This is a genomic window from Janthinobacterium rivuli, from assembly GCF_029690045.1.
GTDB classification, from domain to species: domain Bacteria; phylum Pseudomonadota; class Gammaproteobacteria; order Burkholderiales; family Burkholderiaceae_D; genus Janthinobacterium; species Janthinobacterium rivuli.
On record NZ_CP121464.1, the window covers coordinates 3,432,376 to 3,489,162 of the forward strand.

The following is a 56,787-nucleotide window of genomic DNA, read 5'->3' on the forward strand; positions in this document are numbered from 1 at the left end:
TTGACGTAGGGTGGACAATCGGCGGCGTCGGCGCTGGCGCAGCAGGCGGCGAGGGCGCAGGCAAACAAGCAATGCTTCATGGTGGGCTCCTGTGACTGACCTGGTCCAGCAAATCGGCCAGGGCGTTGCTGCGGGCTTGCCGCGATTGCAGGGCGATGGCGGCGGGGCTGGCCAGCGGCGCGCGCCCCTGGCGCGCCAGTTCCACGAAGCGCAGCAGAGCGCGCGCGCAGTCGCTGCTGGACGCCAGCTGGCCGATGGTGTCGATGCCGCAGTGGCGCAGCTTGGCCGCGCTGTCGCCCGCCAGATCCGTCAGCGCGAGGATGGGCCGGCGGCAGCGCAGGTATTCATACAGCTTGGCCGGTATCTGCCCGTTGCAGTTGGCCGCTTGCAGCAGCAGCAGGCCGTCAGCGGCGAGCATTTCGCGCAGCGCCGCGCCGTGCGGCTGCAAGGGTGCCAGGCTGACCAGATCTTCGATGGCGTATTTTTCCAGCAGGCCCGCCAGCCACGCATCGTGGCCCGTGGCGCGTAGCACCAGCTGGAAATTGCGGGCGTGGAGCACGCCATCGCGGCGCAACCGGGCCAGCGCTTCGAACAGCGCTTGCGGATCGCGCTCGGACGGATAGATCACGCCGCTGTGCAGCAGCAGAAAACGGCCGCGCTGACCCGTGCGTTCAGGGCAGGCTGCATAGCCGTCTTCATCGTAACCGTTCTCTATCAGCTGGAAACGTTCGCGCGGCAGTTGAGCCAGGCGCCGTTGGTGCGCCGCGACGGCGCCCGGCGTGGTGCAGACGATGGCCGCGCTGCGCGCCGCGATGCGCTGTTCTATCCACGCATGCATGCGGTGCAGGCGCGGCTCGGGCGGATACGGCGCCAGCGGGTCGCTGTCGTCGAGCATGGGGTCGCGCTGGTCGGCGATCCACGGCAGGCCGCTGAGTTTTTGCAAGGTCATCGCGATCAGGTGCGCCGTGGCGATCGGATACGTCGACCAGATGGCGTCGGGGCGGTACTGCCGGATCATGCGCAGGCCGGCCGGCACGGCGCTCAGCCACCAGGAACTCCAGCGGTCGGGCAGCGCCAGGCAGCGCGGATAGCGCCCGCCGATGGACAAATGGCGCGCCGCATCCAGCGCCAGGGTGCGCCGCACGGTGGCTTGCGCGACTGTCTGCGCCAGCTGGGAATCGCCCTGATGCTGATACGCGGTGGCGCTGGGACTGAGCACCAGCGGCTGCCAGCCGCAGTCGGGCAAATGGCGCGCAAAGCCCAGGGTGCGCAGGATGCCGCTGCCGCCAGCGAACGGCGGGAAATGGTAGGCGACCATCAGCACGCGTTTTGGCGAGGTTTTTACCATGACTGCAGCCACCGCGCGCACCGCTGTTCCACTTCGCCGCGCCAGGCGGCGCTGGCGAACGTGTGGTTGGCCCCGTCGATCTGCGCCTGCGTCCACTGCGCGCGGGCGGCGACGCCGCGCCAGGCCGCATCGCCATCGAGCAGGGCTTGCCACTCGCGCGCGCCCAGGTCGTCGCCGCTGAGGATCAGCAGCACCTTGCCCTGGAATTGCGTCAGCGCCCGCAGCAGGGCCGGCGCGGGCGCGTCGTCTTCCCGCGTTGCCTGTGCTCGCGCTTGCGTGGCGGCCGCCACCTGCCGCAGCGAGGCCAGGCTGGTGCCCAGTTGCAGTCCGCCGCTGGCCAGCTTGCGCCAGAAACCGCCTTGCAGCAAGCGTGGCAGATAATAGTGGCGCAAAGTGGCGCGCGCCAGGCCGGCGCTGCTGCGCACCCACGGGTTGAGCAGGATCAGGGCTGTGACGCGCGCGTCGCGCGGCGCATGGCAGGCGGCGGCCGTGGCGCCATCGCACAAGCCCCACAGCGCCACTTCGCGCAAGGACGGCACGGCGTCGAAGAATTGCGCCAGCGCGCCGGCGATGTCGGGACCGGCGGCGCGGTAGTCGCGCGCGCTGCCCTCGCTGTCGCCCATGCCGCGCAAGTCGAAACGCAGCACGGGCCAGCCTTGCGCGGCCAGGGCGCGGGCCAGCAAGACGAACTGGCGGTGGCTGCCGATTCGGTACTGCGGCCCGCCCGTGATGATCAATACGCCGCGCGTGCCCGGCACGTCGGGCAGGCTGAGGATGCCGGCCAGGCGCGCCTGCGCCTCGTCGTCGTCACATGTGCTGCGAAAGCGCAGGGCCAGCTCGCGCACGGCGTGCCCTGCCAGGTGCTGCTGACCGCTGTCGCGCTTCATGGCGGCGTCCCCTCGTCGTCGAGCCAGTCGCGGCACAGCGCGCGCGTGGCATCCAGCAGTTGCGGACATGCGAGCAGTTCGCCGCTTTGCCAGAACGGGCCGTCGCCGAAGCTGGCCACATGCACGGCGGCGCCGTGTTCTCGCCATTGCTGCGCCAGTGGCGGCACGGGCGCGCAAGCCTGTTCCGTCGCCTGGTAATCGAGCCAGTAGACGGGCAGCTCGGGAACGGCCGGCTGCAGCGCGGAGGCGCTGACGCCGTCGATGGCGTGCGCCAGTTCGGGTGCCAGCAGGTAGCCGGCCACTTCCACAGGCTCGCCTTTTGCCAACGTGGCGCGCGCCTGGCCGGGCGCTTCCTGCGTGCCGCCGGCCAGCATGCCGGTCGCCAGGCGCAGACGCAGGAAACGGTCGATGCTGCGCCGTCCATCGAGTTCCGGCTGCCACAGCAGCAAACGCGCCAGCGGCAGCGGCGCGCGGCTGGCGAAATCGAGGGCCAGCAGGGCGCCCAGGCGCAAGCCCCACACGCTCAGGGGGCCGTCGACCCGCTGCGCCAGCCAGGCGCAAGCCAGGTGCAGGTCGTTGTGCCAGATGTCCCAGCGCGCCTCGTTAAAATCGCCGCTGCTGTCGCCGCAGCCAAACAGGTCGATCTGCAGCACGCTGTAACCGGAGGCGGCAAAGGCGCGCGCCTGCGCGGCGGCCACGTGGCGGCTCTTATTGAGTTCTTCCGCAAATGGATGGACGTAGAGAATGCCGCCGCGCGCGGCCTGACCCGGCGGCGGCAGATGCAGCAGGCAGTAGCGCTGGCCGCCGCTGGCGGGCAGGAAGAAAGGCAGCAGCGGCAGCGCGTCGAGGGCGGCGCGGTTCATGGTCGCAGCTTTGCAAACACGAAATCGTGCAGGGTGCCCACGGTGGCGAAGTGGCGCGCGTGGATGTCGTCGTCGGCGACGATGATGCCGAAATGGTCCTCCAGCGCGGCGATCACGCCGATCACGGCCATCGAGTCGAGTTCCGGCACGCTGCCCAGCAGCGGCGTGTGGCTTTCCAGCAGGCGCCCGTTCAAGCCCAGCGTGGTGTCGAGGATGTGCTTTACTGCTTCAAGATGCGGCATGTCAGCTCCAGGGAAGGGTAGTGCGGCAGGGACGACGTATCGAAGGCCAGGCAGGGGATATCGTCGGGGCGGCGCGACAGGTGCAGATACGGCGGCAGGCTGGCGGCCATCCATTGCCAGCGCCCGCAGCGCATGAAGGTGGCGGTGCCCAGCGCATGCGTGCCCAGGCGCGCATGGGCGCCCAGCGAGGCGCGGTTGAAGCGCGAGATGCGGCTGCACGACCAGCGCACGCCCTGCGCGTACAGCACGGCGTTGGCTTCTTCCCACAGGCGGGCGAAGACGAGGCCGCCGCGCCGCTCGGGATGCACCCACACGTCCAGGTCCCACGACGATTGGTTTGAGGCCAGCGCATAGCGGGCGCGCACCTCGTCTTCCTGGCATCCGTGGCGCAGCAGCCAGATCCAGCCAGCCATGCCCGCATTGTCACGCGCCACCAGGCATTGCGCGCCTTGCCGGTAGCGTTCGCGCAGCGCGCCGGGCCGGCGCTCGGGGCCGGGCGGCAAGTCCGCCTCCGCCAGGCACGGCGTCACCTTGATCGACTGGCCGCGCCCGCGGCACAGCGAACCGGGCGCCACGGCTTGCGCCACGAATTGATAACGATATAGCGCGCAGCGTCCGCCCGGCACCATTGCCAGCAGCCGCGCCATGGCCAGCCAGGCGCTGTCGCGCCAGCCCAGTTGATGGAGGCTGGCAGCCAGCCTTTGCAGCAGGGGAAATCGCGGGGACAGGGCCATGGCGGTAACGGATGGGGCGGCTATGCAGCCAACGCTGTCCATTAGAGCGCAGCTGCCAGCGACGGTCTTGCGCCGGCTCAAGCTGTGTTGCTGAAACTGTTAATTGATCAAAATCAAGACCGCTGTGGCCGTTTGTCTGAATCATAGGGGGATGCATGGCAATCATGGCAACCCGGGGATGACACGATGGCGACACTGATACACGATCTGATCTTCGAAACGGCGCAGCGCACCCCCCACGCGCCGGCCCTGTCGTGGCAGGGTGCGGAGTTGAGCTATGCCGCGCTGGCGCAGTCCGTGCGCGAGGCGGCCGCTACCCTGCTGACCCTGGGCTTGCAGCGCGGCGCGCGCGTGGCCGTGTACCTGGAAAAACGCCCGGAAAACGTCAGCGCCATGTTTGGCGCGGCGGCCGCCGGCGGCGTGTTCGTGCCCGTCAATCCGCTGCTCAAGCCGGACCAGGTGGCGTATATCCTGGCCGACTGCAACGTGGACATCCTCGTCACCTCGCGCGAACGCCTGGCGCAGCTGGGCCCGGCGCTGGCCGCCTGCCCGGACTTGCGCACGGTGCTGCTGACGGGCGAAGGCGAGGCGCAATTGAGCCTGGGCAAGATACGGCTGCTGCCGTGGAACGCCGTGCCTGTCGCTGGCGCACCCACGGCCCAGCCGCACGGGGCGATCGACATCGACATGGCCGCCATTTTATATACCTCGGGCAGCACGGGGCGGCCGAAAGGCGTGGTGCTGTCGCACCGCAACATGCTGGCGGGCGCGCTCAGCGTGTCGGGCTATTTGCGCAACACGCCGGAAGACCGCATTCTGTGCGTCCTGCCGCTCAGTTTTGATTATGGCTTGAGCCAGCTGACGACGGCGTTTGCCAGCGGCGCCTGCGCCGTGCTGATGAATTATCTGCTGCTGCGCGATATCGTCGAAGCCGTCGAGCAGGAAGCCATCACGGGCCTGGCCGCCGTGCCGCCCCTGTGGGTACAGCTGTCGCAGCTGAGCTGGCCCCTGTCCACGCCCTTGCGCTACATCACCAATTCGGGCGGCGTGATGCAGCGATCCACGCTCGACCGGCTGCGCCAGTCGCTGCCGCGCACGCAGGTCTACCTGATGTATGGCCTGACGGAGGCGTTCCGCTCGACGTATCTGGCGCCGGAACAGCTGGAGCGGCGCCCCGACTCCATCGGACAAGCGATTCCCAACGCGGAAGTGCTGGTGCTGCGTCCCGACGGCAGCGTGTGCGACGCCGACGAGCCGGGCGAACTGGTGCACCGCGGCGCGCTGGTGGCGCTTGGCTACTGGAACGACGCGGCGCGCACGGCCGAGCGCTTCAAGCCGCTGCCGCCGCAGGCCAGCGGCCTGGTGCTGCCGGAGCTGGCCGTCTGGTCGGGCGACACCGTGCGCCGCGATGCGGACGGCTATCTGTATTTCGTGGGCCGCAGCGATGACATGATCAAGACGTCGGGCTACCGGGTTAGCCCGGCCGAGATCGAGGAAGTCGCGTATGCGAGCGGGCTGGTGGGCGAGGCCGCCGCGCTGGGCTTGCCCCACGCCGTGCTTGGCCAGGCCATCGCCTTGCTAGTCACGCCCGCCCCCGGCGTGGCATTGCAGCGCGACAGCGTGCTGGCCGCCTGCCGCGCGCGTCTGCCCAGCTATATGGTGCCGCTGTGGGTGGAGATCCGCGACGGCCTGCTGCCGCGCAATCCGAACGGCAAGATAGACCGTCCCTTGCTGGCCAGGGAACTGGCGCGCGCGTATGCGGTCCAAACAGGAGATGCGGCATGAAGGATCTGATCCGCTCGAACAATACGGAATTGCCCTCGCACTCGGCCTTGGGCCAGCAGTTTGCCGTGGACGGTGACATGCTGCAGATTGGCGGCGTGCCTTTGCGCCAGCTGGCCCAGAGAGTGGGCAGCACGCCGTTCTACGCCTATGAACGTGCGCACATCACGCGCCGCGTGGCCGAACTGCGCGCCGCCTTGCCGGCCGGCGTGCACCTGCATTACGCCATGAAGGCCAACCCCATGCCGGCCGTGGTGCAGTGGCTGGCGGGGCTGGTCGATGGCATCGACGTGGCCTCGGGCGGCGAACTGGCGACCGCGCTCGATACGCCGATGGCGCCGCAGCGTATCAGTTTTGCGGGGCCGGGCAAGCGCGATGGGGAGCTGGCGCGGGCCGTGGCCGCTGGCGTCTTGATCAACGTGGAGTCCGGCGCCCAGCTGGAAAAGGTGGCGCTGACCAGTGAACGGCTGGGCCTGGCGGCCAGGGTGGCCGTGCGCGTGAATCCTGATTTCGCCTTGCGCCGCACGGGCATGCGCATGGGGGGCGGCGCGCAGCCATTCGGCGTCGATGCGGCCCTCGTGCCGGCGCTGCTGGGCCGCATCGGCCAGCTGGGCCTGGATTTTCACGGCTTTCATCTGTATGCGGGTTCGCAAAGCCTGTCGGCGGCAGCCCTGGCCGAAGCGCAGGCGCTGAGCGTGCAACTGGCCCTGCAACTGGCCGACAGCGCGCCATCGCCCTTGCGCACCCTGAATATCGGCGGCGGCTTCGGCGTGCCGTATTTTCCCGGCGATCAGGCGCTCGACCTGGCGCCCGTGGCGGACGGCTTGCAGCGGCAACTCGCCATCCTGGCCCAGGCGGCACCGGGCGTGCGCCTGAACCTGGAGCTGGGCCGCTATCTGGTGGCCGAGGCGGGTGTGTATGTGTGCAAGGTGATCGAGCGCAAGGTGTCGCATGGGCAGGTATTTCTCGTCACGGATGGCGGCTTGCACCACCATTTGGCGGCCTCGGGCAATTTTGGCCAGCTGATCCGCAAGAATTACCCGGTCGCCATCGGCAACCGGCTGCAGGGAGCGCCGCGCGAAGTGGCGTCCGTCGTAGGGCCGCTGTGCACGCCGCTGGACTTGCTGGCCGACCAGATGGAGATGGCGCGCGCCGAGGAGGGCGATCTGGTGGTCGTGTTTCAGTCGGGCGCGTATGGCTTGACGGCCAGCCCGACGGCCTTTCTCGGCCATCCGCTGCCGGCCGAGGTGCTCGTATGAGCGGCCTGTGCGGTTGGCTGGCGGCGCTTGGCGGCGTGGGTACCGTCGGCACGGCTTCCGATGGCGTAGCGTCGAGCGCGCTGGCAAGCATGGCCGCGCCCTTGTCGCGTTTCGATAGCGCACCGCTGGCCGCCAGCGTGAGCGAAGTGGGCGGCGTGGCCGTGGCCGCCATCGGCGGCAGCCGCCATGTATATCAGCAAGATGGCTTGCAAGTGGCCATTTGGGGCCGGCCCGAGCTTGACGGCTCGGCCGACGACGTGGCGTCCCGCCTCGCGTCCCTGTGGCTGAGCCGGGGCGTGGCCGCCTGCGCCAGCCTGTCCGGGCCTTTCTGTCTGGCCATCCTCGACGCCTTTTCCGGCTCGGCCCTGCTGGCCGTGGACCGCGCCGGCATCCATCCGCTCAGCTATGCGAGCAATGCGCAGGGCTTGTTCTTTGCCTCCTCGCATGACGCCTTGCTGGCCCATCCGTCCGTGCGGGGCGCGCTCGATCCGCAAGCGCTGTATCACTATTTATTCTTCCACATGGTGCCTGGCCCGGCCACGGCTTATCTTGGCCAGCAGCGCCTGCTGCCCGGCGAATACCTGCATGTGCGCGGCGGCAAGCAATGCAAGGGCAGCTACTGGCAACTGGCTTTCCACGAGCCGGCAGCAGGGCGCGCGCGGCCCAGCTTTGCCAGCAACAAGCAGGAATTCCTGCGCCTGCTGCGCCAGGCCGTGGAAAGCAGCCTGGGCGCGGATGGGGCGGACACGGGCGCATTTCTCAGCGGCGGCACGGACAGTTCCACCCTGGCCGCCATCATCGGCCAGGTGACTGGCCGGCCCGCGCGCACGTATTCCATCGGTTTTGATGCTCCCGGCTATGACGAAATGGCGTATGCGCGCCTGGCCGCCAGCCACGCGGGCAGCATCCACCACGAACGCTACGTGACGCCGTCCGACGTGCTGGCCGCCATCCCCGCCATGGCGGCCATCTTCGACCAGCCTTTCGGCAATGCCTCGGCCATTCCCGCTTACTATTGCGCGCAGATGGCGCGCGAGGATGGCGTGACGCGGCTCTTGGGTGGCGATGGCGGCGACGAATTGTTTGGCGGCAATGAGCGCTATGCGCACCAGGCTTTGCTGTCGCAGTACGAGCGCTTGCCCGTCATGTTGCGCCAGGCCATCATCGAGCCGCTGCTGTTCCGCCAGCAAAGGGGCAAACCGTGGCGGCTGGCCGACAAGGCGCGCCGCTACATCGAGCAAGCGAGCCTGCCGCTGCCGGCCCGGCTCGACAGCTACAACCTGCTGCTGCGCCACGGCCACCGCACGGTGCTGGAAGCGGGCTTCATCGACACCATCGACCTGGGCATGGCGCCCGGCTGCGTGAATGGCGCGTATTGGGAGCGCCAAGGCCAGGGCTTGAGCCAGATCAATGAACTGCTGGCCCTGGACATGCGTTTTACCCTGGCCGACAACGACCTGTTCAAGGTGCGCAAGGCGTGCGAGCTGGCCGGCGTGGAAGCGGCGTTTCCCTTCCTGCACGATGCGATGGTGGCGTTTGCCGCCCGCCTGGCGCCGCGCGACAAGCTCGACGGCATGCGCCTGCGGCCTTTCTTCAAGCGGGCGCTGGCCGAGATCTTGCCGCCGGCCATCGTGCGCAAGAAAAAGCACGGCTTCGGCCTGCCTTTTGGCCAGTGGCTGCACAGCCATCCTCCGCTGCGCGAATTCGCGTTTGACAACCTGACCCAGCTGCGCGGGCGCGGCATCGTGCGGCCCGCCTTCATCGACGATCTGCAAGGGCGCTTGCTGGCGGAACACCCGGCTTATCACGGCACCATGGTGTGGCTGCTGCTGATGCTGGAACAATGGCTCAGCCAGCATCCGGGCGCGCTGGGTGCGCTTGCCGGCGGTTTTGCCGCATGCGCCACAGAAACGCCAGCCGTCCTCGATCCCACGGCGTAAAGCGGGGCAGCTGCAGCAAATCGAGCTCCGCGCCGGGACGCGCCACGCCCCAGTCCGTCGCCACGGCCGCCTTGAAACCGAGGCTCTTGACCATCGCCACGTGCGGCGCGCCATAATCGCGCCCGGCCTTGCCGTTCGGATAAGCAAACAGGGTCGCGGGCGCCTGGATCAACGCTTCCAGCTGGCGCTTGCCGTCGGCAATGTTTTGCCGCGCGGCGTGGTCCGGCAAGGTGGATAAAATTGGATGGCTGTCCGTGTGCGCGCCCAGCTCCATGCCGGCCGCCTGCAACTGGCGCAGCTGCGCCGTGCTCAGCATGGCTGGCGGGCCTGCCGCCACGCTTGCCTGGCGGCGGATGTACATGGCCAGCTGCTGGCGTCGCGCGAACGGCAGGTATTTGAGCTGGCCCAGCAGGGTGGCGATGGCCGCTTGCCGCTGCGCCAGGCTGGCGACGGGGAACGCTCCCAACTCATGCTCGCGCAAGTCCAGCATAGGTCCTGCCGCCTGGCGCACGGCCTCGATCACCGTGTCGTTCCACATCTGTCCCCCGTCCAGGTAGCCCGTGGCGATGAAAAACGTGGCGTGCAAGCCATGGCGCCGCAGCAGCGGCAGGGCGATTTGCGCATTGTCCGCATAGCCGTCGTCAAACGTGATGCAGGCGGCGCGCTGCGGCAGGCTGCCATCTTGCAGGCGCTGCACGGCCTCTCCGAGCGGCAGCGGCGTATAGAAACGTTTGATAAGGCGCAACTGGCGCTCGAACAGCACGGCATCGACTTCGCCGGGAAACAGCGGGTCGGGCCGCGCCAGCACGCGGTGGTAAATCAGGATGGACAAGGTGGCCGTCATGGCTGCTCCGCGATGGCTGTTCCGGGTTTGGCCCGGCGGATCGTGGGCGTGGGGGCCGTGGCTTGCTGCTCGACGACGATGCGCGTGGCGATCAGCGCGGCCATCAGGTAATACGGCATGTCGAAGTACAGCAGGCTGAGGAAGGCGCCGCCCACGGCAAAGCCGATCAGGCTGGCCTGGCTCATGGTGGCCAGGCCCAGCGCCCAGCGCAATTCAGGCTTGCCCCGCGTGCGGCGGATGATGGCGGCGGCAGTGCGCCAGGTGGCGATGCCCAGCGCCAGGTAAATCAGCAAGCCGACAAAGCCGTGTTCGCCCAGCGCCTGGAAATAAATGCTGTGGGCCGCGTGCACATCCATGGGATTGGGCGCGTAGCGGGCAAAGATGGAGGCGTCGGACACGTCGAAGCCGCCGCCGGGAAAACGGTCGCGCGCCAGGTTCCAGGCCATGCGCCAGGCATTCAGGCGGCCCATGGCGGAAACATCGTCCCGGTAGGTATTGATGGTGTCCATGCGTTCGGCCCAGCGTTCGGGCATGAAGGCCAGCAGCAGCGGCGCGACCGCGCCGAGCAGCGCGCCCAGCACCAGCTTGCGGTCGCTTTTCAGCCACATGAACAGGCCCATGGCGGCAATGGCCAGCAGCCCGCCGCGCGAATATGAGCCCAGCGCAGCCAGGGCCGACAGCAACATGGCCGCGGACAAGCCATGGCGTACCCAGCGCTTGTCCGTGTTTTGCTGCAAATAATACATGAGGGGGATGGTGATGATCAGGGCCAGGGCCAGGGAATTGTTATCGCCAATAAAGGTTTCTTCCGGCCCCCAGACCCGCTCCGTGCCGCCGCTGCGGATAGTAAAAATGCCGCCTTTCACGCCGTAATAGCCGATCGACCCGACCAGCACCCAGACGAGGCGCACAATGTCGCGCCGCGTGCGTATCACCATCATGATGACAAAGCTCATCAGCATGATCTTCATGACCTTGTTCCACTGCACCCACGACGCCGCCGGCAGCAGGGCGAACGGGGCCGTGACATTCATCCACACGACAAACAACAGCAGCAGCACGCTGACGGGCGTGAGCGGCAAGCTTTTCGGCTCGCGCGTCATGAGCAGGCTGAGCAGGGTGGCGACGGCGATGATGAAGGCGAACGGCATGTGGGTGGCAAAGCCCCAGCCCTGCGTGTGCGGATTCATCACGCTGACCCAGACCCACATCAGGCCGCCGATGGCCGGCGACTTCAGGATGAAGGGCAGCGAACCGAGGATGATGATGGTAATCAGTATGTCGCGCATGAAGGGGGACGCTCCTGGTTGTGTCCGGGCTGGCAAGGTATTGATGCCTGTCAACGGGCTGGCGGGCAGGCTCAGTACACTGGATCAATACTGCTTGATGCATAGTTTTGTCATGGTAAGACCAAGGAGGCATGTCCTTGTTGACCGTTCTCATGGCGACCTACAATGGCGCCGGCACCTTGCCCCAGGTATTGCGCGCCTACATGGGGCTGCGTTCGCCCGTGGGCGGCTGGCGCCTGATCATCGCCGACAATGGCAGCACGGATGCCACGGCCCAGGTGATCGCCGCCTTCCGCGGCCGTTTGCCCTTGCGTTCCGTCTATGTGGCGCGACGGGGCCGCAGTCCCGCCTTGAACGGGGCCGTCGAACACGCCTTGCGCCTGGGCGGCGATGGCGCCGAGCTGTTCGTGTTTGGCGACGACGACGCCATGCCCGCACCGGACTGGCTGTGCCGCTTGCAGGACAGCGCACGTGATCACCCCGGCTACGCCCTGTTCGGCGGCGCCATCGTGCCCGCCTGGCGCCAGCGACCGGAAGACTGGCTGCTGCGCCTGACGCCCGTTGGCTTGACGTGGGGCATCACCAGCCCAGACCTGCGCGACGCGCCAATCTATCCGGGTCTGGTCTGGGGCGCCAACATGGCGATACGCCGCCGCATCTTCGAGGCGGGCGCCCGCTATGACGAAAGCATCGGCCCGCAGGGGGCCAATTACGCCATGGGCAGCGAAACCCGGCTTAACCTGGAAATGCATGCGGCCGGCAATCCATCCTGGTTCTGTCCGCAGGCGAAAGTGGCGCACATCATCCGCGCGCCGCAAGTGCAGCGCGCCTGGATACTGCGCCGCGCCATGCTGTTTGGCCGGGGCCAATGCCGGCTGGCCACCTTTGCACCGAGCGTGGAGTTGCTGGGCGTGCCACGCTGGATGCTGGGCAGATACGTGCGCGATACCCTCGGCGCCGTGCGGGCCTGGCTGCGGCGCGACCACGCCGACCTGTTCCTGCGCCAGTGGGAACGGGCGTGGCTGCGCGGTTTCTTCCATGAAACGTGGCGGGGCCGGCGCAAACGCTTGCCGCGCATCGTCATCAGCAGTTATTCAGGCGAGCTGGGCGGCATGGAGCTGCGTATGGCGCAAGAGGCGAAAATGCTGGGCGCGAGCGGCTATGACAGCGTGCTTGCCCTGCGGCGCTTTCCCGGTTTTACGCAGTGGGTACAGGGCCTGCGGGCGCAGCGCTTGCAGGTGCAAGTGTATGAACCGCCATTGTTTCTCGAGCACTGGGCCTGGCGCCGCTGGAATTGGTTGCGCGCCAGGGTCATGGGCGCCTGGCGGTTGCGGCGGCTGCGGCCCGATCTGGTTCACGTGGCCTTTTGCTGGACCAGTTATGGCGCTTCCATCCTGTGGCTGGCCCGGCAATGCCGGCTGCCGGCCGTGATCAGCGTGCACAATGCGTTTCCCCTGGAAGCCTTCAGCGACTGGCAGCGGCCCCGGCTGCAGGAAGCGTTTCGCAGCGTCAAGGGAGTGTATGCCGTGTCGCCATCGGCCATGCGGCATTTTCTTGACCTGTATCGCGGCATGCTGAACCCGGAAACGCGGCTAGCCGTGATCCCGAACGGCGTCGATACGGACACGTTTATCGTCTCGCCCGAACGGAGAGTATTGGCGCGGCGACAACTCGGGCTGCCGCCGGACGCGCTGGTGCTCGGTTGCGTGGCCCGGCTGTCGGCGCAAAAGCGCCCGCAAGCGCTGCTCGCCCTGTTCGCCAGGCTGGCTGCGCAGTTTCCAAACTTATATCTGGTGCTCGTGGGCACGGGGCCGCTGGAAGCCATGCTGCGGCTGCAGGCACAGCAATCGGGCTTGCAGGAGCGCATCGTGTTTGCCGGTTTCCAGCAGCGCGTCGAGTTGCTGATGCCGGCCTTCGATCTGCATGTGTTGCTGAGTAAAAATGAAGGTTTCGGCATCGCCACCATCGAAGCCATGGCTTGCGGCGTACCGGCCGTGGGGACGGACGTGCCGGGCACCCATGATATCCTGCACGACAGCGAAGGCGGCTTGCTGCTGCCGCTGGGAGATGAGCAGGCCGCCTGCGCGGCCGTGGCGCAACTCTTGATGGATGCGCCCCGGCGCGCCCGCATGGGACGGCTGGCCCGCGAAGAGACCGTGCAGCGCTATTCTATGCCGCGCCTGGAACGCCAGCTGCGCGCATTTTACGCCGGCCTCGTGTAGGCGCGGGCGGCCCGCATGAGTGCCACCCGCCATTCGTTTTTCTTTTCCTTCGCCGAAAAATACACGGTGCTGCTGCTGGGCATTGTCGCCACCATGGTGCTGTCGCGCCTGCTGACGCCGGCCGAGGTGGGCGTGTATTCGCTGGGTGCCGTGCTGGTGGCCCTGGCGCAAGTGGTGCGCGATTTTGGCGTGGGGCAATATCTGATTCAGGAAAAGCAGCTCGATACAGTGAAATTGCGGGCCGCGCTGGCCACCAGCCTGCTTGTCGCCTGGCTGCTGGCGGGCCTGGTGCTGCTGGCCAGCGGGCCGCTCGCGCAATTCTATGGCGAACCCCGGCTGACCCTCGTGCTGCGCTTGTTGTCCATCAATTTCCTGCTGATCCCGTTCAGCGCCTTGACGTTGCCGATGCTGCGCCGGCAATTGCGCTTTCGCGCCATCTATGCCATCAACGCGGCCAATAGCGTGGTCAACCTGCTGGTGGCCGTGCTGCTGGCGCTGCAGGGCTACAGTTACATGAGCATGGTGTGGGCGGCGCTGGCCGGTTCCTGCGCCTCGCTGCTGGTGAGCCTGCTGGTCCGGCCCAAGGAGCTGCCGTGGCTGCCGGGACGGCGCGGCATGGGCGATATCGCCCGCTTTGGCGCGTATGCGACGGGGGGCGGCCTCGTCGACGAGGCGGGCGTGGCGGCGCCGGACCTCATCATCGGCAAGCTGATCGGCATTGAAAGCCTGGCCCTGTTCGGCAAGGCGCAAAGCGTGCTCAATATCTTCAACCAGGCCATCACCAGCGCGATTTCTCCCGTCGTGTTTCCCCTGTTCGCGGCGCGTGCGCGCGAAGGTGGAGGACAGGGGGGACAGGGCGGACAGGGCGGGGCGGAACTCGTGTATTTGCGCACCATCAGCTACATGACGGCGCTGGCCTGGCCGTTTTTTCTCTTTCTCGCCTGCATGGCTTTGCCCCTGGTCAAGGTGTTGTATGGCACGCAATGGCTAGCCTGTGTGCCCTTGATACGCATCATGTGCCTGTCTTCGGCCGTGTATAGCATGTTCAGCATGGCCCGCTACCTGTTCGTGGCGACGGGCCAGCTGCACGCGCAAGTGCGGCTCGATGCCTGCGCCGGCGTCATCAAGGTGGCGCTGCTGCTGGCCGCGGCGCCGTTCGGCCTGGTGGTGGTAGCTTGGGCCGTGGTGCTCAGCAACGTGCTGCGCAGCTGGCTGAACTACGGCTGCCTGCGGCGCTTGAGCGCGCTGGACTGGCGCATCCTGGCGCGGGCCTTGCGCAAGAGCCTGCTGCTTTGCGGTGTCAGCGCCGTCGCGCCCATCGCTTCGCTGCTGTGGCTGCCAACGGAAACCCCGGCGCTGCTGGCGCTGACGGGCACGGCGCTGGCCACCTTGCTGTGCTGGCTGGCCGGTCTGTTCCTCTTGGAACATGAGCTGGCCGGTGAGTTTTTGTTGTTGCAACGCAAGCTGGCGGGACGCTGGCTGGCAGTCAAATCCACGAAAGGGTGACCATGCGTGTCGGTATCTTGTCCTACCCGATGCTGTTCCAGCGCGACGGCGGCTTGCAGATCCAGGTACGCGAAACCATTGCCGCGTTGAACCGGCTACCCGTGCAGCCGGCGCGGCCCCTGGAAGTGCAGCTGGTCGACGCCAACCATGAGCGGCTGGCCGATTTCGACGTGCTGCACGTATTTTCGGCGAGCAACGGGACTTACCGCATCATGGAAATGGCCAGCGAGCAAGGCGTGCCCGTGGTGCTGTCGCCGCTGCTGTCGCCGGGCTGGGGCCGGGCCAGCGCCTGGCGCGCACGGCTGGCCGACCGGCTGGCGGGGCGCCTGACGGAGTGGATGGTGCAAACGAGCTATGCGCAAACCCGGCGCGCCTTGCAGCTGGCCGACGTGGTGATCGCCCTGGGCGAGGCCGAGCGCGACGCCATTGCGCAAGGTTTCGGCATGCCGGCCGACGCCATTCGCGTCTTGCCAAATGGAATCAACCCGCATTTCTTCACGGCCAATGGCGATCTGTTCCTGCGCGAAACGGGCATCGCCGGACCGTTCGTGCTGATGGTGGGCAGCATTTCGCCCTACAAGAACCAGCTGGGGCTGGCGCAGGCGCTGGCGGGTGCCGGCTTGCCCCTGGTGCTGATCGGCGCCGCGCCGCGCGAGCAGCAAGCGTATCTGCAACTGTTGCTGGACTTGCCGCACGTCAGCTGGCTGGGCGCGCTCGACCACGCCGATCCGCTGCTGGCCAGCGCCTACCATGCGGCGGCCGTGGCGGCTTTGCCCAGCCAGGGCGAGGTGTTTCCCTTGAGCGTGCTCGAAGCGCTGGCGGCCGGCACGCCCGTCGTCATGACGGCGCAAAGCGCGCTGGACTTGCCCGATTCCGCCTTCGCGCTGCGCAAGGTGCGCTGGGACGACGGCCCCGCGCAGCGCCAGGCCATCCTCGAACTGCTGGCGCTGCCCCCCGAACGCGCTCGCGTGCAAGCGCTGGTGGAGCGCTTTACGTGGGAGCGGGTGGCGGCCCAGATCGCCGATTGTTACTACCAGGCCCAGTCCTTGCCTGCCAGGAGGCAGCATGCTGTTTAATTCCTTCGCCTTCCTGTTCGGCTATCTGCCCATCGTGCTGGCCGGCTATTTTCTGCTGGACCGCTGGGCGTCTGCCGGGGGCGCCAAGGCCAGCTGGCGCCTGGCACCGGCCGCCTGGCTGGCGCTCGCCTCGTTATTCTTCTATGCCTGGTGGGACGTGCGCTACCTGCCGCTGTTGCTGGCCTCGATCTGCGTCAACTACGGCGCCGGGCGCCTGATCGGCTCCTGCGCGGGCGCGGCCCGCAAGCGTGCGCTGGTCGCGGCCCTGGCCTTGAACCTGGGGCTGCTCGCCTACTACAAATATGCGAATTTCTTTATCGACAGCGTCAATGCCGTGGCCGCCAGCAGCGGAGGTCTGCCGTGGGCTGGCCTCGACATCATCCTGCCGATCGGCATCTCTTTCTTTACCTTCACGCAGATCGCCTTCCTCGTCGATTGCTACCGGGGCGAGGTGCGCGAGTACCGTTTCATCCACTATGTGCTGTTCGTCAGTTATTTCCCCCACCTGATCGCCGGACCCGTGCTGCACCACCGCGACATGATGCCGCAGTTCGCCGACCCGGCCAACGCCCATCCGCGCGCTGCCAATTTCGCCATCGGCTTGTCGATCTTTACCATAGGCCTGGCAAAAAAGGTGCTGATCGCCGACAACCTGTCGCCGCTGGCCATCCCTGTTTTTGCGGCCGGCGCGCAGCCGACCCTGATTGAAGCGTGGATCGGCGTGCTGGCCTATACTTTCCAGCTGTATTTCGACTTTTCCGGCTATTCCGACATGGCCATCGGCCTGTCGCGCCTGTTCGGCGTGAAATTGCCGCTGAACTTCAATTCGCCGTACAAGGCGGCCAATATCGCGGACTTCTGGCGCCGCTGGCACATGACCTTGTCGCGTTTCCTGCGCGACTATTTATATATTCCGCTAGGCGGCAGCCGGCGCGGCGAGGCCATGCGCTACCGCAACCTGATGCTGACCATGCTGCTGGGCGGCCTGTGGCATGGCGCCGGCTGGACTTTTGTCATCTGGGGCGGCTTGCACGGCCTGTACCTGGTGCTGCAGCAGGCGTGGCAGCGCATGTTTGGCGCGGCAACGGCGCGCTGGTGGCCGAGCTTGCTGACTTTTCTTGCCGTCATGCTGGCCTGGATCTTTTTCCGCGCGCCTGACGTGGCCACGGCTTGGGACATCACGGGCGCGCTGGTGGGCGCGAACGGCGTGAGCTTGCCGCGCGGCCTGGCCAGTCACGCGGCCAGTCTGGCGCAGTGGGGCATGCATCCGGCGTTCGACGGCATCCGCTGGATCGAACTGGTGGGTCCGGGCTTGCCCGTGCTGCTGGGCGCCATGCTGCTGGCTTTCCGGGCGCCGAACACGCAAGAAATTTTCTTTCTCTACGAGCCTGCCATTGAAAGAATATTTCAACCGGCTGGGCGCTGGGCCTTCAGCTGGCGGCCCACGCCGCGCTGGAGCCTGGGCTTTGCCGCGCTGTTCATCGCCTGCATTTTCGGCATGAACCGGGTTACCGAATTTCTCTACTTTCAATTCTGACCATGGATACCATTGCCCGCCGCTACCTCGCCATCTTCCTTGCCTGCGCGCTGGCCGCGCTGGCCCTGGTCTCCGCCGTCAATTACCACGTCGATCCATACTTGCTGCACCAGTGGGACAGCCCGCTGCTGCAGCGATTGCGGCCGACGACCGAAAAGCTCAGCGTGTGGGGCAAGACGTACGCCGTGGCGCGCTACCGGCCCGCTGTCGTGTATATCGGCAATTCGCGTACGGAAATGGGTTTGCCGGCCAGTAGCATGCGTACCTTGTTCAATGGCAAGAGCGTCTTCAACAGCGCCGTCTCGGGCGCTTCGATCGGCGACGCCATCCGCCTGGCCGAACACGCGGCCCGGGTCAGCCATGTCGACACCCTCGTGTGGGGCATCGACGCGCCCTCGTTTTCCCTGGAACTGGGCTCGGCCGGCGTGGAGCCGGGCTTGACGGATGACGGCCCCGCGTTTTTCGCGCGGCGTGCCTTGCTCAACATCAAGCGCGGCCTGACGGTAGACATGACCCACGACAGCTGGCGCATCCTCAGCGGCACTTATGACGGCGTGTGCCTGTCCAGCCTGGCCCTGCACGGCCAGCGCGACGAGTCCTGCATCACCAGCCGCAACCACGGCTGGGCCGGCACGGCGCGCGCCTTCAAGCCGCGGCTGCAGGAGTTCGGCGATGGCCTGGGGCCGACGGCGCCCGCGCTGCAGGCCTTCGATGCGAGCGTCGGGAAGCTGTGCCGGGGCGGCACGCGTTTGCGCCTGTACATCAATCCCACGCACGCGCTCACGCTCGACGCCCTGTACTGGCGCGGCAAATGGGATGCCATGGAAGCATGGCAGCGCGACCTGGCGCAGATGGCCGGGCGCTACCGCAGCCAGGGGTGCGACGTGCGCGTGTATGATTTTTCCGGCTTCAACAGCATCACCAGCGAATCGATTCCGCAAGTGACAGGGGCGCGCGAGATGCGTTATTACTGGGAAGCGTCGCACTACCGCGACAATGTGGGCCGCTTCATCCTGGCGCGCCTGTTCGGCGGCCCGGTACCGCCGCCGGCGGACTTCGGCGCCGAGCTGACGGAAACCGGCATCGCGGCCCACCAGGCGGCCATGCGTGCCGCGCGCGAGCGCTACCACGCGCAGCACGCCGTGGAAACGGCATATCTGCGCCACGTGCTCACCTTGCCACGCGAACCCAAATAGGCGGCCAGGGAAGCCAGGCGTACACCGTGGGGCAGGGCGCTTGCGCTATGATGGTGTTTTGCCATCCAGCAAGTTCCAGGACGCCCCATGAAAATCGCCTTCTTTGCCAGCCAGCCCTACGACCGCCGTTTCTTCGATGAAGCCTTGCCGTTCCAGCCGGACTCCGCCGGCATCGAACTGGTCTACCACAGCGCCTTGCTGAGCCAGGAAACCGTGGTCCTGGCGCAAGGGGCCGACGCGGTCTGCGTCTTCGTCAACGACGTGCTCGACGCGACTGTGCTCGAATCGCTGCACGGTTACGGCGTGCGCGCCATCCTGCTGCGCTGCGCCGGCTACAACAACCTCGACCTGGAAGCGGCCCGGCGCCTGGGCCTGTTTGTCGCCCGCGTGCCCGCGTATTCGCCGGAAGCCGTGGCCGAATACACCTTGGCCCTCGTGCAGACCCTGAACCGCCACACGCACCGCGCCTACGCCCGCGTGCGCGAAGGCAATTTCTCGCTGGACGGCTTGCTGGGCGCCACCTTGCACGGAAAAACGGTTGGCATCGTCGGCACGGGCAAGATCGGCCTGGCAACGGCGCGCATCTTCAAAGGCTTTGGCTGCACGGTGCTGGGCCACGACCCGTATCCGGCGCCCGCGTTCGGGGAACTGGGCAGCATGGTGGAACTGCCGCGACTGCTGGCCGAGTCCGACATCGTCTCGCTGCATTGCCCCTTGATGGACAGCACGCGCCACATGATCAGCGAAGCAACCTTGCCGCTGATGAAGAAGGGCGCCATGCTGGTGAACACCTCGCGTGGCGGCCTGATCGACACGGGAGCTGTCATCGAGGCGCTCAAATCGCGCCAGCTCGGTTCCCTGGCCATCGACGTCTACGAGCAGGAAAGCAATTTGTTCTTCCAGGACCGTTCGTCCGACATTATCGACGACGACATCTTCCAGCGCTTGATGACCTTCCCGAACGTGCTGGTGACGGGCCACCAGGGCTTTTTCACCAGCGAAGCGCTGCGCGAGATCGCCGCCATCACGTATCACAACCTGGCGTGCTTCCGTGAAGGCAAGGCGTGTGAAAACAGCGTCTTAAGCAGCTGACGCCGGTTTTTTAGGCTTGGGCGGCGGCTTGGGTTTCGGCAGCGGCAAGGCGTCGGCCGTGCGCCGCGCCAGCTGGCTGAGCCAGTCGCGCTCGTCCCACAGCCCGCCATCGATGAGGAAATACGGCTTGGCTTGCGGATAGGGCGGCGCTTCCTGCAGAGTGCCTTGCGCACTGATCCAGGCGCGTCCCGCGTCCGTTGGCTTGATGAACAGCTGGTCGTCGGCGACGATGGCGAACATCTTGCCGTCGCAATACAAACCATATTCCCCAAACATTTTCTTTGCGCTGATGCTGCCCGCGCCCGCCATCTGGTCGAGCAAAAAATCCACCGTGCCTTGCTGTGATGCCATGTCGTCCTCCGTGTGAAGGAATAGTGTAGCGCACTGGCAAGGAGAGGCCGGTGCGGCTACACTACGGCCATTGATTTTTTCGCATGACTTCCCCCCATGACAACCGAGCATATTATTCACCGCGGCATCCGCATTACCACCCTGGCCGCCAGCGACGCCATCGAAACCCATTGCGCACCGGGCCACACAGCCATCCGCCAGCAGGCCGACGGCTGGTGGCTGTATTTTGTCGATGAAGATGGCAAGGTCGACGGCTACGACAGCCCGTTCGCCAGCCATGCCGAAGCGCTGTGGGCGGCCAAGGCCGCAGCCGAGTTCAGCGCACAATGAAGACCAGTCCCTGGGCTTTCCTGGGCTTGCCGCAAGCGCCCGTGCCGGAAGCGGAAAGCGCGGAATACGGCGCCTGCCGTGCCGAACTGCACGGCAAGCGCCTGGTCTTGCGCGTGGCGAAAACCACGCCGACAAAAACCGGCCAGTTCGTCACCATCTGGAAGCGCCCCCATCCCGACGCCGACATCGCCCCGCTGGACGAAGCGGACCCTTTTGACGTCGTCATCATCGCCGTCGGCGATGAGGTACAGCACGGCTTTTTCATTTTCCCGCGCAGCGTGCTGCTGGAACGGGGCGTGATGTCGCGCGCCGGCCAAGGCGGCAAACGGGCGCTGCGCGTGTATCCGCCCTGGTGCGTGCCGGAATCGGTCCAGGCTTTGCGCACGCAGCGCTGGCAGAGTGCCTGTTTTGTGGCGGCGGGAGATCAACGAAGGCTGGAACAACTGTTCGGGCAGTGATTGTCGGTGGTAGCACAAGTTCCGTAGTGCAGGTTCAAGCCGGTGGTGTAGTTGCAGGCGATAACTGGCTGCTGCACTTGAACCCCTCGGTTCTTTACGCTCCGGGCCCGCTGGCTCAGCTACAAGTTAGGTTGCGATATGGAGTATTCATTTTCACGCTTGATAATTGCGGCCAGTTTGGCTTGTTTAATCATGGGTGCGGCCGCTCTTCAACAGATGCGCCTTGGTCGCCCCATCGCTAAAGTAAAATACTTTCTGCTTAAATTGGCGGTGTTGGTCTGGCTGGTGAGTGGACGATTTGTCGGAACATTCTACAGTCATGGATTCGATGTGGCGTGGTACATTTTTGGTGCCGCCGTCAGTCTGGCCGGATGTATCGTTGCAGGCATTGCGGTGCTTGCCTGGGCGGTTTTCACAAGGCGCAAGCAGGACAGATAATAGACTGTATGAAGTGACGAATTTCGTTGCCGACCGATATTTGCTTCCCGCTGCGGATGCAATCGGTCACGCCAGCAAAGGCGGAACGCAACGCATCCGGGAATATGACCGCCCATGGCCGATATCTGACGGCCTGTCGCAATCCTGCATTGCGCCCGTACAAGGTAAGGTATCGTCAACTTTTCCTTCCTGGCATCCATCAACCACCATTGAAAGAAGCGTTCATGCGAGTTCATCCCCTGGCATTCATCGTGACCCTGTTGTTCGCAAGTAGTGCCCAGGCGGACGCATTGGACGACATCATCAACGCCGAAATGACGATGCGGCAAATCCCCGGCCTGTCGCTTGCCATCATCGAGAACGGCAAGATTGTCAGGGCGCAAGGGTACGGTGTCACGGAAAAGGGCGGCAAGACGCCGGTCAGCCCGCACACACTGTTCCAGGCCGGTTCGGTCAGCAAACCGGTGGCCGCGCTGGGGGCGTTGCACCTGGTCGAGCTAGGCAAGCTTGCGCTTGACGATGACGTCAACACCAGGCTGCGCACGTGGAAGCTGCCGGACAACGCCTTGTCGGCCGAAGAGAAGGTGACCCTGCGCAGGCTGCTCAGCCACAACGCGGGACTGAACGTGCACGGCTTTCCCGGCTATGCCAGCAATGCGCCAGTACCCAGCGTGGTCCAGGTGCTCGACGGCGAGAAGCCCGCGAATACCGCAGCCATTCGCGTTGACATCGTTCCAGGCAGCAAGGTGCGTTACTCGGGTGGCGGCTATACCGTCATGCAACAAATGGTGGCCGACGTGAGCGGCCAGGCGTTTCCCGACTACATGCGCGACGCCGTCCTCAATCCCTTGGGCATGAACGAGAGCTCCTATTTGCAACCGCCGCCAGCCGAGCGCGCGCGCCTGAATGCCAGCGGCCACCTTGCCGACCGCAGCCTGGTCGCGGGACGCTGGCATGTGTACCCTGAAATGGCGGCGGCCGGCTTATGGACCAACGCGTCGGACCTGGCGCGCTTCGCCATCGGGGTACAGCAGTCCCTGGCTGGCACGTCCAACCCCGTCATCTCGGCAGCCTTGGCCCGGCAGATGCTGAGTCCGCAAAAAGAGAACGCGGGCCTGGGCGTCTTCCTTCACGGCAGCGGCAGCGCGCAACGCTTCTCGCACGGTGGACGTGACGAAGGCTTCGATACCTTGCTGACGGCATTTTCCCGGACCGGCCAGGGGGCCGTGATCATGATTAACGCAAATGACAATTCCCGCATGATGGACCGCCTGACGGCCGCCATCGGCCGCGCTTATCACTGGCCAGAAGCCGACTATGACGTGTTGCTCAGGCAACCCGCCATCAACATCGATGCCAAGGAACTCATCCGCTACACGGGCCGCTACGAGTTGGCGAACAACACGATGGGAACCTTCGATATGCAGGGTGGCCAGCTACGTAGTATTTTCGATGGCTTGCCTGACGAAGTGTTCGTGCCTGTCGGCCCACACCGCTTCCATTCGACGTCGCGCAATTGCGAACTGGCGTTCGTCGTCGATGCGCAGGCAGAGGTGACAGGCGTCGTCGTGACGACCAAAGACAAAGCCAACACGGCGCCGCGCATCGGCCCGCTGCTGCACACATTGGCAGCACGCACCGACCCCAAGCCTGCGCGCACCCGGAATGTGCAGGCCTTGCTGTCCGACATTGGGCGTGGCGGCAGCGCCCTGGCCAATTCGGATTTTGCCACGCCCGGCATCAAGAACAATTTTGGCACACAGGCGATTGGCGAACTGGTCAATGTCAAGTCGCTGACTTTTTTGCACGAGCAAGCTGTTGCTGGCCGCGAGATCGAACGGCATGGCAGCAAGGTGGACAGCGTCCTTGCCTTCCACGTGAGCGGCATCAAGCCGGAGCGAAAATTGTTGGTTTACCTGACCGCGGACGGTTTGCTGACCGACTTCGATCTGGTGGACGACTGAACGCCCGGCGTGGCTAGCCTTCATTCTTTTGCGCGCCTGGATCCGCATTCACTGACAGGCCAGTACTTGTCAGGTGATCAATCTTGTAGAATTTTTTGTTCATTGGAAATAATAAATCAAACCAGAATCTCCATATTGAAAGAAAAACGATGCTGCCACTGACAATATCTGCACTTTCTTTTTTGTTGATGACATCCACATTCGTGACTGCCCAAGTTGGCGATCATTCACATGCGGAAAAGGAAGATGATTATTCCGCCAAGATCGACAACTTGGTCAAATCAACAAGTCCTAGAAGCTTTAATGGCGTCATTCTCATCACGAAGAATGGCAAGGAGAAATACGCAAAAGCCTTTGGTTATTCTGATGTTAAAAATAAAACACGGTTAAGGCTGGAAGATAATTTCCGAATCATGTCGAATAGCAAGCAAATTACGGCTGTGTTGATTTTGAGGGAAGTTGAAAAAGGCACGATAGACTTGCAAAGTCCCGTTAGAAGATATTTGCCCGATTTGCCGCAGGCCTGGGCCGACGAGGTGACGGTGCATCAACTGCTCAACTTTTCAGCAGGAATCACGGAAATCGACAAGCCACTCAGCTTCAAGCCCGGAACGGACTTTCTGTATGGCGTTACGACTTATTCAATGCTGAGCAATATTTTTGAAAAAGTCAGCGGAAAAGTCTATGTCGATGCAGCGCATGAGCTGTTCAGAGAGCTGGGGATGGTGAATAGTTTTTGCTATGAGGAAAACAAGAATAATAACGTCATCAATGGATATGTCAACACGAAAAATGTATTCGCACTGAAGGAACATCCTGTTCAGGGAAAAGACTGGACAGGCTTCATCCCGGCAGGAGGAATTGTTTCAAATGTGAAGGACTTAAATATCTGGGATGAGAAACTTCATAAGGGGAAGATTTTAAAAGCCGAAACCTATAAGCTGATGACGAATTATTCCATATCCAGTCAGCACGTGGCTTTCGGTGACGGAGAAATCGGTTATGGTTACGGTGTTTATGTGAGTGACAAGGATACGGTCAAGTATATAGGCCATTCCGGGAAGGGCTTGGGCTTTGCCTCGATCAAAGTCTATTTCCCTGAAAAAGATGTTGATGTCATTGTTTTGGAAAATCAGTTTAGCGAAGATAGTGGCGTTCATTACCATTTCGAAATAAAAGTAAGGGAAATAGTAATGAACAGCAGCCTTTTGAAATAGCTGAACCTCCGCGCATCATCCGTTTCGCAAGGTGCTGGCTGTGTTCCTGCAATCACGCTCGGCCGAAGAGTGTTGGTGAAGGCCATACGCTAACGCGAAGCTGTCTTGGCCGTTTTGACTTCCACCATGCTGCCAGCACTGTCACACGTTACAGCGGCGCATATGCCGGCGACAGTGGCAGGCTCGATTGCAGTGCCAATGCCAGTTCCGCGCCGTCATGCGCCAATGAGAGAATAAAAGTGGCATCGGCTTTATATTGCATGTTTTTCCTTGTTTTGCCTTGTAAGTTGGGTGCAATTAAAAATACAATACAAGAAAATTACCAAGGGGAAATATGGGTATTAAATATCGCGTCGATGAAGACCTCGTATTCCTGCAGTATTGCAAGGAAGAGGATTTGCGTATTTTGGCTGGCTATCTCACGCACGACAAAGATCAGTCGGCTCGCATGGCCAGCGAACTTCTTGCAGATGATAACTTCAAGAAGTTTGCTGGAAAGACGGACCAGTACCGGCAATGCTGGCAGTTGATTGCCGGCGAGCTTCAGCATTTCGGCGGCGACACTATCGTCAACCTGTTTCGTGGCGATGGCGTGTTGTACAAGGAGATTTTGTCGGACGTGTGCGATAACCAGAAAGTCAAAACGGAAAAAAACAGTTCCGCCTATGCGATGGAAAACAAGCTGCTGGAGAAATTCATCGGCGATGCCTGGGAAAAGCTCGGTGCGGAACAACGCGCTTCGCTGCTGAAGGAATTTGATATCGGCTACAACTCACGCGATGGGGAAGGATTGGCCTTGCTGAAAGCGGCCTTGTTGAGTGGCATCGGTTCCCTGCAAATATCTTCGCTGATTGCCAGATCCGCTGCAAGCATGTTCGCGGGACGGGCGCTTGGCGTCATTGCGACAGGTGGTCTGGGCAGAAGCCTGGCCATGTTTGCCGGTCCTGTCGGATTGGCCGTATCGGCCGCGCTCACCGTGCCCGCAATCAGCGGCGCCGCTTATCGGGTAACGATTCCTGCCGTCATTCAAATCGCTTATATGCGCCGAGAATGTGAAGCACGTGAATTTTTCTAAGGAAGTATAAATGCTGCAAGAAACAATATGGATCATCGACCAGGCAAAATTGAAGCCAGTGTTGATACAAGCGATGGCGGAAGGCAAGGCAGCCATACATGACGGCGTGGCATACTGGGCCGAGGGCAGCGGCGGGTCTGGCATCATCCAGCATCTTCCATTCAAGGAAAGTGCGGCCAAGAGCGTGGAAGAAGCGCTGAAAATGGCGCAGGCGACGACGGTGATCGCCGCAGCCGTGTCGACCGGCATTATTCTTGCCGCGATCGTGGTGCAGACAAAATATTTGGCAAAGAAACTGGATAAAATCCAGGCCGCTGTCGATGTCATTGCGCAAGATGTGCGGTCGCAACACATTGTATTTTACATGGGTAAGATCAGTGAATATGTAGGACTGGTAGAGGCAGCGCGAACCTTGTTGCAGGATCGTAGCCTGGCATCGGAAATACGTGAGCTTGCCATTCCGCTGTTGACCAGCATGGCGGCGAAACGCAATGAAATCCTGTCCTTTATCGATAATATTCTTGCCATGGCGAAGTCGTCCAAAGACGTGTCCCCAACGCATTTAACGTCGATCACCAATTTCGCCCAATTAATGCTCGACATGATGCCCGCGGGAATTCATATCGAATATCTGCTTTGCGCGCGTATTGGCAAACTGCGGCTTGCAGAACATATCCTGCTCGATGGTGCGGGGCGATTCAACGATGGTTTGCAAGTTTTCCGTCGGTTCATGAATGGTTTACATCAAGAAATGATACGCGGTGGTGCCGGAGCGCGCAGCGAGGTTTATCGCTCGCTTGAAGCAAATGCGAGGCAGCTTTTCCAATCCGAGCACGGGAAAATTCTGCTGTCGCTGCCTGCGGGCCGCGCTGCCAGCTAACTACGGGCTGCCTGCCTGCGTCACTGCGCTCACCACATAGCGGTATTTCCCCGACGCCTCCGCCGCGATCTCGTCGACCTCATCGATGGCGATGTCCACCTGCGCGCCCAGCCTGGCCTGGAAGCCGGTGACGATGGCTGTGCGCGTGGCGGCGTCCAGGCGCGGCAGGCAGACCAGCAGGACTCGCGTGCGCAGCAGGCTTTCCTGGATGATTTTAAAACTGCGCACCTGCGGCAGTTCGCGCACGATGTAGACGAGGGCCAGGCCGTGCATGGCGGTGCCATCGACGGCCGTGAGGAAATCCGTGCTGCGCCCTTCGATTTTCTGCAGCAGGGGTAGTCCGCGGCCGCAGGCGCACGGCTCGGTGCCCAGCGCGCCCACGTCGCCCGTGGCGTAGCGGATGAAGGGGTAGTCTTGCGTGGCCAGGTGGGTGACGACGATGTCGCCCGTGGCCCCTGGCGGCAGCGGCTGGCCCTGGCCGTCGACGATTTCCACGATGATGTCTTCGGCCGTGATGTGCATGCCGCCTTCCGGGCATTCGTGGGCGATGAAGCCCGCGTCGCGCCCGCCGTAGCCGTTGGCCACGGCGCAGCCGAAGGCAGCGGCGATTTGCGCGCGCTGCTCGTCGTACAGGCGTTCGGCCGTGACGAACGCCACTTTCACGCCCAGGCCGTCGAGCGGCAGGTCGCGCGCGCTGGCGTGGCTGGCGATGCGGCACAGGGCGGACGGGTAGCCGAACAGCATGCGCGGACGCCAGCTGCGCAATTGCCTGACATAACCATCGAGGCGGTCGGGCGACATGGCAAACGCGGGCAGCAAGGTCGTGCGCAGCAGCGCGTCGCGCACGCGGCGCACGCGGTCTTGCGCGTGCAGTTCGATGGGCGAGCCCCACAGCACGGCTTCGCGGTCGCCGATGTCGACGCCCCACCAGCGCGTGGCACGCCATTTGGCGGCGATGTCGTGGCTGACCCTGCGCCTACCAAGAAAAAATTGCAGCGGTTCGCCGCTGGATCCGCCCGTGGCGAACGGGCGCAAACCCACGGCGCGCGCCGACTTGAAACTGTCGCGCGCGCTGGCGATATCAACCTTCCTCAGCAGCGGCAGGCGCGACAAGTCGGCCAGTTGCCGCACCTGTTCCGGATCGAAACCGCTGCGGGCGAACAGGGCGCGGTAATACGGCACGTGTTCGCCCGCATGGCGCAGCAACGCGCGCAGGCGCGCTAGCTGCCATTCCTGCAGCTGCTCCGTGCTCCACCACTGCGAGCGTTCCAGCCGGCGCAGCAGGCGCGCGCTGTGGTGGCCTTTGATCCATTCATGCAGGGGAAACAGCCAGCGGGCGACGCAGCGCGTGTAGGCGCCAGGACGGGGCGCGGCGCGGATGCGGCGGTAGTGGGCGGCCAGCCTGGGCGCGATATCGGGCCAGCCAAAGGTGGCGGCGTGCGCCAGGCCCGCGTCGACCAGCGCCTGCGTGCGCGGCGGGTCGCGCAGCAGCGACAGGATGGCCTGCGCCATGGCGGCCGGATCGCCGGGCGGCACCAGCAGCGCCGTCACGCCGTCTTGCAGCAGGGCGGGGATGCCGCCCACGTTGGTGCTGACGACGGGCACGCCGCAGGCGAGCGCCTCGAGCACGGAATTGGGCATGTTGTCGGCCAGGCTGGGATTGAGGACGACGTCGCTGGCCTGGTACAGGGCGGGCATGGCGGCGTTGTCGACGGGGCCGGCGAAACGCACGGCGTCCAGAACGCCGAGCGACCTGGCCAGGCGCGCCAGCGCCGCGCGCTGCGGCCCGCCGCCGGCCAGCACCAGGCGCGCCGCAGGAAAAGCCTCGCGCACGATGGCGAAGGCGCGCACGGCGCTGGCATTGTCGTACAGCGCTTCCAGGTGGCGCGCCACGAGGATGCACGGGCCATCGGCCACTGGCGCGCGCGGCGCGGCGGATGTGGCGCGCGTAAAGCGCTGCAAGTCCAGCACGTTCGGCACGATATGCGCCGTATGGCCATATTGTTCGAAAACGCCGGCCAGGTAGGCCGACGGCACGACGATGGCGCTGGCGCGGCGCAGGCTGAACGCCACCAGGCGCGGCGCGCGGGCGAAAAAAACGGCCGCTTCGCCACCCCGGTAATTGAGCAGTGCCGGCTTGCCTTTCAGGCTGGCGATCCACAGCGCGGGCGCGGCCTGCAGATGCCAGGACCAGCCGGAATTGGCCATGATGTGGAACAGGTCGACGGTATTGGCCGTGCGCCACAGGCGCCACAGGTGCACGGGCAGGCGCAGCGCCGCGCGCAGGTAGCGGATGCGCGCCAGCCATGGCGGCAGATGCGGCCCGTTGACGGCCAGCAGCTGCACATGCGCGCCATCTTCGCGCAGCTTGCGCGCCAGTTGCGCCGTCTGATTCGCCATGCCGCCGGCCGGCGGCGGCAGCGGGCCGACCAGCGCGATGCGCAGGCCCGCGAAGATCATGGCGCGACTCCTGCCAGTTCCTCCGCCATGCGCGCCGTCGTCACGCGCGCATACACGGGCGCATAGCGGCCCACGCTGGCGCCCCAGCTGCGCTCCGTCTCGACGAAGGCGCGCGCCTGGCGCCGCAGCGCCGGCCAGCTGGCGGGTGCCAGCAGCAGCGACAAGATGGTCTGCGCCAGCGCCTCGGCGTCGCCGGCGCGAAACAGCATGCCCGTCTTGCCATGCTCGACCAGTTCGCGGTGGCCGCCCACGTCGGACGCCACCACGAGGCGGCCCTGCGCCATCGCCTCCAACGGTTTCAAGGGCGTTACCAGTTCCGTCAGGCGCATCGGCAGGCGCGGATACACGCAGATGTCGACCAGCTGATAATAGGCGGCCACCTGCGCATGCGGCACTCTGCCTGCGAAGACCACGGCGTGGTCTACACCCAGTTGCGCCGCCAGCGCCCACAGCGCCGCCTCTTGCGGACCGCCGCCGGCCAGCAGCAGCCGTAATGCCGGCTGCGCCGCCAGCAGGCGCGGCATGGCGCGCAGCAGCAGGGCCAGTCCCTCGTACGCATAAAACGAGCCGATGAAGCCGATGACCAGGTGTCCGTGCAAGCCCAGTTTGCGCGCCAGCCACAAGTCGTCGGGCGCCGTGACGCTGAAGGCCCCCGCATCGACGGCGTTTGGAATCACGGTGATTTTATGCGCGGGCACGCCGCGCGCGCACAGCTCGCGCCGCAAGCCGTCGCAGATGGTGGTGACGGCATCGGCGCGGCGCAGCGCGTAGGTTTCCAGCGCGCGCGTGAGCCGGTAGCGCAGGCCGCCGGGCCGGCTGCTGCCATGGTCGGCGGCCGCGTCTTCCCAGAAGGCGCGCACTTCATACACGACGGGAATGCCCAGCGCGCGGCCCGCGTTGAGGGCGGCGATGGCGTTCAGCGCCGGCGAATGCGCATGCAGGATGTCGGGTTTGATCCGTTGCGCCAGCCGGCGCAGGCGCACGGCCAGGCCGACGATGACGGCCACCTGCCGCAGCACGGGCAGGCGCGTCCACCAGCGCGCACTGGGCGCCGTGCGGTAGAAATGCCAGCCGTCGACCAGCTGCTGCGCGCCGTCGGCCGGCCCCTGCTTGGCACTGGTGAGCTGCGTCGTGTGCCAGCCCATCGCGCGCTGCTGCCGCAGGATGGCCAGGGTGCGAAACGTGTAGCCGCTGTGCAGGGGCAGCGAGTGGTCGAGGATGTGCAGGATGCGCATGGATTTACTCCACCGCCATGGCGGGCGCGGGCGCCGGCGTTTTTTGTGCGCCCGCCGGCAGCACCTGGCGCAAAAAGGCCTCGAACATCAGCAGCGACCATAACGGCGCGCTGTAGTCGCGCCGCCCGCTCGCATGCTGATCGAGCAGCAGGCGCACGTAGTCCATGTCGAACAGGCCGCACTGCGCCAGCGTGGGACCGAGCAGCCGCTGTTGCAGGCGCTGGCGCAGCGGGCCGCGCAGCCAGTCGGCCAGCGGCACGGAAAAGCCCATCTTCTGGCGGTACAGCAGGGTATCGGGCAGCAGCGGGCGCAGGGCTTTCTTCAGCAAATACTTGCCTACACCGCGCCGCAGCTTGAACTGCGGCGGCAGGCCCGACATCCACGCCACCAGTTCATGGTCGAGCAGGGGCGAGCGCACTTCCAGCGCATGCGCCATGCTGGCCCGGTCGACTTTCGTCAGGATATCGCCGGGCAGATAGGTTTTCAGGTCCAGGTACTGCACTTGCGACAGGGGATCTTGCGCGGGGCTGGCCAGCGCATGGCGGCGCAGCACCTCGACGGCGCGGTAGCCTTGCAGGCTGCGCCGCAGCTCGGGGCTGAACAGGCGCGCGCGCATGGCGTCGCCCAGCAGGCTGACGCCGTGAAAATACGCGTCCGTCGTGTCGCGCGCCAGGCCTTCGAAGGTGGTTTTGGCGCGCAGGAAGCGCGGCGCCCAGTCGGCCTTCGGGTACAGCCGCCCCAGGGTGCCGAACAGCGACTGGCGCAAGCCGGCCGGCAACAGCGGATCCATCGCCTTGCGGACCTTTTCTTCGCGCGTGTGCAGGCGGTAGCGCCGGTAGCCGGCCAGGCTTTCATCGCCGCCATCGCCCGACAGGGCCACCGTGACCCGCTGGCGCGCCAGCTGGCAGACTCTGTACGTGGGCATGGCGGAACTGTCGGCGAACGGTTCGTCGTACAGATTGGCCAGCAGGTCGATCAGTTCGAAGTCGTCCTGCTCCACCTGGCGCGCGTGGTGCGCCGTGCCGTAGCGGCGCGCCACCAGGTCGGCGTAGCGCGCTTCGTTCCAGGCCGGGTCGCCGAACGAGATGGAGCACGTGTTGACGGGCGTGGCGCTGGCCCCGGCCATCAGCGCCACGACGGCGCTTGAATCGACGCCGCCGGACAGGAATGCCCCGAGCGGCACTTCGGCCACCATGCGGATGCGCACGGCTTCGCGCAGGCGCGCCAGCAATTCGTCGGCCGCCTGCGCCTCGCTGGCGGGCGGATTCGGCGTGAACGGGATGTCCCAGTACGCTTGCGGCGCGGGCAGCGGCTGGCCGGCGCGTATCGACAGGGTATGCCCGGGCGGCAGCTTGCGCGCGTGCTGGAAAATGCTGCGCGGCTCGGGCACGTAGCCGTAGGCGAAATACTCTTCCACGGCCAGCGGGTCGAGCGCGCGCGGCATGGCCGGATGGGCGAGCAGGGCTTTGAGTTCGGAGCCGAACAGCAGGGTGCCGTCCTGCGCCTCGCCGTAATACAGGGGTTTGACGCCCAGGCGGTCGCGCGCCAGGAACAGCAGGTGGCGGCGGCGGTCCCACAGGGCGAAGGCGAACATGCCGCGCAGGCGCTGCACGCATTGCTCGCCCCACTGTTCCCAGGCGTGGACGATGACTTCCGTGTCGCTGCTGGTGCGGAATTGATGGCCGAACTGGCGCAGCTCCGCCATCAGGCTGCGATAGTTATAGATTTCGCCATTGAAGACGATGGCGATGCTGCGGTCGGCATTGAACAGCGGCTGCTGGCCGCTGGCCAGGTCGATCACGGACAGGCGCCGGTGCGCCAGGCCGAGGCCCGGCTCGCGGTGCAAGCCGCCTTCGTCCGGCCCACGGTGGCGCAGGCTGTGGTTCATGCGCGCCAGCAGCAGCACGTCGATGTCGCGCTGGCCCTGCAAATCAAAGATGCCGCTGATGCCGCACATGGGTGGCCTTTCAGGGAGTGGTGGACAGGGGAGACGGCTGGCGCGCGCCCGTCAGGCGGTCGTATACGGCCAGGTAGGCGCCGGCCATGGCGGGCAGGCTGTGCTCGGCCAGCACCTGGCGCCGCCCGCGCGCGCCGTGGCGTGGGCCCAGTTCGGGCATGCTGTAGTAGTCGAGCATGGCGTCGGCCAGCATCTCGGGAGAGCCGGGCGGCACCAGCGTGCCGCTCCAGCCCGACTGCACCAGTTCCGCGTTGCCGCCCACCTGCGTGGCAACGATGGGCAGACCCGTCGCCATCGCTTCGAGGATGGTGTTCGAGCTGCCTTCGGCCAGCGAGGGCAGCACGAACAGGTCCATCGCGCGCAGCAGTTGCGCCACGTCGTCGCGTGCGCCGGGCAGCCAGGCAAGGTGCGCCACGCCGGCTTGCTGCAGCAGGTCCAGGCAAGCCTGGCGGCACGGCCCGTCGCCGACGATGAGCAGGCGCAGGCGCGCGCGGGCGCCCGGCTGCGCCAGCAACAGCAAAAAGGCCTGCACCAGCGAGGCGTGATCCTTGACGGTCGCCATGCGGCCCACGCTGCCGATGACGAAGGCGCCGTTGCACAGGAAACCGGGCGGGCCCACGGCGGCCGGCGGCCCCAGGCGCGGGTGAAACTGCACGCTGTCGACGCCGTTGCCGATGTGCGACACCTGCGTGGGCGCCGCGCCGATGGCGTCCACCAGCCATAGCCCCAGGTCGGCGCTGACGGCGATGAAATGCTGCACCAGCGGCAGCATGCATTTGCGCAGCAGCCGGTATTTGCGGCGGGTGCCGTGCAAGTCGCTCATGTCGCGCCCGTGTTCGCCATGCACGCGCAGGCGCACGCCGGCCAGGCAGGCCAGCAGCTGCGCTTCAAGGCAGCCCAGGTTGCGCGTGTGCACGAGTGCCGGCTGCAAGCGTTTCAGCACGCGGTACAGGTGCAGATAGTGGCGCCAGTCCTTGCCTTCGCGCTTGTCCAGGCTGATGATGTCGACACCCGGGGTGGTCAGGCGCAGGCGAAACGCGGTGGCGTTCTTCATGCAGACGATGGCGTGGCGGTAGCGTTCCGGCGGCAAATGGTTGATCAGGTTGACCAGGCCGTTTTCCAGCCCGCCCACATCGAGCTGGTGGATCACGTGCACGATCAGCGGGGCCGTGCTGGCGCCCCCCGTGCCGCCGGTATCGAAGTCAAGGGCCATGCGGCAACTCCTGCAAGCGTTGTTCGATGACGGGCAGCGCCGCCCGCATAAAGGCTTGCAGCTGCGCGCGCGGCGGCGGCGCCAGCTCGTCGTAGGCGGCAAAGACGATGATGTCGGCGCCATCCTGGCGCCTGCCCAGCAGCTTGGCTTGCGCCAGCAGCAGTTTTACCAGCACGGGCCTGGCCGTGACGACGCCGCCCTGGCGATACACGCGCCACACCAGCAGGCGTTCGCCGCCGTGGGCCAGCACGCTTTCGCGCACCCCTATCTGGCCGCCGGACAGGTTGACGTGCCGCACGCCCTGCGCCAATGGCATCCAGCGCGCGCCGTAGGGCGAGGCCTGGTGCGTCAGCAGCTCGGCATCGCGCGCCTGGCGCGCATACCAGTGCAGTTGCAGTTGCACCGGCGCGCCGTCGCCATCCTGGCGCGCATACGTGGCGGCAAACCGCGCGGGCGTGCCCGCATACGGCGCTTGCCAGGCAGGTGGAGCGTCGTGCAGGCGATGCCAGGCGGGCGGATCGGGCAGTGCCAGCACGACGGCGGGTAGCTTGGGAGCATCATCGCGGTGGCTGGCCAGCGCCAATACCGGCCACACGGCCGCCAGCAGCAGGCAGGCGACGCTGGCGCGCACGACGGCGCGCGGGCTGGCCGCGGCGGCGCCCAGGCGTGCCGGCCGAGCCGGCGGCACGGCGCGCGCCGGCGGCAGTTCGCGCCAGCGCGCGGCCAGCCAGAACAGCAGCAACGCCACCAGGCCGAAGAACAGCCAGCCATAGATCAGGTGGTCGATGCCCACGGCCAGGCGCATGTCGCTCAGGTGGCCCAGCATCACGATCAGGTAGGCGCGCACGCCATTGGCGAGGATGGGCACGAGCAGGGCGGCGGCCATGACGGCCAGGCGCCGCCGCGCGCTGTGGAAGTTGACATGGGCGTACAGGGCGCCCAGGGCCAGCGCGGCGATCAGGTAGCGCAAGCCGCTGCACGCCTCCACCACCGACCAGTTGCCGGTGGGCAGAGAAAAATTGCTGCCATCGCGAAACACGGGCACGCCCGTCCATTGCAGCGCGGTAACGGTGAAGGCGGCCGTGAAGTCGATCAGCGGTTCCAGGAAGACTTCGCCAAACGGCACGGCGAGAAACAGATACGCGAGCGGAAAGGCCAGCAGGCGCACGGCCGGTGGGCCGAGGATGGCCAGCACGCAGGCGGGCAGCATGGCTGTGGCCGCATATTGTTCCACCACGGGCACGTTGGCGGCGTCGGCCAGCAGCCAGGCCAGGCCCAGTACGCCCAGCAGCAGCAAGCCCGGCCGGGACGGCTGGGGCGCCAGCGCGGCCAGGCGGGCGCGCTGGCGCCAGGCCAGCCAGCAACTGATGGGCACGATCAAGAAACCGTGCGCGAAGGTTTGCGAGCGGGACCATAGTTCCACCATCGACCAGAAGGTGGCGTGGTACAGCAGCACGATGGCGGCCAGGGCCAGCAGCAGGAGCAGCAGGGCTTGCTGCTGGCCCTGGGCGTGCCCGTGCCGCCAGACGGCCGCGTCCGGCAAGCGGGCCACCGGGTCGAGTTGCACGCTCATGTGGATGGCTCCCGCACGGGCAGCAAAGGCGCGCTGGCGCCGCTGGCAGCCGCATCGGTATCGGCATCCGTCTCGGCAGGCAGGCCCAGCATGGCGCCCAGGCCCCGCAGATTGCGTTCCCAGTTGTAATCCTGCAAGACCAGCTGGCGCGCCGCCGCGCCCATGGCCGCGCCGCTCCCTTCGGCTGCGCCGCCCTGGGCATGGCGCAGCACGCGCGCGGCATGGTGGATGAATTCGACGTCGTCGCGCGCCAGCAGCAGTTCCAGGCCTGGCTGAGCGGCGATGCCTTCGAGTGCCTGCGGCGTGGCCAGCACGACCTTGCCCATCGCCATCGCTTCAAGTACCTTGTTTTGCACGCCGCGGGCGATGCGCAGGGGCGCCACGACCAGCGCCGCACCGGCCAGGTAGGGCCGGATGTCGGGCACCTTGCCCGTCACCACCACGCCAGCTATCCTGGCCAGCGCCGTCACGGCGGGCACGGGCGCGCTGCCGACGATATAAAACTGTAACTGGGGAAACTGGCGCCGCAAGGCGGGCCAGACGTGGCGCACGAACCATTGCACGGCGTCGATGTTCGGCCAGTAATCCATGGCGCCCGTAAACACTAGTGCCTGCACGCCGGGCGGATAGACGGGGGGCTGGTCCGGCAGGGGCGTGAAATATGCCGTGTCGACGCCGTTATTGAAAAATCCCGTCTTGCGCCGCGCCATCGGGGCGCACTGGCGGAACAGGGCCGCTTCGGCCGGCGAGACGAAGCTGGCAGCCGTGAACTGCTGGGCGATATGGCGTTCGTACTGCAGCAGCATGTGCGCTTCGTGCCGGTACAGCTGCGACATAGGCCAGGGCTTGCTGTCGCCGTACTGGCGCCATTTGTCGGAATCGACGTCGACGAAATCGATCACGCGGTGCAGGGCGCGGCCCGCGCTGCCGTCGATGTATTGCGCCATGGGGCCGGAAAAGGCCAGCGCGTGGCGCACCTTGCCGCAGGACAGCAAGCCGTCGACCCATTGCAGCAGGCCATCATCGCGGTAGTACTGCACGCTCATGGCCTGGCGCGACAGCAGCGCCTGCATGGCGCGCCAGCGGGCCGCGCCGCGTCGCAAGCCGATGAAGCGCGTGCTGGCGCACAGGGCGGCCACGGTTTTTGCGTGCTGCCAGTCGTCGTCATCGTCGATGAAGCAGCCCAGGTGCACGCGGAAATGCCGGCTCAGGTATTGCAGCATGTGCCACGAGCGTATCTTGTCGCCCTTGTTGGGCGGATACGGCAGGCGGTGGGCAAGGAATAGCAGTTCACGCATGGTGGGTCCCGTCGCTTAGCCCAGCTGCCGCACGATGTGCGGCCCCAGCAGGTTGACCAGCGGCAGCGGCAGGCGGCGCCAGGCACGGATGAACAGCGCATATTTCGGATTCAGTGGGTTGACTTCCGGCAAGGCCTTGGCACGCACGAGCTGGTAGGCGTAGGGCAGCGGCTGCGGCGCAAAGCCCCAGTTCTTCTTGAAGTCGTATGCCCCCGTGCCCAGCTTGCTGCGGCCGAAATCGAACAGGCGGTAGCCGCGCGCGCAGGCGCGGCGCATCGCTTCCCAGTACATGAAGTCGTTGGCGCCCGTGCTGCGCGCCAGCACGCTGCCGCCGCCGTAATATGGCAATACTTCATCGCGGAAATAGAACAGCAGCACGCTCGCTTGCGCCTGCTGGCCGTGATAGACGGTGAGGATTTGGCAGGCGTCGCCAAACACCGAACGCAGCAGGGCAAAATGGCGGCGCGCGAAGACGGGCGTGCCCAGCCGGTGCACGCTGGCCGCGTAGATCGGGTAGAAACGGTTGAGGTCATAGTCGATGGCGCTGTGCAGGCCGCCCGTGATGGCCTTGCGCACGACGGCGCGCTGCTTGCGGGGAATGGCCAGCAGGTTCTGCTCGGCATCGGGCAGCAAGGACCGGCGGAAGGTGGCGTACAGGGGTTTGTGCAGCCAGGAAGGGTCTGCACTTTCTGGCACTTCGCGCCAGCGGTATTCCAGGTGCCCCACGCCGAGGCGCCGCGCCAGCGCCAGTGCCGCGCCATCGAGGGCCAGTCGCACGGCCGCGCTGCCGCCGGCGATGCCGCCGTACACGCAAAAGGGCAGCGAGACGAGGGCGGAGCCGAACAGGCGGCTGCGCAGATGGGCCAGCGGCAGCACACCGGCGATGCGCCCGTCCTGTTCCGCGTACAAAAAATAGCTGTCGTGCTTGAAACCTTGCTCCATGATGGTTTGCCAGCCGGCGCGGTGAAAGAAGGTCGCTTCCGGGCAGGTGTCGACAAAGGCATCCCAGCGCGCATGCTCGTGCCCCTGCAGCGACCGCACGGCGATGGCGGCGCGGGACTGTAGCGGGTCGGGAGCAAGGCTGGCCTCGTGCATCATGTGCTTTCCAGAAAGATACGGTCCATGCGGTCCCAGGAGAAATCGCGGGTCAGGCGCCCCAGCCGCGCTTCCATGCGCCCCAGGTTCACATAGTGGCGAAAGCGCGTTTTCGCGCTCAGGCCCGTCGGGCGCGGCTGGCCGGGATCGAGTTCCCAAGGATGAAAATAGAATATGCCAGCTTGCCCGTCGCGCGAATTGATGCGTCGCAAAAGCCAGCGCGACAGTGCATACGGCATCAATCTGAAATAACCGCCGCCGCCGGCCGGCAGGTTGCGCCCGCGCAAGCGTACTGTGCTGACGGGCAATTCCAGCATGCCGTGCGCCCCCCGTGGCCGCCAGGCGAAGCGGGGGGAATCCGGCATGCCGTAGTGGTCGTGGCGGATCGGATAGATGCTGGAACTGTAGCGGTAGCCCGCCTCCTGCAGCACGTCGAAAGCCCACAGGTTGGCCGCGCCGATGGAAAAGCTGGGCGCCCGGTAGCCGTGCACGGCCAGCCCCGTCAATTGTTCCAGGATGGTCTTGCTGCGGCGCACATCGTCGGCGAACTGCGCGGCCGACTGGTCGCAGGCGCGCAGGTGCGCATAGCCGTGGCTGGCCACTTCGTGCCCGGCGGCCGCCACGCGGCGCAGCATGGCCGGATAGCGCTCGGCGATCCAGCCCAGGGTAAAAAAGGTGGCGTGGATGCGCCGGCTGTCGAGCAGCAGCAGGATGCGCTCAATGTTCGCCTCGACCCGGCACTCCAGGCGGGGCCAGTCGGCGCGCGCGATGTGCGGCGCGAAAGCGGACACCTGGAAGTAATCTTCCACGTCGATGGTGAGCGCGTTGCGCAGTATCAGCGGCGGCGTCATGGCGGCCCCCGGCGCGCCGCCAGCCAGGGTGCGATGACGGCGGCGATGCGCGTGGCCGCGTGGCCATCCCACAGGGGCGGAAGGCGGCCCCGCTTGCCGCCCGTATCCAGGATGCCTCGCGCCAGCGCGAGAATGGTTGCCGGCTGCGTGCCGGCCAGGGTATTCGTACCGTCGCTGACGGTGACGGGACGCTCCGTATTGGCGCGCAAGGTCAAACAAGGCACGCCGAGGGCCGTGCTTTCTTCCTGGATGCCGCCCGAATCCGTCAGCACCAGGCGCGCCTTTTGCATCAGGCCCAGCATTTCCAGGTAGCCCAGCGGCGGCAGGCGGACGATGGCATGCCGCGCCAGCAGCGGTTCCAGGCCCGACAGACGCAGGCCGGCCAGGGTGCGCGGGTGGATGGGAAACAGCAGCGGCAGTTGCTGCGACAATTCTCCCAGCGTCCCCAGCAGCGCTTCCAGCTGCGCCGGGTCGTCCACGTTCGACGGCCGGTGCAAGGTCAACAGTCCATACGCGGGCGGACAGGCGTGGCCGTGGGCGCGCAGGGTGGCGGCGGGCGTTATCGCGCGCGGCAGTTGCTGCCGCAGGCTGTCGATCATGACGTTGCCCGTAAAATGGATGCGTTCGGGCGCGATGCCTTCGCGCAGCAGCTTGGCGCGCGCGCCTTCCTCGCTGGTCAGCAGCAGGCTGGACAACTGGTCGGTGAGCACGCGGTTGATTTCCTCGGGCATGTGCCGGTCGCCGCTGCGCAAGCCCGCCTCGACGTGGATCACGGGAATGTCACGCTTGGCCGCCACCAGCGCGCAAGCCAGCGTGGAATTGACGTCGCCCACCACCAGCACGGCATCGGGCGCCAGCGGCGGCTGCGCGTCGAGCACGGCGTCGAAGCGGCGCATGATCTCGGCCGTCTGCTGCGCATGGTTGCCGGAGCCGACATCGAGGCAGATGTCGGGCGGGCGCAGGTCCAGGTCCATAAACAGCTGGCCATTCATGGCGGTGTCGTAGTGCTGGCCCGTATGCAGCAAGGTCACGCGCACGGTGGGCGCCTGGCGGGCCAGGGCGGCCAGGATGGGCGCCATCTTCATCAGGTTGGGGCGCGCGGCCACCACGCACAGCAGGTGCGCCGGCGCGGCGGACGCAAGAGTAGGGTCGGACATTGCGGCCTCCTTAGAATTGCATGGTGAGCGTGGCGCTGACGCCGTTTTCGCGGTAGTCGCCGCCGCGGTTGCTGGCGTGCCGCGTGTGCCGCACGTCGATGCTGGCTGTCATGTTCTGCTGCAGGATGCGGGTGTAGCCGGCCGTCACGGTGATGTTGTTGTCGTGCCGGGGCACGCTCAGCGAGCGCACGCTGGCGTAGCCGGCATTGGCGTTCAGGCTGGTGCGCGAACTGGCTTTCCAGCTCCAGCCCAGGTTGCCGCTCATCTGGCGCGTACGGTCTTCGCTGCCGAATTCCACGCCGGGCAGCAAGCCGCTGTCGATGCCGCTGGCCGTTTGCGCCGTGCGGTCGACGGCCGTGATGCCGGCGATCATCGTGCTTTTCGCCGTGGCGCGCGCCATCGTCAGCTTCAGTTGCTTTTGCAGGAAATAGCGGTGGCTGAAGTAATTGATGGCGCCCCGTTCCGGCCCCAGGCTGTTGGCGTAGCGCAGGAAGGCATCGATGCGCAGGCGCCGGTCGCGCGCATTGGGAAAGATGCCGCGCCACAATTGATCGAGCAACTGGCCCGCGTCGCGGTCGCCCAGGCGCGAAAATTGCGTCGGCAGGGTGGTGATGTTTTCGCTGTAATTGAGTTGCCAGTTGGTATGGCGCTGCAGGAACGTGGCGTCCAGGCTGTAGGTGTTGCCAAAAAAGCGCTTGCCCGTGCTGAAGGCCACGCTGGTGCGCGGCGACGGCGTCCACACGCCGCCCAGCGACCAGAAGCGGCCGGCCGGCGCCTTGCCGCTGGCCGACACATAGCCTTCCTTTTCCGTGCCGCCGCTGGCCGTGGCCGCCCATTTGCTGCTGAACGGATAGCGCAGGCCCACGCTGCTGCGCTGCATGCGCATGGGCGCCAGCTTGCTGTCCTGCGTGCGGCGCAGGTCGTGGCTGGCGTTCCAGGTCCAGCCCTTGCCGCGCGGCTCGCCGCTGAGCAGCAATTCCATTTCATCGCTGTGCACGGACAGCAAGTCGCCGCCGCTGTCGACCGTGTTGCGCGTGTAACGCAGCTCGGTCGTGGCCAGGCCGCGGAAACGGTGGCGCAGGTAGGGGCTGATGCCGGTGGTGCGCACGGTGCTGGCGTTGTCCGTATCGGGCAGGTCGTCGATCAATTGCGGGCCGAACGGCGAGATGTTGCGCCGGCTCACGCTGGCGTCCGCATCGATGAAGAACCAGTCCTTCACCAGTTCAGCATCGGCCGAGGCGCCCAGTTCGTGGTGCTCGGTATCGGCGCGCTGGCCGGACAGGTATTTGTGCCAGCTGTAATCGAGGTGCACGCGCAGGCGCGGGCCCGTGCCGATGAGGGCGATGGCAGGTGCGATTTCCGTGATGAAGTCCGATTGGGCCTGGCCGGACGGTGCGCGCAAGCCGTTGTCCGTATAGCTTTCGCGCAGGCGCAGCGACGGTTTCACGAGCCAGTCGATGGCACCGGCCGGCAGGGGCAGCAGCAGAGATAGCAACGGCAGCAACGGCAGCAGCGGCGACGGCGGCGGCGTTAGCGAAACCCGGCGGCTAATCGTAATGGCCATAGCCGTAGTAGTCGTTGCCGGGGAACGATTTGGTCTTGTTGTAGATCAAATGTATGTGTTCGCACGACTCGATCTGCCGCAGCGCTTCCTTGACGGCGTGCTGCGTCGTCGTTTCCGCCTCGACCACCATGACGACTTGTCCCATCTGCCCGACCAGCGCATGCGCCTCGCTGGTGATCAGGAGGGGCGGCGAATCGAAGACGACGATGCGGTCGCCATAGCGGCTGGCAATTTCCGCCAGCAAGCGGCTCATGGCCCGGCTGGCCAGCAATTCCGTCGCGTGCTTGTTGCTGCGCCCGGCCGGCAGGATGCTCAGGTTGGCCACATTGGTTTTCAGGATCACGTCGGCCATGGCCAGTTGCGGGTCGAGCAGGATATCCATCAGCCCCGGCTCGGGCGGCAGGCCCAGCACTTTCAGCACGGACGGGCGCGCCACGTCCGCATCGACCAGCAGCACCGTGATATCCATTTCCATGGCGATGCTCATGGCCAGGTTGATGGCGCAATACGTCTTGCCTTCGCCCGGCATGGCGCTGGTGACGACGATCAGGTTGCCGTGGCGGATGGCCTCGCTGCCGCTGGCGCGCGCCTGACGCAGCAGCGGGCGCTTGATGATGCGAAAATCCTCGGCCACCGCGCTGCGCCCGCCGTCGTGCGTGAGCATGCCTTGCTCGGCCAGCCGGTCCAGGTTCAGGGGGCGGTAGCGGGGCGACCGCGCCGCGTCCGCGCCCTGCGTACCGTTCACCGTATAGGGCACGCCGGCCTCGGCCACGCCGAGGGTGGTGGGTTCCTGCTTGCCGCTGTCCTTGCTGCTCATCATCGCTCCTTGGGATCTAGAATTTCAGCAGCGCGGCCGTCATGACCCCGCCGTACAGCACGAACAGGCTGCCCAGGCAGGCGCCAAAGCCATAGCGGGCGCGGCGGCGGCGCACTTGCTGCAGCGGCGTCCAGTTCATCGATACCGTGCCCAGCACGTTCAAGCCCGTGGCGTCGCGCAGTTCGGACGGACTGAGGAAGGTGGGGCGCACCTGGCTGATCAGGAGGGCCGTGGCGACGCCGGCAATCAGGGCCGCGCCCAGCGCCGCGGAAAACAGCAGCGGGCGGTTCGGGCCGACGGGCGCATATTGCACCGTGGGCGGGTCGATGATCTTGAAGGCCATCATGTCCGTGGTGGAACTGAGTTCGCCCGACAGCTTGGCCGCTTCGCGCCGGCCGATCAGCTTTTCATAGTTTTCCTTGTTGATGATGTAGTCGCGGTTGAGCTGCGCCAGCTGCGATTCCACCTCGGGCACGGCATTGCTCTGCGCCAGCAGGCGCTCGTTGCGCGCGTTGTATTCCTGCACGCGGGCGCGGATGGCGGCCACCTTGGCGTCCGCGTCCGTCAACGCTACCTTCAGTTGCTGCAGCATGGGGCTGTAGTTCTTGCCCGGATCGCCGGCCGCCGTTTTCAGCTTGCTTTCCTCGATCTTGCGTTCTTCCAGCTGGGCCACCAGGCGTTTCGAGGCGATGATGTCGGGATGCAATTCCGTAAATTGCATGCGCAGGCTGTCGAGGTTCTTGTTGATCGACGCGATGCGCTCGTCGAGTTCGGGATTCGTGATGGCCGCCGCGTTCGGTTCCAGGTCGAGCACGGGCTCGTCGCCTTCGATCTGGCTCAGGATGGCCTTGCGTGCCTGTTCCGCCTCGACCAGTTCCAGCTTGGCATTGTTCAGGCTATCGGACGACATCAGCAGCTGGCTGCCATAGTCGATGCCCTGGCGCGGCAGCAGCAGGTTGTTGCGGATCTTGAATTCCTTCACCAGGTTTTCCGCCGCGCTCAGCTTGTCCTCGTAATTCTTGATCTGCTCGTCGATGAATTGCACCGCCTTTTGCGAATCGCCCTTTTTACCCTGGAAGCTGCCTTCGACAAAGATGGTCAGCAGGCTTTGCACGACGTCGCGCACGAGCTTGGGGTCGCGCCCGCTGTAGCTGATGGTGTAGATGTCGTAGGCGTTGGTGCCGGTGATCTTGATGCGGCTCATCAGCTCGTCCAGCTGGGCCTCGTGCTCGCGCACGGTCTTCGAGCCCAGGTCGAGGTCGACCATGCGCATGACGCGCTCGACGTTCGGGCGGCTGAGCAGGGTGCGGCTCATGATGGCCACCTGCTGTTCCGTGTTCGGCACGCTGGTCATGCCGGCCATCAGCGGCTTGAGGATGGTTTGCGTATCGACAAACACGCGCGCCGATGTCTGGAAGTCGTCGGGCAGGGAGATCACCCGGATGAAGCCGGCGATGGCCACCAGCCACGCCACCACGACCGCGTGCCAGCGGTACTTCCAGATGCCTTTCAGGCTGGACAGCAGTTGCTGTATCAAGTCTTCCATGTCGCTTCCTTCAGGTGGCGGTGCGGTGCTGCACGGGAGATGGGCTGGCGGCGCGGACAACACCGGCATCTTGCAAGAAATACTTGCCTGTTGGGTAAGCAAAGTATAGGGCGGCTGTGGAGCAAGATTTCCCAAGATGATTGCTTCTTGATACGCCTCAAGGTTCTCTTGCCGAGTTTTAATAATCATAGGAAGTTCGCGGCCCAGGCTGGTTCTGCGGGGCCGGCCATGGATGCGCCATCGACTCGAAGAGGCTCCGCATGAATCCGTTTCGCCGTGCATTTGTCCGTAACGCGCTGGGCCTGACCAGCGCGGCCAGTCTGCTGGGCGCCTGCCGCACGTCCCATCCGCTGGCACCGTCCGACGACAGCGCGCCCATGCACGATTACCTGATCGGGCCGGGCGACTCCGTCAACATCATCGTCTGGCGCAACCCGGAAGTGTCGCTGACGGTGGCCGTGCGGCCGGACGGCAAGATCACCACGCCGCTGGTCGAGGATTTACCCGCCAGCGGCAAGACGTCGACCCAGCTGGCGCGCGACATCGAGCAAGCCTTAAGCAAGTTCATCCAGCAGCCCGTGGTGACCGTCATCGTCACGAATTTCTCGGGCCCGTATGGCGAGCAGATCCGGGTGATTGGCGAGGCGGCCAAGCCGCAGGCGCTGCCGTACCGGCTGGGCATGTCGCTGATGGACGTGCTCATCGCCGTGGGCGGCATCACCGATTTCGCGGCCGGCAACAAGGCCAGCATCATCCGCATGCGCGAAGGCAACCAGCAGCAACTGCGGGTCCGCCTCGATGATTTGCTGAAGGAAGGCGATATTTCCGCGAATGTCATGATGCGGCCGGGCGATGTGCTGCTGATACCGGAAAGCTTTTTTTAACAGCGGCCTCGGCAATATCAAAACAGCACTTATATTTGTCATTTTGTACTTTTCGGCAAATTTCAGCGTGTAATTTTGCTATCTAAAGGTGAAATTCTTCTGTTTTTTTAACTAAAGCTGGGAACTTCTCCAGTTTTTGTCTTGTCACAAGGCATTGGCTTCAGTCCGTCTCAACGGCAGCCGATGAACGTGAGGACAAGATGAGCTTTCAAGATGAACCCATTATTTCCTTCGACACCCCAGGCACCCTGAGTGACCTGGTGGTGGGCGAGGGGCAGATCGACCCGGCCATGGAGCACGAGCTCGACCTGCAGCGCTTTCATATCCGCATGGCCAATTCGCGTGGCCGGCGCGAGGCGGCCAGTTTGCTGATCCGCAAGATGTACGGCTGGCGCGGCTATGCCGTCGATCCCGGCACCGCGCATGCGCTGAATAAAATCACGCTGTTTGCGGAAACGGCCGGCAGCACCGTCGGCACCATGACCCTGTGCCTCGACAATGACGAGACGGGCTTGCCTGCGGATGAAAACTTCCGCGACAAGCTCGACGTCCTGCGCGAGCAGGGCCGCCGCCTGTGCGAACCGTCGCGCCTGGCCATCGACAAGGGTGTGAGCAAGCGCGTGTTTGCGGCGCTGATTCATATCTCTTATATCTATGCCCACAATATTCACGGCTTTACGGATTACGTGATCGAAGTCAACCCGCGCCACGTGGTGTTTTACAAGCGCATGCTGGGTTTCCAGGACTTCGGCGGCGAGCGCGAGTGCACGCGCGTGGGGGCGCCGGCCGTGCTGCTACGGCTGGACCTCGATTACATGGGGGCCCAGATCCGCAAGTACGGTGGCCTGATGGAACAGCATGGGGGTGAACGGTCGTTTTACCCCTTTTTTTTCCCGACATGGGATGAGCCTGGCATTACCGACCGGCTGAGGCAGGGGCGCAACTGAGAAGTCATTTATTTTTCAGCAAGATCGCCTGCATGTGGCTGCCTGGAATCGCGTAAGTGATGCCGCTGGGCGCGCTGATGGCCGTCTCCTTGAGGCCCTTGACGTACACCATGTTGACGATACCGTAGACGAGACCGGTCTCGGGATCGAACAGGGGGCTGCCGCTGCTGCCCGGGTACGCCGTCGCGTCCAGCTGGAACACCGTGTACGGCGCCTTTTGCAACTGCGCCAGGCGGCGCACGTCGAGGCGCTGCGCATTTTCGCTGGGCATGACCACGGGCGTGAGCGATGACACGGTGGCGCGGTGCGTGACGTGGTGCAGTCCCAGCAAGGTACCCAGGGGAAATCCTGTAAACGCCATGGCCTGGCCTTCGCGCACCGTGGTCGCGTCGCCCAGCGCCAGGGCGGGCAGAGGCGCGCCCGCCAGGCGCAGCAAGGCCAGGTCGTGTTCCGTGTCCAGCGCCTGGACCTTGGCGGGGCGAAACTGCGCCGCCTCGCCCTGGCCCGTGAGTATGCCGATGACTTCGTTCGGATTGGCGTCGAGCAGTTTCTGGATCACATGGGCGCAGGTCAGCACGCTCAAGCCGTCGCCCGTCACGAAGCCTGTGCCGATGAAGTTCATCGGCGGCGTGCGCGTCTTTTGCAGGCTGCCCACGCCGACGATGGACGGCTTGACGCGCGCGATGGTGTGCGCCAGCGGCGCATCGGCGCGGCAGGGCGCCGCAACCAGGAGCAGAAAAAGGCAGGACAGCAAGGCGGAGAGCAAGGCTTTCATGGCGGTGTACTTTCAACGGGAGGAGATGACACGGGCTGCAGCAGCGCGCACAGCAGCATCAGGTAACACAGCAGGGCGATGCGCGGCACGTCGAGCAGGCTGTCGAACAGGCCGACGACGAGAAAACCCAGCAAGGCGGCGGCGCAGGCCAGCGCGCCCGGATCGCCGCGCGCGGCGCGGCGCAGCAGGCGCTGGCCGGCCGCAGCCAGCAAGGCCAGCATGGACAGGGCGCCGCACCAGCCCGTTTCCACCAGCAAGTGCAAGGCCATGCTTTTGATATGCCACGGCAAGTGGTGGTGGTCGCTGCTGAAAAACCAGTAATTGTTGGCCTGGGTAAAGCGCCCATTGGCGATCAGCTCCTCGCCACCCGGTGCGCGCAAGCTCAGATTATCGACTTCGAGCACGGACGAGGTGGCCGTGCCGCTGGCCGCCAGTTCCAGTTGCACGGGTGGACGCAGCAGCCAGGCCCCCGCGCCCAGCCAGGCGCTGTCGAACGGCACGTCATAATGCTGCCAGGTGCTGGCCTGCGTGCCGGCCGGCGCAGGGCGCAGGCGCAACGGAACGTTCACGCAGCCTTGCGCATACAGCAATTGCCGCTGGCACAGGCGCACCAGCAGCACGGGCATGGGGCCGGTCCGGCGCACGTCGAGCGCCAGGGTGTAGCGCGTGGCAGGCTGCACGGGCAGGCGTTGCAGCAGCCGCAGCAGTTCGCCATAGCCGGCGCTGTAGCCGGGACTGGCCAGGCGCACATACCTGTTGCCGGGATTGTCCAGATTGCCGCCTTCCTCGGCATACGCGATGCTGGCCGGCACCTCGCGCTGCGGATTGTGCCAGTAATACGTGGCGGGAAAACTACCGAACCCCATGCCGAACAGGCGGTCGCCCCAGTCGGACGGCTGCATGGCCAGCACTTGCCGCCAGTGGCGCAAGCGGCCTTGCATATCGAAGGCGGTGGTGGAGAAACGTTCTGTGGCGTAATAGCTGGCCGAGACGGGTATGGCCAGCAGCAGCAGGATGCCGGCTGCGCCCGCGATGCTCAGGCTGGCCCGGTCCAGCCGCCACAACGGCGGACGCAAGCGTCCATTGCACAACATCAGCGTGGCCAGCCCCACGACGAGGCCGGCCGGCAGCAGGGCCGGCGGTCCGGCCCAGTGCCAGCCTATCCAGGCGAGGTTGCATGCCAGCATGGTCCACGCCATCATCGCCAGGCCCAGCCTGGCTGGCCCTTTGCCGCCGGTGCCGCTGGGCCACAACGCGCCCGCCAGCAGCGCGGCCGCCAGCAAAAACAGGAAATATGGGCCTTTCAGCCAGCCGGCCGTTTGCTGGCCTGCCCCTTCCGGCCACCAGGCGGCCAGCAAGCCCTGCAGGCACAGCGCGCACAGCAGGCTGGCCGGCGCCAGACGCCACGGCAAGGGCCGCGCCGCCAGCACGAAACTGGCCGCAAGCAGGACGACGGCGGCCAGCAAGCCCCGGTAGCCGGCCAGGCTGAACGTGTACACGAGCAGGCCCGTGCCCAGACCGGCCAGCAGCAGCCTCAGCAAGATTTTGCGCACGGGCGGCTGGGCCGGTGGGTGCCGCGCGGCGGCGGGCGCCGTCCGCAGGGTGTGCCAGAATGCCAGCAGCATGGCTGCGGCCAGGGCCGCGTACAAGCCCCGCGAAAAGGTGGTGAATGCCGCGTGCAGGGCCAGGCCCAGCAGCAGCAAGGCCAGCGCCGCCTGCCAGCGGCTGCGCGCGCGCACCAGCCACAGGCCCGCAAACGGCAGGCTCAACGCCAGGTAGCCGTCCAGCGCGGCGCCGCCCGTGTGCATGGCGGAAAACGGCGCCGTGATGCGGTAGTCGCTGGACAAATTCGACAGGCCGGGAAACACGGCCCGTTCCCACAGGGCGAACAGCGAGACCATGGCCAGCCCGGCCAGCATGCCCGGCAGCGCGTAGCGGCGCAAGGCGGGAGGATCCGCGTCGCGCAGCAGCAGCGGCAGCAGCAGCATGCTCCAGGCCCAGGCCTTGCCCAGCCGCAAGCTGTTGTAGGGGCTCAGGTAGTTATCCCAGGTATTCAAGTCGAGGTGCGGCAGCGGCAGGACGCCGCGCAGCAGCGCCACCAGCCAGGCCAGGCTGCACAGCAGCAAACAGACGCGGGCGGCGGGCGACAGCCGCGCCGCTGGGCCTTGGGCCGGCCCGCCCAGGCGCCAGTAGCCGCAGGCCACCGTCAGCAACAGCAGCAGATCGATTTCTTCCAGGAAGAACCAGCCCGTCCACGGCGCCAGGTCCAGCACGGGCAGCAGGGCGGGCACGCAGAACAGCCAGCTGGCGGGACGCCAGCACAGCAGCAGAAAATACGCGGGCAGCAGGATGGCAAACAGCAGGCCGGGCCAGCCGTGGCCCAGCGGATAGTGGCGCAAGGCCAGCACGCAGGCCGCGCCCGCCAGCAGGGCCAGCGGCCGCGCCGCCACGCCGGGCATGGCCGCGTGCACAGCCATGGCCTAGAGCTGGGTCAGCAGGGCTTGCGCTGCGGCCCGCTGCGGAAAGTCCTTGTTGGCGGCAAGCAATTGTTCCAGCTGCTTGCGCGCACCGCCCTTGTCGCCCGATTTCGCCAGCGCCGCGCCCAGGTGGTACGCCACTTCGGGCGACTTCGGCGCCAGCGCCGCCGCCTTGCGCAGCAGGGCCGTGGCGCGCTTGACGTCACCTCGCTCCAGCACGATCCAGCCCAGGGTGTCGAGCACGGCGGGATTGTCGGGCGCCAGCTTCAGCGCCTGCTCGGCCGTGGCCTGCGCGCGCGGATCTTTTTCCTGCTGATACGCCCAGGCCAGGTCGTTCAAGGCCACCACATTGGCCCCATCCTTGGCGACGACGTACTGGAAGTGCTCGATGGCGGCGCGGTATTGCTTTGCCGCCAGCCGGGTGCCCGCCAGGTAGGTGCGCGTGGGCAAGTCTTCCGGATGCGCCTTCAGCCAGGTGGCCATGTGCGCCTCGGCTTCGCCTTCTTGCCCGGACGCCTGCAAGGCGCGGTACAGCTGCACCTGCAAGGGGCCGATGGGGCTGATGCCGAAGGCGTGCTGGTACAGCTTGACGGCTTGCTGCGGCAGTTTTTGCTCCATCAGCACGTCGCCCTCGAGCTTGTAGCCGGCCGCCAGCTTCGGCTGCTGTTCCTGCACCTGGCGCGCCACGGCCAGCGCTTCGCGCTGGCGGTTCAGATTCAGCAGCATCGCCACTTCCACCACGCGCGCTTCGAGCAGGGCCGGGTCAAGCGCCTGCGCCCGCTTGACGGCTTGCAGCGCATTGTGATGGTCGCCCAGCGCCAGGTGCAGGCTGGCGATGCGCATCTGCAGGGGCGCGGACGTGGTCTGTATGCTGGCCAGCTTGTTGTAGCTGTCGAGCGCGGCTGGCGCCAGGCCGGCGCTGTATTCCACCTGGGCGCGCAGGGCCAGCGCATCGGCGTCGCCCGGATGGCCCGTTTGCAAGGTGCGCGCCAGTTCCAGCGCCTTGTCGGGCGCGCCCGTCTTCAGGTAAAAGTTACTCAGCAGCAGGGCCGGCGCGACGGCGTCGGGATTGTCGCGGTGGGCCCGCTCGAGCCAGCGCCGCGCCTCGTCCGTCTTGCCCTGCGACGCGGCCAGCTTGGCCAGCGCCGCGCACAGGTCGGCATTCTTCGGCGCCTTCGCCAGCGCCCGCTCGAAGCGCTGCCTGGCCTGTTCCGGCTTTTTCTCGGCCAGGTCGATCTGCGCCAGGTTGTTCAGCGCGGGTAAATAGATAGGGTCCATGCCCAGGGCTTGCTCGAAGCTGGCGCGCGCGGCCGGTAAATCGCGCAAGGCCAGGTAGACGCCGCCTTTCAGGTTCAGCAGCAATGGATTCGTGCCTTTCTGCTGTTGCTCCATCATCTTGACGCTGGCCAGGGCCTTGTCGTTCTGCTTGTTGCGTAGCAAGGTCATCACCAGCATGGTGCCCGCTTGCGGCGTGCTCTTGTCGAGCATGCTGGCGCGTTCCAGTTCATTGATGGCGCGGCTGTGCTCGCCCATGCCCAGGCGGCTGATGCCCAGCGCCGCGTGCAGCCTGGCCGTGTCCGGCGCCAGGGTGCTGGCCTGTTCGAAATACGCTGTCGCCTTGTCGTACTGGCGCGCGCGCAAGTGGGCTTCGCCGGCCAGCGACAGCAATTCCACGTCGTCGGGGAAGGCGGCCAACATCGGTTGCAGCAAGTCGATGGCCACGTCGGTCTTGCCACGCATCAATTCGATCGACGCCATCATCTTGACGGCATACAGATGTTTGGGATACGCGGCGAGGAAGCGCCGCAGGTAGTTTTCTGCCTGCGGCGGCGAGCCAAGCGCCAGTTGCACGGCGCCGGCCAGCAGGATGGACGGCATGTGATCGGGCGCCGCCTTGAGCACCAGTTGCAAGGCTTGCAAGGCCGCCTTGTTCTTGCCCTGGCGGAAATCGAGCAGCGCCTGGGCTTGCAGCAAGCCCAGGCTGTTGGGCGCCGTCTTGCGCGCCGTGGCCAGCTGGGCCGCCGCTTCCAGGTAGCGGTTTTCCACGATATCGAGGTTGGCCAGGTCGATGTGCGCCTGGGTATTGTCCGGTTTTATCTTGAGAATCTGCATGTAGGCGAGCCGCGCCGCGCCGTTCTTGCCTTGCAGGCGCAGCAGGTCGCCCTGCAGGCGCATGGCGTCGAGGTTGGCGGGCGCGCTTTTCAGGGCTTGCGCCAGCAGCAGCTCGGCCGCCGTCACTTGCTGGTCCAGCGCCGCCAGGCGCGCCAGGCCCAGCAAGGCTTCGACCTGGTCCGGATGGGCTTCGAGCAGGCGCGAGTACAGGGCACGGGCCTCGTCCCGGCGGCCCAGGGCCAGCAAGGCATCGCCGCGCAGGGCCAGCACGCTGGCGGGCTGCGCCGCATCGTCGGCGATCTCGGCCAGCACCTTGTCGAACTGGCCCAGCATCAGCCAGGCCTTGCCCAGCAGCGGCATCACTTGCTGCGAAGCGAGGCCCAGCGACATTGCCTTGCGCAATTCTTTCTCTGCCGACAGCGCTTCGCCCGTGTCGATATAGATGCTGCCCAGCAGCAAGCGCGCGGCCGCGTTGTCCGGCTCCTTTTGCAGCAGGTTCTTCAACTGGATGATGGCGGCCCGCGCCTCGCCTTTCTGGCGGTACTGCTGCGCGTCGGCCAGCAGGCTTTCGCTGCTCTGTGTGCCGTGGCAAGCCGTCAGCAGGGGCAGCAGCAAGGTGCAGCACAGCGCAACGGCGGGCAGGCCAGGGAAAGGGCGGGGCAGGGAACGGGCCATGGAAGTCTCCGGTAGCGGCGTGCATGAGGGATCGGCATGGCCTAGCTTAAAAAGATGGCCGCCGGTCTCCTTGATTGCGCTCAACAAGCCGCCGATTGTCGGCGTGCATGCTGGCCGCTGCCCCGTGTTTCTTGTTCCCGCTCAAGAATCGCCGGATCGGCAACCGTAGAATTTCCCGGACGGCGATGCTCGGGCCGCAACCTTTCGGAGCGCAGACATATGGACAGCAAGGTGGATAGCAAGGGCGGCGTGGTGGCGGTGGTGGGGCTCGGTTATGTGGGCTTGCAGCTGGCCGTGGCGTTTGGCATGCGCCAGCGCACGATCGGCTTTGACTTGTCGGCCCGCAAGGTGGAAAGCTACCGGCGCCACATCGACCCGACGGGCGAAGTCAGCCATGAACAGTTGCTGGCGGCGCAAGGGCTGAGCGTCGGCTGCGACCCGGCCGAGCTGCAACTGGCCGACTTCATCGTCGTGGCCGTGCCCACGCCCGTCGACAGCGCGCACAATCCCGATTTCTCCGCCCTGGCCGGCGCCAGCGCGGCCGTCGGCCGCCACATGCGGCGCGGCGCCATCGTCATCTACGAGTCCACTGTATATCCGGGCGCCACCGAAGAAATCTGTATCCCCATCCTCGAGCAGCATTCGGGCCTGCGCTGGAAGGAAGACTTTCATGTGGGCTTTTCACCCGAGCGCATCAACCCCGGCGACCGGGACCATACCCTGCACAGCATCCGCAAGGTGGTCTCGGGCGACGATGCCGCTACCCTGGAGCAAGTGGCGGCGCTGTACGAAGGCGTGGTCGAGGCCGGCGTGCACCGGGCATCGAGCATCAAGGTGGCCGAGGCCGCCAAGGTGATCGAAAACACGCAGCGCGACCTGAACATCGCGCTGATGAACGAGCTGGCCATCATCTTCGACCGCATCGGCATCGACACGCTGGAAGTGCTGCAGGCGGCGGGCACGAAATGGAATTTCCTGCCGTTCCGTCCCGGTTTGGTGGGCGGCCACTGCATCGGCGTCGACCCATACTATTTGACGCACAAGGCGGAAATGCTCGGCTACCACCCGCACGTGATCCTGGCCGGGCGCCGCATCAACGACGGCATGGCCAAGTTCGTGGCGGAAAAGACCATCAAGGAAATGGTGCGCGCGGGCTTCAAATTGAAAGGGGCGCACGTGAACGTGCTGGGCCTGACTTTCAAGGAAAATTGCCCCGACCTGCGCAACTCGAAAGTGGTCGACATGATCCACGAGCTGCAATCGTATGGCGTGCAGGTGCACGTGCACGACCCCGTCGCCGATGGCCGCGAAGCGCTGGAAGAATACGGCTTGACCCTGGAAAGCTGGGAACAGCTGCCGCGGGCCGAGGCCATCATCAGCGCCGTCTCGCACCAGGCCCTGCTGGCCCGTCCGCTGGCCGACTTCCAGGCCAAGGTGCTGGAAAACGGTTGCTTCATCGACATCAAATCGCATTTCGACCCCCGTCCGCTGGAGGACGGCGGCTTGCACGTTTGGCGGCTGTGATGGCGGCCGATGCTTTCGATCGGGCGGCAAGCGCGGCGCAAGGCGCCCCCGCTGGCGCCCCGGCTGCCGGCGCGTATGCGCAAGCCTGTGCGCAACTGGCGCAAACGCCGCGGCGCTGGCTGGTGACGGGCGTGGCAGGCTTCATCGGTTCGCACCTGCTGGAAACCTTGCTGAACCTGGGACAGGAAGTGCGCGGCCTCGACAATTTCATGACGGGCCACCGCCACAACCTGGAGCAAGTGCGCGCCAGCGTGGGAGAAGATGCATGGCGGCGCTTCACTTTCATCGAAGGCGACATTCGCAACCCGCAGGCGTGCGCGCGCGCGTGCGGCGTGCCGGCGCAGGCTGGCAGCGCCGATGGCAGCGAGGCAGACGGTGAAATAGGTGCGGCCGATGGCGGCAGCGACGGCAGGGGTAGCAGCTTGGCCGGGCGCGGGCGTGCCAGTGCGGGCGGCTCCGTCACCGCTGGCGTCGCCGTCGATTATGTGCTGCACCAGGCGGCGCTCGGTTCCGTCTCGCGTTCGCTGGAAGACCCGCTGCTGTGCCACGCCGTCAATGTCAGCGGTTTCTTGAACATGCTGGCCGCCGCCCGGGACGCGGGCGTGCGACGCTTCGTATATGCGGCCTCGAGCGCCACGTATGGCGACCATCCGGCCTTGCCGAAAGTGGAACAGCACATCGGCGCGCCCCTGTCGCCGTATGCCTTGAGCAAATATGTCAACGAACTGTATGCACAGGTGTATGCGCGCTGCTACGCCATGCAGACGGTGGGACTGCGCTATTTCAATGTCTTCGGTCCGCGTCAGGATCCGCTGGGCGCCTACGCGGCCGTCATTCCCCGCTGGATCGCCGCCATGCTGGACAATCAGGCCGTGCACATCCATGGCGATGGCGCCACCAGCCGCGACTTCTGCTTCGTGCACAACGCCGTGCAAGCCAATATCCTGGCCGCCACGCGCGCCGACCCGGCGGCCGTCAACCAGGTCTACAACGTGGCCATCAACGCCCGCACCAGCCTGACGCAGCTGCACGCCACCATGCAACAGATGCTGCTTGCCGCCCGTCCACAGCACGTGCCGCTGGCGCCACACTATGGCGAGTTCCGCGCCGGCGACGTGCGCCATTCGCAGGCGGACATCGCCAAGGCGGCCCGCTTGCTCGGTTATGCCCCCACACACGACCTGACGCAAGGCTTGCGGCACACCATCGCCTGGTATGTGGCGCAGGCGGGCCGGGCTTGAGGGTTGGGCCGGCCAGGCGTGAGGTACACGCCGGCCAGCCAGTTGGCCAGCCGTGAGGCACATGCCGGCAGGCCAGTTGGCTCGCGTGAGAAACAGGCAGCCCAGGCCGAGGGCACGCTGGCCGGACACGCTGGCCGTGCTTGAGCGTTCAATATTGCACGGGCGGCGCTGTCGGCATTGTTGACGTTGTTGACGTTGTTGATGACGCTGCCGGTGCGGGCGGTTCCGGTATGCCCTCGCTCTTGCTGCGCAGAACTCGCGGCGTGCCCCGAAAATCGGCCGTATGCAGGGTGACGGGGCGGCGCCAGATGCGGGCGATGTACGCCAGTACCTGCTCCGCCCGCTCCAGGTCGAGGCCGCGGCCATCGCGCTGGTGATCGTGGCGCAGCACCAGGCTGCCGTCGTCGTTGAGCAGGGTGACGGCGATGCACGGCGCGCCATAGTTGTATTTGGGCGCCAGGATGGCTTCGCGGATGGCCCGCAAGTCGCGGCTGGCCATGCGCGTTTCGCCGTCGCGGCGACTTTCATGCACGAACAGGCCCAGGCGGTCAGCCAGTGCGTCGTCCAGATAGTTGCGGATGAAGCTGCAGTCATCGTCGTCGCGGCAAATCTGGCGGGCCCGGGCCAGTCCTTCGCGCTCGATGATGTGTTCCCACATGCAAAAGCCCAGGTGATAGGGGTTGACGGCCAGCGCTTGCTGGTGCTCGCCCGCGTAGGGGCGCACCACGTCAGAGTGCGACTTGATGGCGGACAGATACAGGGCCGGCGGCAGGAAGTCGGCTTCGCGCAGCAGCCGCGCATGCCAGTACGAGGCCCAGCCTTCGTTCATGATCTGGCAGGCGTACACGGGATAGAAGTAAAACGACTCTTCGCGCACGGCCAGAAAAATGTCGCGCTCCCAGTCGGCCAGCTCCGGCCCATGTTGCGCGATGAACCATAGTAAATCGTATTCGGGCTGTGGCGGCAGGAGCGGGCGTTGCGTCACGCGTGCCCGTGCCGCCTCGTGAGCCGCCAGCGCGGCCGCTTCACCGGGCAGGCGCCGGTAGCGTTGCGTAAAAGGATCGTCTGTGCCGGCCGCGTCTTGCGTGCCGGCCACGCCCGGCGGCCCGGATCGCGCGGATGGTCCGGATGGAACGGAGTAGGGCGGGCGGTGCAGCTCGGCATGGATATCCACGTGCTGCTCCAGCGCCAGTGCTGCGTCGAGGACGGCTTCCACCTGCTCTTGCCCGTGGCGTTGCAGTGCCATTTCCAGACGTTGCGCCCGCGCCGCGCTCTGTTCCAGAATGCGCTGGCCCGCCATGGCGCCAAAACGCAGGAACAGGGTGTTGCGGCTGGCGAAATCGGCGTGGCCCAGCACGTGGGCCGTGACAAGGGTGTTTTCCGCCACGGAATTGTGCTCGGCCATGTAGGCATGGCAAGGGTCGCCGGGAAACATGACTTCGAACATATGCGAGTTGCCCATCTTTTGATGCACGAGCTGGTGGATGTAGCGCACGCCGAATGACCAGTGACGCATGCGCACGGGCAATCCATAGATGGCGATCTCGGCCATGAAGCTGTCCGGCACCAGTTCGAACTCGACGGGGGCAAACTCCAACCCCAGTTCCCGCGCCAGCGCTTCGATGCGCGCCGCATAGCCGTCCAGGCCGGCAGTGTCAGCCTGCGTCATGGCGTTTCCTCCGCATCGGCCGCCTCGTGCTGGAAAAAGGTGCGGATGGCCGCCCAGATATCGTCATTCCTGCTGAGGATGCTGCTGTGCAAGGGCAAGCCGCGCCGTTCCTGCTCGGCAAACAGGCCGTGCATTTCCGTTTCCAGGCTGCGCGGCACGCCGGGCACGGTTTCCACATAGCCCATATAGTTGAGCAAGGCGGCCAGTTCACCGAGGGCCAGGCTGGCCGGACCGCGGTCTTCGCTGAAATTCTCGCCATCGGAGGCATAGAACAGGTAGGCGTTGTAGCGGCCCGGCGCGTAGTGTTCCTGCAGCAGTTCGCGGCTCAGGCGAAATGCGGTGGAAGCCATGGTGCCGCCCATGCCGTTGACCTGGAAGAACTCGGCCTCGGAAAATTCCCAGGCCCGCGTCGTATGGGCGATAAAGCGCGTTTCCACGCGCGCATACCTGCGGCGCAATCCTTGCAAGGCAAAGAAAAAGAAGGATTTGGCCAGCCTGCGTTCGGCCTGCCCCATGCTGGCCGACACGTCCAGCACGAAAAACACGACGGCATTCGCGCTGGGCCGGGGCTGTTGCAGCACCTGGCGGTAGCGCAAGTCTTCATTGGTGAATGGCACCGGCTGGGCTTGCAAGGCGCGCCGCTTGATCGCTTCCTTGACGGTGCGCCGCCGGTCCAGGCGCGAACGGGCGCCATGGCGGTCCAGGCCGCTACGCACGAGCCGCACGTCGTCGATGGCGCCCAGGTGGCGGGGTTTGAGGTGCGGCAACTCGAAGGCGTCCCATAGCCAGTCGAGTATGTCGTCGATGGGAAACTCGAGCAGCAGGCGCACCGCTCCCTCGCCATCGCCGCCTTCGCCTTGCGTTCCCGCCCCGCCCGTGGCGGCGGGATGGGGCGCGCGCAGGATATCGCCAGGCTGGCCGTCGCCCTGGCCCGCGCCCACGCTGTTGCGCGCGGGCGCCAGGCGGAAACGCGCATGCTCGAGCAGGTGCATGGGCACTTGCACCGTGCGCTGCTGCGGCCCGCCGATCAGGTCCGGTGTGGCGATCAGTTCGGGCAAGTGCGCCTGCACGGCGTCGCGCACTTTCTGGTTGTGGCGCAGCCAGTCGCGCGCGCCGCGCGAGAACAGCCCGTACCAGGGCCGCGCCAGGGCCGGCGCGGCGGAAGCGGGCGAGTTCGTGGCGGCCAT

Annotated in this window: 46 protein-coding genes (1 of these 46 only partly in view); 20 read left to right on the top strand and 26 right to left on the bottom strand. The window is 65.7% G+C overall.

The window, feature by feature from the left end; translation table 11 throughout:
* The 6 genes in view from P9875_RS15490 to P9875_RS15515 are tightly spaced (each overlapping or abutting the next) and all read right to left on the bottom strand, a layout consistent with a single transcriptional unit that may run on beyond the window.
* Positions 1–80: the 5' end (the start) of an ABC transporter permease gene (locus P9875_RS15490; protein ID WP_278315818.1), read on the bottom strand. Its footprint begins 598 nt before the window's first position; the window shows 80 of its 678 coding nt (coding positions 1–80); the start codon lies at positions 78–80; its stop codon lies beyond the left edge, outside the window.
* A complete protein-coding gene (locus P9875_RS15495; RefSeq protein WP_278315819.1) occupies positions 77–1,348 on the bottom strand; it encodes a glycosyltransferase in 1,272 nt (423 codons plus the stop codon). Before P9875_RS15495 ends, P9875_RS15490 begins: the two co-directional genes overlap by 4 nt.
* Positions 1,342–2,235 (bottom strand): hydrolase 1, exosortase A system-associated, encoded by an 894-nt coding sequence (locus P9875_RS15500; RefSeq protein ID WP_278315820.1) that lies wholly within the window; start codon positions 2,233–2,235, stop codon positions 1,342–1,344. The genes P9875_RS15495 and P9875_RS15500 overlap by 7 nt, the downstream gene beginning before the upstream one ends.
* Positions 2,232–3,098 carry a hydrolase 2, exosortase A system-associated gene (locus tag P9875_RS15505; RefSeq protein WP_278315821.1) on the bottom strand — a complete coding sequence of 289 codons (867 nt, stop codon included), beginning with the start codon at positions 3,096–3,098 and terminating at the stop codon, positions 2,232–2,234. Before P9875_RS15505 ends, P9875_RS15500 begins: the two co-directional genes overlap by 4 nt.
* Entirely contained in the window at positions 3,095–3,340 is a 246-nt protein-coding gene (locus P9875_RS15510) for an acyl carrier protein (protein WP_278315822.1), read from the bottom strand. Before P9875_RS15510 ends, P9875_RS15505 begins: the two co-directional genes overlap by 4 nt.
* The gene (locus P9875_RS15515; protein ID WP_278315823.1) at positions 3,319–4,074 is read right to left on the bottom strand and encodes a GNAT family N-acetyltransferase; all 756 of its coding nucleotides are present in this window, start codon (positions 4,072–4,074) and stop codon (positions 3,319–3,321) included. The genes P9875_RS15510 and P9875_RS15515 overlap by 22 nt, the downstream gene beginning before the upstream one ends.
* 186 nt (positions 4,075–4,260) lie before the next feature.
* Between P9875_RS15515 and P9875_RS15520 the strand changes: the two genes are divergently transcribed.
* From P9875_RS15520 to P9875_RS15530, 3 genes are read left to right on the top strand one after another with little or no spacing between them, the layout of a single operon-like run.
* Positions 4,261–5,859 carry an acyl-CoA ligase (AMP-forming), exosortase A system-associated gene (locus P9875_RS15520; protein ID WP_278315824.1) on the top strand — a complete coding sequence of 533 codons (1,599 nt, stop codon included), beginning with the start codon at positions 4,261–4,263 and terminating at the stop codon, positions 5,857–5,859.
* The gene (locus tag P9875_RS15525) at positions 5,856–7,115 is read left to right on the top strand and encodes a pyridoxal-dependent decarboxylase, exosortase A system-associated (RefSeq protein WP_423221783.1); all 1,260 of its coding nucleotides are present in this window, start codon (positions 5,856–5,858) and stop codon (positions 7,113–7,115) included. Before P9875_RS15520 ends, P9875_RS15525 begins: the two co-directional genes overlap by 4 nt.
* On the top strand, positions 7,112–9,055 hold the full coding sequence (locus tag P9875_RS15530; RefSeq protein ID WP_278315825.1) for an asparagine synthetase B family protein: 1,944 nt from the start codon (positions 7,112–7,114) through the stop codon (positions 9,053–9,055). Before P9875_RS15525 ends, P9875_RS15530 begins: the two co-directional genes overlap by 4 nt.
* Here P9875_RS15530 and P9875_RS15535 read toward each other — a convergent pair.
* Positions 8,964–9,899, bottom strand: a complete 936-nt coding sequence (locus P9875_RS15535; RefSeq protein ID WP_278315826.1) for a polysaccharide deacetylase family protein — start codon at positions 9,897–9,899, stop codon at positions 8,964–8,966. The two genes, P9875_RS15530 and P9875_RS15535, sit on opposite strands and share 92 nt — an antisense overlap.
* Positions 9,896–11,188: a putative O-glycosylation ligase, exosortase A system-associated gene (locus P9875_RS15540; RefSeq protein WP_278315827.1), complete on the bottom strand. Its 1,293-nt coding sequence runs from the start codon at positions 11,186–11,188 to the stop codon at positions 9,896–9,898. The genes P9875_RS15535 and P9875_RS15540 overlap by 4 nt, the downstream gene beginning before the upstream one ends.
* Positions 11,189–11,325: 137 nt before the next feature.
* On the opposite strand from P9875_RS15540, the gene P9875_RS15545 reads away from it, so the two are divergent.
* The 6 genes from P9875_RS15545 to P9875_RS15570 all read left to right on the top strand — a co-directional run bounded on the left by P9875_RS15545 (position 11,326) and on the right by P9875_RS15570 (position 19,817).
* Positions 11,326–13,410, top strand: coding sequence for a glycosyltransferase (locus tag P9875_RS15545; RefSeq protein ID WP_278315828.1), 2,085 nt, complete (start codon positions 11,326–11,328; stop codon positions 13,408–13,410).
* Between the two features lie 15 nt (positions 13,411–13,425).
* Positions 13,426–14,916, top strand: coding sequence for a lipopolysaccharide biosynthesis protein (locus tag P9875_RS15550; RefSeq protein ID WP_278315829.1), 1,491 nt, complete (start codon positions 13,426–13,428; stop codon positions 14,914–14,916).
* Positions 14,917–14,918: 2 nt separating this feature from the next.
* A complete protein-coding gene (locus tag P9875_RS15555; RefSeq protein WP_278315830.1) occupies positions 14,919–15,992 on the top strand; it encodes a glycosyltransferase family 4 protein in 1,074 nt (357 codons plus the stop codon).
* Positions 15,982–17,529 carry an MBOAT family O-acyltransferase gene (locus P9875_RS15560; protein ID WP_278315831.1) on the top strand — a complete coding sequence of 516 codons (1,548 nt, stop codon included), beginning with the start codon at positions 15,982–15,984 and terminating at the stop codon, positions 17,527–17,529. The genes P9875_RS15555 and P9875_RS15560 overlap by 11 nt, the downstream gene beginning before the upstream one ends.
* Before the next feature lie 2 nt (positions 17,530–17,531).
* The gene (locus tag P9875_RS15565) at positions 17,532–18,725 is read left to right on the top strand and encodes a hypothetical protein (protein ID WP_278315832.1); all 1,194 of its coding nucleotides are present in this window, start codon (positions 17,532–17,534) and stop codon (positions 18,723–18,725) included.
* 87 nt (positions 18,726–18,812) lie between these two features.
* Complete coding sequence (locus tag P9875_RS15570; protein ID WP_278315833.1) at positions 18,813–19,817, top strand: 2-hydroxyacid dehydrogenase; 1,005 nt, start codon at positions 18,813–18,815, stop codon at positions 19,815–19,817.
* On the opposite strand, the gene P9875_RS15575 is transcribed toward P9875_RS15570, so the two are convergent.
* Positions 19,806–20,168: a TfoX/Sxy family protein gene (locus P9875_RS15575; RefSeq protein ID WP_278315834.1), complete on the bottom strand. Its 363-nt coding sequence runs from the start codon at positions 20,166–20,168 to the stop codon at positions 19,806–19,808. The genes P9875_RS15570 and P9875_RS15575 overlap by 12 nt on opposite strands.
* 96 nt (positions 20,169–20,264) lie before the next feature.
* On the opposite strand from P9875_RS15575, the gene P9875_RS15580 reads away from it, so the two are divergent.
* From P9875_RS15580 to P9875_RS15610, 7 genes are all read left to right on the top strand, one after another.
* The gene (locus tag P9875_RS15580; protein WP_278315835.1) at positions 20,265–20,498 is read left to right on the top strand and encodes a hypothetical protein; all 234 of its coding nucleotides are present in this window, start codon (positions 20,265–20,267) and stop codon (positions 20,496–20,498) included.
* Positions 20,495–20,956, top strand: a complete 462-nt coding sequence (locus P9875_RS15585; RefSeq protein ID WP_278315836.1) for a MepB family protein — start codon at positions 20,495–20,497, stop codon at positions 20,954–20,956. Before P9875_RS15580 ends, P9875_RS15585 begins: the two co-directional genes overlap by 4 nt.
* A gap of 138 nt (positions 20,957–21,094) precedes the next feature.
* Positions 21,095–21,394 (top strand): hypothetical protein, encoded by a 300-nt coding sequence (locus P9875_RS15590; protein ID WP_278315837.1) that lies wholly within the window; start codon positions 21,095–21,097, stop codon positions 21,392–21,394.
* Positions 21,395–21,420: 26 nt separating this feature from the next.
* Positions 21,421–23,358: a serine hydrolase gene (locus tag P9875_RS15595; RefSeq protein ID WP_278315838.1), complete on the top strand. Its 1,938-nt coding sequence runs from the start codon at positions 21,421–21,423 to the stop codon at positions 23,356–23,358.
* 149 nt (positions 23,359–23,507) lie between these two features.
* Entirely contained in the window at positions 23,508–24,575 is a 1,068-nt protein-coding gene (locus P9875_RS15600) for a serine hydrolase domain-containing protein (RefSeq protein WP_278315839.1), read from the top strand.
* A 334-nt stretch (positions 24,576–24,909) separates the two neighbouring features.
* Positions 24,910–25,650 carry a DUF3944 domain-containing protein gene (locus tag P9875_RS15605; RefSeq protein WP_278315840.1) on the top strand — a complete coding sequence of 247 codons (741 nt, stop codon included), beginning with the start codon at positions 24,910–24,912 and terminating at the stop codon, positions 25,648–25,650.
* A 10-nt stretch (positions 25,651–25,660) separates the two neighbouring features.
* The gene (locus tag P9875_RS15610) at positions 25,661–26,530 is read left to right on the top strand and encodes a hypothetical protein (RefSeq protein WP_278315841.1); all 870 of its coding nucleotides are present in this window, start codon (positions 25,661–25,663) and stop codon (positions 26,528–26,530) included.
* Here P9875_RS15610 and P9875_RS15615 read toward each other — a convergent pair whose 3' ends face one another.
* From P9875_RS15615 to P9875_RS15670, 12 genes are read right to left on the bottom strand one after another with little or no spacing between them, the layout of a single operon-like run.
* Positions 26,531–28,990, bottom strand: a complete 2,460-nt coding sequence (locus P9875_RS15615; RefSeq protein WP_278315842.1) for a glycosyltransferase — start codon at positions 28,988–28,990, stop codon at positions 26,531–26,533. It lies immediately after the preceding gene.
* The gene (locus tag P9875_RS15620) at positions 28,987–30,225 is read right to left on the bottom strand and encodes a TIGR04063 family PEP-CTERM/XrtA system glycosyltransferase (RefSeq protein WP_278315843.1); all 1,239 of its coding nucleotides are present in this window, start codon (positions 30,223–30,225) and stop codon (positions 28,987–28,989) included. The genes P9875_RS15615 and P9875_RS15620 overlap by 4 nt, the downstream gene beginning before the upstream one ends.
* A 4-nt stretch (positions 30,226–30,229) precedes the next feature.
* Positions 30,230–32,182 carry an XrtA/PEP-CTERM system amidotransferase gene (locus P9875_RS15625; RefSeq protein WP_278315844.1) on the bottom strand — a complete coding sequence of 651 codons (1,953 nt, stop codon included), beginning with the start codon at positions 32,180–32,182 and terminating at the stop codon, positions 30,230–30,232.
* Between the two features lie 10 nt (positions 32,183–32,192).
* The gene (locus tag P9875_RS15630; protein ID WP_278315845.1) at positions 32,193–33,395 is read right to left on the bottom strand and encodes a TIGR03088 family PEP-CTERM/XrtA system glycosyltransferase; all 1,203 of its coding nucleotides are present in this window, start codon (positions 33,393–33,395) and stop codon (positions 32,193–32,195) included.
* Positions 33,385–34,968 carry an exosortase A gene (gene xrtA / locus P9875_RS15635; protein ID WP_278315846.1) on the bottom strand — a complete coding sequence of 528 codons (1,584 nt, stop codon included), beginning with the start codon at positions 34,966–34,968 and terminating at the stop codon, positions 33,385–33,387. The genes P9875_RS15630 and xrtA overlap by 11 nt, the downstream gene beginning before the upstream one ends.
* Positions 34,965–36,266, bottom strand: a complete 1,302-nt coding sequence (locus tag P9875_RS15640) for a TIGR03087 family PEP-CTERM/XrtA system glycosyltransferase (protein ID WP_278315847.1) — start codon at positions 36,264–36,266, stop codon at positions 34,965–34,967. The genes xrtA and P9875_RS15640 overlap by 4 nt, the downstream gene beginning before the upstream one ends.
* A gap of 15 nt (positions 36,267–36,281) precedes the next feature.
* Positions 36,282–37,361 (bottom strand): FemAB family XrtA/PEP-CTERM system-associated protein, encoded by a 1,080-nt coding sequence (locus P9875_RS15645; protein ID WP_423221853.1) that lies wholly within the window; start codon positions 37,359–37,361, stop codon positions 36,282–36,284.
* Positions 37,361–38,212: an XrtA system polysaccharide deacetylase gene (locus P9875_RS15650; protein WP_278315849.1), complete on the bottom strand. Its 852-nt coding sequence runs from the start codon at positions 38,210–38,212 to the stop codon at positions 37,361–37,363. Before P9875_RS15650 ends, P9875_RS15645 begins: the two co-directional genes overlap by 1 nt.
* Complete coding sequence (gene wecB / locus P9875_RS15655) at positions 38,209–39,369, bottom strand: non-hydrolyzing UDP-N-acetylglucosamine 2-epimerase (RefSeq protein ID WP_278315850.1); 1,161 nt, start codon at positions 39,367–39,369, stop codon at positions 38,209–38,211. The genes P9875_RS15650 and wecB overlap by 4 nt, the downstream gene beginning before the upstream one ends.
* Before the next feature lie 10 nt (positions 39,370–39,379).
* Positions 39,380–40,933, bottom strand: coding sequence for a TIGR03016 family PEP-CTERM system-associated outer membrane protein (locus P9875_RS15660; protein WP_278315851.1), 1,554 nt, complete (start codon positions 40,931–40,933; stop codon positions 39,380–39,382).
* Positions 40,917–41,750 carry an XrtA-associated tyrosine autokinase gene (locus tag P9875_RS15665; protein ID WP_278315852.1) on the bottom strand — a complete coding sequence of 278 codons (834 nt, stop codon included), beginning with the start codon at positions 41,748–41,750 and terminating at the stop codon, positions 40,917–40,919. The genes P9875_RS15660 and P9875_RS15665 overlap by 17 nt, the downstream gene beginning before the upstream one ends.
* A gap of 16 nt (positions 41,751–41,766) precedes the next feature.
* The gene (locus P9875_RS15670; RefSeq protein WP_099401902.1) at positions 41,767–43,296 is read right to left on the bottom strand and encodes an XrtA system polysaccharide chain length determinant; all 1,530 of its coding nucleotides are present in this window, start codon (positions 43,294–43,296) and stop codon (positions 41,767–41,769) included.
* Positions 43,297–43,556: 260 nt separating this feature from the next.
* On the opposite strand from P9875_RS15670, the gene P9875_RS15675 reads away from it, so the two are divergent.
* Together P9875_RS15675 and P9875_RS15680 are read left to right on the top strand one after the other, a co-directional pair.
* Entirely contained in the window at positions 43,557–44,180 is a 624-nt protein-coding gene (locus P9875_RS15675) for an XrtA/PEP-CTERM system exopolysaccharide export protein (protein ID WP_278315853.1), read from the top strand.
* 200 nt (positions 44,181–44,380) lie between these two features.
* Complete coding sequence (locus P9875_RS15680) at positions 44,381–45,127, top strand: N-acyl amino acid synthase FeeM domain-containing protein (RefSeq protein WP_219309117.1); 747 nt, start codon at positions 44,381–44,383, stop codon at positions 45,125–45,127.
* Positions 45,128–45,131: 4 nt separating this feature from the next.
* Here the strand turns inward: P9875_RS15680 and P9875_RS15685 are convergent, their stop codons facing one another.
* Genes P9875_RS15685 through prsT form a run of 3 tightly spaced genes read right to left on the bottom strand, consistent with a single transcriptional unit; the run spans position 45,132 to position 51,166 of the window.
* The gene (locus P9875_RS15685) at positions 45,132–45,902 is read right to left on the bottom strand and encodes a S1 family peptidase (RefSeq protein WP_176390546.1); all 771 of its coding nucleotides are present in this window, start codon (positions 45,900–45,902) and stop codon (positions 45,132–45,134) included.
* Entirely contained in the window at positions 45,899–48,379 is a 2,481-nt protein-coding gene (locus tag P9875_RS15690; protein WP_278315854.1) for a hypothetical protein, read from the bottom strand. The genes P9875_RS15685 and P9875_RS15690 overlap by 4 nt, the downstream gene beginning before the upstream one ends.
* Positions 48,380–48,382: 3 nt before the next feature.
* Positions 48,383–51,166, bottom strand: a complete 2,784-nt coding sequence (gene prsT, locus P9875_RS15695; protein ID WP_278315855.1) for an XrtA/PEP-CTERM system TPR-repeat protein PrsT — start codon at positions 51,164–51,166, stop codon at positions 48,383–48,385.
* Positions 51,167–51,385: 219 nt separating this feature from the next.
* Between prsT and P9875_RS15700 the strand changes: the two genes are divergently transcribed.
* Both P9875_RS15700 and P9875_RS15705 read left to right on the top strand, forming a co-directional pair.
* Positions 51,386–52,690, top strand: a complete 1,305-nt coding sequence (locus P9875_RS15700; RefSeq protein WP_278315856.1) for a nucleotide sugar dehydrogenase — start codon at positions 51,386–51,388, stop codon at positions 52,688–52,690.
* Positions 52,690–53,931, top strand: coding sequence for an SDR family oxidoreductase (locus tag P9875_RS15705; RefSeq protein WP_278315857.1), 1,242 nt, complete (start codon positions 52,690–52,692; stop codon positions 53,929–53,931). The genes P9875_RS15700 and P9875_RS15705 overlap by 1 nt, the downstream gene beginning before the upstream one ends.
* A gap of 148 nt (positions 53,932–54,079) precedes the next feature.
* Here P9875_RS15705 and P9875_RS15710 read toward each other — a convergent pair whose 3' ends face one another.
* Positions 54,080–55,600, bottom strand: a complete 1,521-nt coding sequence (locus tag P9875_RS15710) for a SpoVR family protein (protein WP_278315858.1) — start codon at positions 55,598–55,600, stop codon at positions 54,080–54,082.
* Positions 55,597–56,787 carry a DUF444 family protein gene (locus P9875_RS15715; RefSeq protein WP_278315859.1) on the bottom strand — a complete coding sequence of 397 codons (1,191 nt, stop codon included), beginning with the start codon at positions 56,785–56,787 and terminating at the stop codon, positions 55,597–55,599. Before P9875_RS15715 ends, P9875_RS15710 begins: the two co-directional genes overlap by 4 nt.

What these genes read in the sequence shown, in the direction of transcription:
- P9875_RS15505 (WP_278315821.1), bottom strand. Translation starts at nt 3,098, where the DNA reads ATGAACCGCGCCGCCCTCGACGCGCTGCCGCTGCTGCCTTTCTTCCTG.
- P9875_RS15675 (WP_278315853.1), top strand. Translation starts at nt 43,557, where the DNA reads ATGAATCCGTTTCGCCGTGCATTTGTCCGTAACGCGCTGGGCCTGACC.
- P9875_RS15590 (WP_278315837.1), top strand. Translation starts at nt 21,095, where the DNA reads ATGGAGTATTCATTTTCACGCTTGATAATTGCGGCCAGTTTGGCTTGT.
- P9875_RS15575 (WP_278315834.1), bottom strand. Translation starts at nt 20,168, where the DNA reads ATGGCATCACAGCAAGGCACGGTGGATTTTTTGCTCGACCAGATGGCG.
- P9875_RS15630 (WP_278315845.1), bottom strand. Translation starts at nt 33,395, where the DNA reads ATGGCCCTTGACTTCGATACCGGCGGCACGGGGGGCGCCAGCACGGCC.
- P9875_RS15710 (WP_278315858.1), bottom strand. Translation starts at nt 55,600, where the DNA reads ATGACGCAGGCTGACACTGCCGGCCTGGACGGCTATGCGGCGCGCATC.
- xrtA (WP_278315846.1), bottom strand. Translation starts at nt 34,968, where the DNA reads ATGAGCGTGCAACTCGACCCGGTGGCCCGCTTGCCGGACGCGGCCGTC.
- P9875_RS15530 (WP_278315825.1), top strand. Translation starts at nt 7,112, where the DNA reads ATGAGCGGCCTGTGCGGTTGGCTGGCGGCGCTTGGCGGCGTGGGTACC.
- P9875_RS15690 (WP_278315854.1), bottom strand. Translation starts at nt 48,379, where the DNA reads ATGGCTGTGCACGCGGCCATGCCCGGCGTGGCGGCGCGGCCGCTGGCC.
- P9875_RS15605 (WP_278315840.1), top strand. Translation starts at nt 24,910, where the DNA reads ATGGGTATTAAATATCGCGTCGATGAAGACCTCGTATTCCTGCAGTAT.
- P9875_RS15620 (WP_278315843.1), bottom strand. Translation starts at nt 30,225, where the DNA reads ATGCGCATCCTGCACATCCTCGACCACTCGCTGCCCCTGCACAGCGGC.
- P9875_RS15520 (WP_278315824.1), top strand. Translation starts at nt 4,261, where the DNA reads ATGGCGACACTGATACACGATCTGATCTTCGAAACGGCGCAGCGCACC.
- P9875_RS15705 (WP_278315857.1), top strand. Translation starts at nt 52,690, where the DNA reads ATGGCGGCCGATGCTTTCGATCGGGCGGCAAGCGCGGCGCAAGGCGCC.
- P9875_RS15625 (WP_278315844.1), bottom strand. Translation starts at nt 32,182, where the DNA reads ATGTGCGGCATCAGCGGCATCTTTGATTTGCAGGGCCAGCGCGACATC.
- P9875_RS15715 (WP_278315859.1), bottom strand. Translation starts at nt 56,787, where the DNA reads ATGGCCGCCACGAACTCGCCCGCTTCCGCCGCGCCGGCCCTGGCGCGG.
- P9875_RS15600 (WP_278315839.1), top strand. Translation starts at nt 23,508, where the DNA reads ATGCTGCCACTGACAATATCTGCACTTTCTTTTTTGTTGATGACATCC.
- P9875_RS15540 (WP_278315827.1), bottom strand. Translation starts at nt 11,188, where the DNA reads ATGCGCGACATACTGATTACCATCATCATCCTCGGTTCGCTGCCCTTC.
- P9875_RS15665 (WP_278315852.1), bottom strand. Translation starts at nt 41,750, where the DNA reads ATGAGCAGCAAGGACAGCGGCAAGCAGGAACCCACCACCCTCGGCGTG.
- P9875_RS15660 (WP_278315851.1), bottom strand. Translation starts at nt 40,933, where the DNA reads ATGGCCATTACGATTAGCCGCCGGGTTTCGCTAACGCCGCCGCCGTCG.
- P9875_RS15580 (WP_278315835.1), top strand. Translation starts at nt 20,265, where the DNA reads ATGACAACCGAGCATATTATTCACCGCGGCATCCGCATTACCACCCTG.
- P9875_RS15680 (WP_219309117.1), top strand. Translation starts at nt 44,381, where the DNA reads ATGAGCTTTCAAGATGAACCCATTATTTCCTTCGACACCCCAGGCACC.
- P9875_RS15610 (WP_278315841.1), top strand. Translation starts at nt 25,661, where the DNA reads ATGCTGCAAGAAACAATATGGATCATCGACCAGGCAAAATTGAAGCCA.
- P9875_RS15645 (WP_423221853.1), bottom strand. Translation starts at nt 37,361, where the DNA reads ATGCACGAGGCCAGCCTTGCTCCCGACCCGCTACAGTCCCGCGCCGCC.
- P9875_RS15550 (WP_278315829.1), top strand. Translation starts at nt 13,426, where the DNA reads ATGAGTGCCACCCGCCATTCGTTTTTCTTTTCCTTCGCCGAAAAATAC.
- P9875_RS15615 (WP_278315842.1), bottom strand. Translation starts at nt 28,990, where the DNA reads ATGATCTTCGCGGGCCTGCGCATCGCGCTGGTCGGCCCGCTGCCGCCG.
- P9875_RS15670 (WP_099401902.1), bottom strand. Translation starts at nt 43,296, where the DNA reads ATGGAAGACTTGATACAGCAACTGCTGTCCAGCCTGAAAGGCATCTGG.
- P9875_RS15500 (WP_278315820.1), bottom strand. Translation starts at nt 2,235, where the DNA reads ATGAAGCGCGACAGCGGTCAGCAGCACCTGGCAGGGCACGCCGTGCGC.
- P9875_RS15640 (WP_278315847.1), bottom strand. Translation starts at nt 36,266, where the DNA reads ATGCGTGAACTGCTATTCCTTGCCCACCGCCTGCCGTATCCGCCCAAC.
- P9875_RS15510 (WP_278315822.1), bottom strand. Translation starts at nt 3,340, where the DNA reads ATGCCGCATCTTGAAGCAGTAAAGCACATCCTCGACACCACGCTGGGC.
- P9875_RS15515 (WP_278315823.1), bottom strand. Translation starts at nt 4,074, where the DNA reads ATGGCCCTGTCCCCGCGATTTCCCCTGCTGCAAAGGCTGGCTGCCAGC.
- P9875_RS15585 (WP_278315836.1), top strand. Translation starts at nt 20,495, where the DNA reads ATGAAGACCAGTCCCTGGGCTTTCCTGGGCTTGCCGCAAGCGCCCGTG.
- prsT (WP_278315855.1), bottom strand. Translation starts at nt 51,166, where the DNA reads ATGGCCCGTTCCCTGCCCCGCCCTTTCCCTGGCCTGCCCGCCGTTGCG.
- P9875_RS15650 (WP_278315849.1), bottom strand. Translation starts at nt 38,212, where the DNA reads ATGACGCCGCCGCTGATACTGCGCAACGCGCTCACCATCGACGTGGAA.
- P9875_RS15535 (WP_278315826.1), bottom strand. Translation starts at nt 9,899, where the DNA reads ATGACGGCCACCTTGTCCATCCTGATTTACCACCGCGTGCTGGCGCGG.
- P9875_RS15570 (WP_278315833.1), top strand. Translation starts at nt 18,813, where the DNA reads ATGAAAATCGCCTTCTTTGCCAGCCAGCCCTACGACCGCCGTTTCTTC.
- wecB (WP_278315850.1), bottom strand. Translation starts at nt 39,369, where the DNA reads ATGTCCGACCCTACTCTTGCGTCCGCCGCGCCGGCGCACCTGCTGTGC.
- P9875_RS15685 (WP_176390546.1), bottom strand. Translation starts at nt 45,902, where the DNA reads ATGAAAGCCTTGCTCTCCGCCTTGCTGTCCTGCCTTTTTCTGCTCCTG.
- P9875_RS15555 (WP_278315830.1), top strand. Translation starts at nt 14,919, where the DNA reads ATGCGTGTCGGTATCTTGTCCTACCCGATGCTGTTCCAGCGCGACGGC.
- P9875_RS15565 (WP_278315832.1), top strand. Translation starts at nt 17,532, where the DNA reads ATGGATACCATTGCCCGCCGCTACCTCGCCATCTTCCTTGCCTGCGCG.
- P9875_RS15495 (WP_278315819.1), bottom strand. Translation starts at nt 1,348, where the DNA reads ATGGTAAAAACCTCGCCAAAACGCGTGCTGATGGTCGCCTACCATTTC.
- P9875_RS15700 (WP_278315856.1), top strand. Translation starts at nt 51,386, where the DNA reads ATGGACAGCAAGGTGGATAGCAAGGGCGGCGTGGTGGCGGTGGTGGGG.
- P9875_RS15525 (WP_423221783.1), top strand. Translation starts at nt 5,856, where the DNA reads ATGAAGGATCTGATCCGCTCGAACAATACGGAATTGCCCTCGCACTCG.
- P9875_RS15560 (WP_278315831.1), top strand. Translation starts at nt 15,982, where the DNA reads ATGCTGTTTAATTCCTTCGCCTTCCTGTTCGGCTATCTGCCCATCGTG.